General features: G+C 70.8%; 49 protein-coding genes (2 of these 49 cut by a window edge). 19 read left to right on the top strand and 30 right to left on the bottom strand.

Going from position 1 to position 57083, the window contains the following annotated elements:
* From sufD to ACGFWI_RS29520, 3 genes are all read right to left on the bottom strand, one after another.
* Positions 1 to 1137 carry the 5' portion of a Fe-S cluster assembly protein SufD gene (sufD, locus tag ACGFWI_RS29530; protein WP_393909093.1) on the bottom strand. It extends 48 nt beyond the left edge of the window, so 1137 of the gene's 1185 nt are visible here — the first part of the coding sequence; it begins with the start codon at positions 1135 to 1137; its stop codon lies off the left edge, out of view.
* 71 nt (positions 1138 to 1208) lie between these two features.
* Positions 1209 to 2630, bottom strand: a complete 1422-nt coding sequence (gene sufB, locus ACGFWI_RS29525) for a Fe-S cluster assembly protein SufB (RefSeq protein ID WP_393909092.1) — start codon at positions 2628 to 2630, stop codon at positions 1209 to 1211.
* Positions 2627 to 3487 carry a helix-turn-helix transcriptional regulator gene (locus tag ACGFWI_RS29520; RefSeq protein WP_393909091.1) on the bottom strand — a complete coding sequence of 287 codons (861 nt, stop codon included), beginning with the start codon at positions 3485 to 3487 and terminating at the stop codon, positions 2627 to 2629. Before ACGFWI_RS29520 ends, sufB begins: the two co-directional genes overlap by 4 nt.
* 319 nt (positions 3488 to 3806) lie before the next feature.
* Here ACGFWI_RS29520 and ACGFWI_RS29515 point away from each other — a divergent pair, with 319 nt between their 5' ends.
* The 3 genes from ACGFWI_RS29515 (at position 3807) to ACGFWI_RS29505 (ending at position 6658) form a co-directional block, all read left to right on the top strand.
* Positions 3807 to 4769, top strand: a complete 963-nt coding sequence (locus ACGFWI_RS29515; protein WP_393909090.1) for an ABC transporter ATP-binding protein — start codon at positions 3807 to 3809, stop codon at positions 4767 to 4769.
* Positions 4766 to 5554: an ABC transporter permease gene (locus ACGFWI_RS29510; protein WP_393909089.1), complete on the top strand. Its 789-nt coding sequence runs from the start codon at positions 4766 to 4768 to the stop codon at positions 5552 to 5554. The genes ACGFWI_RS29515 and ACGFWI_RS29510 overlap by 4 nt, the downstream gene beginning before the upstream one ends.
* A gap of 99 nt (positions 5555 to 5653) precedes the next feature.
* Entirely contained in the window at positions 5654 to 6658 is a 1005-nt protein-coding gene (locus ACGFWI_RS29505) for a heme A synthase (RefSeq protein WP_393909088.1), read from the top strand.
* Here ACGFWI_RS29505 and ACGFWI_RS29500 read toward each other — a convergent pair.
* From ACGFWI_RS29500 to ACGFWI_RS29490, 3 genes are all read right to left on the bottom strand, one after another.
* Entirely contained in the window at positions 6631 to 7677 is a 1047-nt protein-coding gene (locus ACGFWI_RS29500; RefSeq protein WP_393909087.1) for an amidohydrolase, read from the bottom strand. The genes ACGFWI_RS29505 and ACGFWI_RS29500 overlap by 28 nt on opposite strands.
* A 137-nt stretch (positions 7678 to 7814) precedes the next feature.
* Positions 7815 to 8207, bottom strand: a complete 393-nt coding sequence (locus tag ACGFWI_RS29495) for a hypothetical protein (protein ID WP_393909086.1) — start codon at positions 8205 to 8207, stop codon at positions 7815 to 7817.
* Positions 8208 to 8222: 15 nt separating this feature from the next.
* Entirely contained in the window at positions 8223 to 9146 is a 924-nt protein-coding gene (locus ACGFWI_RS29490; RefSeq protein WP_393909085.1) for a heme o synthase, read from the bottom strand.
* 540 nt (positions 9147 to 9686) lie between these two features.
* On the opposite strand from ACGFWI_RS29490, the gene tkt reads away from it, so the two are divergent.
* From tkt to pgl, 5 genes are read left to right on the top strand one after another with little or no spacing between them, the layout of a single operon-like run.
* Positions 9687 to 11789 carry a transketolase gene (tkt, locus tag ACGFWI_RS29485; RefSeq protein WP_393909084.1) on the top strand — a complete coding sequence of 701 codons (2103 nt, stop codon included), beginning with the start codon at positions 9687 to 9689 and terminating at the stop codon, positions 11787 to 11789.
* Positions 11790 to 11823: 34 nt separating this feature from the next.
* Positions 11824 to 12942, top strand: a complete 1119-nt coding sequence (gene tal, locus ACGFWI_RS29480) for a transaldolase (protein WP_393909083.1) — start codon at positions 11824 to 11826, stop codon at positions 12940 to 12942.
* Between the two features lie 6 nt (positions 12943 to 12948).
* The gene (gene zwf, locus ACGFWI_RS29475; RefSeq protein ID WP_393909082.1) at positions 12949 to 14481 is read left to right on the top strand and encodes a glucose-6-phosphate dehydrogenase; all 1533 of its coding nucleotides are present in this window, start codon (positions 12949 to 12951) and stop codon (positions 14479 to 14481) included.
* Complete coding sequence (gene opcA / locus ACGFWI_RS29470) at positions 14478 to 15503, top strand: glucose-6-phosphate dehydrogenase assembly protein OpcA (RefSeq protein WP_393909081.1); 1026 nt, start codon at positions 14478 to 14480, stop codon at positions 15501 to 15503. The genes zwf and opcA overlap by 4 nt, the downstream gene beginning before the upstream one ends.
* Positions 15500 to 16282, top strand: coding sequence for a 6-phosphogluconolactonase (pgl, locus tag ACGFWI_RS29465; protein WP_393909080.1), 783 nt, complete (start codon positions 15500 to 15502; stop codon positions 16280 to 16282). The genes opcA and pgl overlap by 4 nt, the downstream gene beginning before the upstream one ends.
* A gap of 91 nt (positions 16283 to 16373) precedes the next feature.
* Here pgl and pgi read toward each other — a convergent pair whose 3' ends face one another.
* The 11 genes from pgi to uvrC all read right to left on the bottom strand — a co-directional run bounded on the left by pgi (position 16374) and on the right by uvrC (position 28374).
* A complete protein-coding gene (gene pgi, locus ACGFWI_RS29460; RefSeq protein WP_393909126.1) occupies positions 16374 to 18026 on the bottom strand; it encodes a glucose-6-phosphate isomerase in 1653 nt (550 codons plus the stop codon).
* Positions 18027 to 18151: 125 nt separating this feature from the next.
* The gene (locus ACGFWI_RS29455; protein WP_393909079.1) at positions 18152 to 18445 is read right to left on the bottom strand and encodes a hypothetical protein; all 294 of its coding nucleotides are present in this window, start codon (positions 18443 to 18445) and stop codon (positions 18152 to 18154) included.
* A gap of 624 nt (positions 18446 to 19069) precedes the next feature.
* The gene (locus ACGFWI_RS29450) at positions 19070 to 19405 is read right to left on the bottom strand and encodes an RNA polymerase-binding protein RbpA (RefSeq protein ID WP_381651904.1); all 336 of its coding nucleotides are present in this window, start codon (positions 19403 to 19405) and stop codon (positions 19070 to 19072) included.
* A 155-nt stretch (positions 19406 to 19560) separates the two neighbouring features.
* A complete protein-coding gene (gene secG, locus ACGFWI_RS29445; RefSeq protein WP_189099770.1) occupies positions 19561 to 19797 on the bottom strand; it encodes a preprotein translocase subunit SecG in 237 nt (78 codons plus the stop codon).
* Positions 19798 to 19938: 141 nt separating this feature from the next.
* On the bottom strand, positions 19939 to 20715 hold the full coding sequence (tpiA, locus tag ACGFWI_RS29440) for a triose-phosphate isomerase (protein ID WP_393909078.1): 777 nt from the start codon (positions 20713 to 20715) through the stop codon (positions 19939 to 19941).
* 5 nt (positions 20716 to 20720) lie between these two features.
* Positions 20721 to 21923, bottom strand: a complete 1203-nt coding sequence (locus ACGFWI_RS29435; protein WP_393909077.1) for a phosphoglycerate kinase — start codon at positions 21921 to 21923, stop codon at positions 20721 to 20723.
* A 115-nt stretch (positions 21924 to 22038) separates the two neighbouring features.
* Positions 22039 to 23043, bottom strand: a complete 1005-nt coding sequence (gene gap / locus ACGFWI_RS29430; protein WP_393909076.1) for a type I glyceraldehyde-3-phosphate dehydrogenase — start codon at positions 23041 to 23043, stop codon at positions 22039 to 22041.
* Positions 23044 to 23298: 255 nt separating this feature from the next.
* The gene (gene whiA, locus ACGFWI_RS29425; RefSeq protein WP_393909075.1) at positions 23299 to 24288 is read right to left on the bottom strand and encodes a DNA-binding protein WhiA; all 990 of its coding nucleotides are present in this window, start codon (positions 24286 to 24288) and stop codon (positions 23299 to 23301) included.
* Complete coding sequence (gene yvcK, locus ACGFWI_RS29420) at positions 24279 to 25340, bottom strand: uridine diphosphate-N-acetylglucosamine-binding protein YvcK (protein WP_393909074.1); 1062 nt, start codon at positions 25338 to 25340, stop codon at positions 24279 to 24281. The genes whiA and yvcK overlap by 10 nt, the downstream gene beginning before the upstream one ends.
* Complete coding sequence (rapZ, locus tag ACGFWI_RS29415) at positions 25337 to 26281, bottom strand: RNase adapter RapZ (RefSeq protein ID WP_393909073.1); 945 nt, start codon at positions 26279 to 26281, stop codon at positions 25337 to 25339. The genes yvcK and rapZ overlap by 4 nt, the downstream gene beginning before the upstream one ends.
* Positions 26278 to 28374, bottom strand: coding sequence for an excinuclease ABC subunit UvrC (gene uvrC, locus ACGFWI_RS29410; RefSeq protein ID WP_393909072.1), 2097 nt, complete (start codon positions 28372 to 28374; stop codon positions 26278 to 26280). Before uvrC ends, rapZ begins: the two co-directional genes overlap by 4 nt.
* 717 nt (positions 28375 to 29091) lie before the next feature.
* Between uvrC and ACGFWI_RS29405 the strand changes: the two genes are divergently transcribed.
* Positions 29092 to 30387 (top strand): aminotransferase class V-fold PLP-dependent enzyme, encoded by a 1296-nt coding sequence (locus ACGFWI_RS29405; RefSeq protein ID WP_393909071.1) that lies wholly within the window; start codon positions 29092 to 29094, stop codon positions 30385 to 30387.
* A 154-nt stretch (positions 30388 to 30541) separates the two neighbouring features.
* On the opposite strand, the gene ACGFWI_RS29400 is transcribed toward ACGFWI_RS29405, so the two are convergent.
* Together ACGFWI_RS29400 and ACGFWI_RS29395 are read right to left on the bottom strand one after the other, a co-directional pair.
* The gene (locus ACGFWI_RS29400; protein ID WP_393909070.1) at positions 30542 to 31441 is read right to left on the bottom strand and encodes a hypothetical protein; all 900 of its coding nucleotides are present in this window, start codon (positions 31439 to 31441) and stop codon (positions 30542 to 30544) included.
* A gap of 4 nt (positions 31442 to 31445) precedes the next feature.
* Positions 31446 to 32093 carry a papain-like cysteine protease family protein gene (locus tag ACGFWI_RS29395; protein WP_393909069.1) on the bottom strand — a complete coding sequence of 216 codons (648 nt, stop codon included), beginning with the start codon at positions 32091 to 32093 and terminating at the stop codon, positions 31446 to 31448.
* A 243-nt stretch (positions 32094 to 32336) separates the two neighbouring features.
* On the opposite strand from ACGFWI_RS29395, the gene ACGFWI_RS29390 reads away from it, so the two are divergent.
* The gene (locus tag ACGFWI_RS29390; RefSeq protein WP_393909068.1) at positions 32337 to 33272 is read left to right on the top strand and encodes a hypothetical protein; all 936 of its coding nucleotides are present in this window, start codon (positions 32337 to 32339) and stop codon (positions 33270 to 33272) included.
* Positions 33273 to 33302: 30 nt separating this feature from the next.
* Here the strand turns inward: ACGFWI_RS29390 and ACGFWI_RS29385 are convergent, their stop codons facing one another.
* From ACGFWI_RS29385 to ACGFWI_RS29375, 3 genes are read right to left on the bottom strand one after another with little or no spacing between them, the layout of a single operon-like run.
* Positions 33303 to 33716, bottom strand: a complete 414-nt coding sequence (locus ACGFWI_RS29385; RefSeq protein ID WP_393909067.1) for a Rieske (2Fe-2S) protein — start codon at positions 33714 to 33716, stop codon at positions 33303 to 33305.
* A gap of 22 nt (positions 33717 to 33738) precedes the next feature.
* A complete protein-coding gene (locus ACGFWI_RS29380) occupies positions 33739 to 35151 on the bottom strand; it encodes a sugar porter family MFS transporter (RefSeq protein ID WP_393909066.1) in 1413 nt (470 codons plus the stop codon).
* 5 nt (positions 35152 to 35156) lie between these two features.
* Positions 35157 to 36164 (bottom strand): zinc-dependent alcohol dehydrogenase family protein, encoded by a 1008-nt coding sequence (locus tag ACGFWI_RS29375; protein ID WP_393909065.1) that lies wholly within the window; start codon positions 36162 to 36164, stop codon positions 35157 to 35159.
* Positions 36165 to 36342: 178 nt separating this feature from the next.
* On the opposite strand from ACGFWI_RS29375, the gene ACGFWI_RS29370 reads away from it, so the two are divergent.
* The gene (locus ACGFWI_RS29370) at positions 36343 to 37389 is read left to right on the top strand and encodes a LacI family DNA-binding transcriptional regulator (RefSeq protein WP_393909064.1); all 1047 of its coding nucleotides are present in this window, start codon (positions 36343 to 36345) and stop codon (positions 37387 to 37389) included.
* Entirely contained in the window at positions 37386 to 38384 is a 999-nt protein-coding gene (locus ACGFWI_RS29365) for a carbohydrate kinase (RefSeq protein ID WP_393909063.1), read from the top strand. The genes ACGFWI_RS29370 and ACGFWI_RS29365 overlap by 4 nt, the downstream gene beginning before the upstream one ends.
* 176 nt (positions 38385 to 38560) lie before the next feature.
* Here the strand turns inward: ACGFWI_RS29365 and uvrA are convergent, their stop codons facing one another.
* Positions 38561 to 41545: an excinuclease ABC subunit UvrA gene (gene uvrA, locus ACGFWI_RS29360; protein WP_393909062.1), complete on the bottom strand. Its 2985-nt coding sequence runs from the start codon at positions 41543 to 41545 to the stop codon at positions 38561 to 38563.
* A 264-nt stretch (positions 41546 to 41809) separates the two neighbouring features.
* Positions 41810 to 42532 carry a TetR/AcrR family transcriptional regulator gene (locus ACGFWI_RS29355; RefSeq protein ID WP_393909061.1) on the bottom strand — a complete coding sequence of 241 codons (723 nt, stop codon included), beginning with the start codon at positions 42530 to 42532 and terminating at the stop codon, positions 41810 to 41812.
* Between the two features lie 59 nt (positions 42533 to 42591).
* Between ACGFWI_RS29355 and ACGFWI_RS29350 the strand changes: the two genes are divergently transcribed.
* The 3 genes from ACGFWI_RS29350 (at position 42592) to ACGFWI_RS29340 (ending at position 45693) form a co-directional block, all read left to right on the top strand.
* Complete coding sequence (locus ACGFWI_RS29350; RefSeq protein WP_393909060.1) at positions 42592 to 44151, top strand: FAD-dependent monooxygenase; 1560 nt, start codon at positions 42592 to 42594, stop codon at positions 44149 to 44151.
* Positions 44152 to 44283: 132 nt separating this feature from the next.
* Positions 44284 to 45027 (top strand): maleylpyruvate isomerase family mycothiol-dependent enzyme, encoded by a 744-nt coding sequence (locus tag ACGFWI_RS29345; protein WP_393909059.1) that lies wholly within the window; start codon positions 44284 to 44286, stop codon positions 45025 to 45027.
* Between the two features lie 9 nt (positions 45028 to 45036).
* Complete coding sequence (locus ACGFWI_RS29340; RefSeq protein WP_393909058.1) at positions 45037 to 45693, top strand: MBL fold metallo-hydrolase; 657 nt, start codon at positions 45037 to 45039, stop codon at positions 45691 to 45693.
* Positions 45694 to 45795: 102 nt separating this feature from the next.
* Here ACGFWI_RS29340 and ACGFWI_RS29335 read toward each other — a convergent pair whose 3' ends face one another.
* The 4 genes from ACGFWI_RS29335 to uvrB form a co-directional block, all read right to left on the bottom strand.
* Positions 45796 to 46779 (bottom strand): TerC family protein, encoded by a 984-nt coding sequence (locus ACGFWI_RS29335; protein ID WP_393909057.1) that lies wholly within the window; start codon positions 46777 to 46779, stop codon positions 45796 to 45798.
* 218 nt (positions 46780 to 46997) lie between these two features.
* The gene (locus tag ACGFWI_RS29330) at positions 46998 to 49031 is read right to left on the bottom strand and encodes a TerD family protein (RefSeq protein WP_393909056.1); all 2034 of its coding nucleotides are present in this window, start codon (positions 49029 to 49031) and stop codon (positions 46998 to 47000) included.
* Positions 49032 to 49135: 104 nt separating this feature from the next.
* Entirely contained in the window at positions 49136 to 49714 is a 579-nt protein-coding gene (locus tag ACGFWI_RS29325) for a TerD family protein (protein ID WP_393909055.1), read from the bottom strand.
* Between the two features lie 238 nt (positions 49715 to 49952).
* The gene (uvrB, locus tag ACGFWI_RS29320; protein ID WP_393909054.1) at positions 49953 to 52082 is read right to left on the bottom strand and encodes an excinuclease ABC subunit UvrB; all 2130 of its coding nucleotides are present in this window, start codon (positions 52080 to 52082) and stop codon (positions 49953 to 49955) included.
* Between the two features lie 625 nt (positions 52083 to 52707).
* On the opposite strand from uvrB, the gene ACGFWI_RS29315 reads away from it, so the two are divergent.
* The 3 genes from ACGFWI_RS29315 (at position 52708) to ACGFWI_RS29305 (ending at position 54874) form a co-directional block, all read left to right on the top strand.
* Positions 52708 to 53592, top strand: coding sequence for a glycerophosphodiester phosphodiesterase (locus ACGFWI_RS29315; RefSeq protein WP_393909053.1), 885 nt, complete (start codon positions 52708 to 52710; stop codon positions 53590 to 53592).
* 87 nt (positions 53593 to 53679) lie between these two features.
* Complete coding sequence (locus ACGFWI_RS29310) at positions 53680 to 54279, top strand: methylated-DNA--[protein]-cysteine S-methyltransferase (protein ID WP_393909052.1); 600 nt, start codon at positions 53680 to 53682, stop codon at positions 54277 to 54279.
* A gap of 52 nt (positions 54280 to 54331) precedes the next feature.
* A complete protein-coding gene (locus ACGFWI_RS29305) occupies positions 54332 to 54874 on the top strand; it encodes a DUF1697 domain-containing protein (RefSeq protein ID WP_393909051.1) in 543 nt (180 codons plus the stop codon).
* Between the two features lie 18 nt (positions 54875 to 54892).
* Here ACGFWI_RS29305 and ACGFWI_RS29300 read toward each other — a convergent pair whose 3' ends face one another.
* Positions 54893 to 55354: a type II toxin-antitoxin system PemK/MazF family toxin gene (locus ACGFWI_RS29300; RefSeq protein ID WP_393909050.1), complete on the bottom strand. Its 462-nt coding sequence runs from the start codon at positions 55352 to 55354 to the stop codon at positions 54893 to 54895.
* A gap of 138 nt (positions 55355 to 55492) precedes the next feature.
* Here ACGFWI_RS29300 and ACGFWI_RS29295 point away from each other — a divergent pair, with 138 nt between their 5' ends.
* Positions 55493 to 56923 (top strand): WGR domain-containing protein, encoded by a 1431-nt coding sequence (locus ACGFWI_RS29295; protein WP_393909049.1) that lies wholly within the window; start codon positions 55493 to 55495, stop codon positions 56921 to 56923.
* Between the two features lie 40 nt (positions 56924 to 56963).
* Here the strand turns inward: ACGFWI_RS29295 and ACGFWI_RS29290 are convergent, their stop codons facing one another.
* On the bottom strand, positions 56964 to 57083 hold the final stretch of the coding sequence (locus ACGFWI_RS29290) for a uridine kinase (protein ID WP_393909048.1). 519 nt of this gene lie beyond the right edge of the window; 120 of the gene's 639 nt are visible here — the last part of the coding sequence; its start codon lies off the right edge, out of view — the gene reads right to left on this strand; the stop codon is at positions 56964 to 56966.

Below are 57083 nucleotides of genomic sequence, written 5' to 3'. Positions count from 1 at the left end.
CTCTTCGACGTCCGGGAGACCGATCTGCTGGACCAGCTCGGCGAAGAAGCCGCGGACGACCAGTCGGCGGGCCTCGTCGGCCGGGATGCCGCGGGCCATGAGGTAGAAGAGCTGCTCGTCGTCGAAGCGGCCGGTCGCCGAGGCGTGGCCCGCGCCGACGATCTCGCCGGTCTCGATCTCGAGGTTGGGGACCGAGTCGACCCGCGCGCCGTCGGTGAGGACGAGGTTGCGGTTGAGCTCGTAGGTGTCCGTGCCGGTCGCGGACGCCCGGATGAGGACGTCGCCGATCCAGACCGCGTGCGCGTCCTGGCCCTGCAGCGCGCCCTTGTAGACGACGTGTGAGCGGCAGTTGGACGCCTCGTGGTCGACGAAGAGGCGGTGCTCCTGGTGCTGGCCCTGCTCGGTGAAGTACAGACCGTAGAGCTCGGCCTCGCCGCCGGGGCCCGCGTAGGTGATGCGCGGGTGCAGCCGCACCACGTCGCCGCCGAAGGTGACGACCACGGACTTGAAGCTGGCGTCCCGGCCGACGAGGGCGTTGTGCTGCCCGACGTGCACGGCCTGGTCGTCCCAGTCCTGGACGGAGACGACGGTCAGCTTGGCGCCGTCACCGAGGAGGTAGTCGACGTTGGCGCCGAGCACCGCGTCACCGGTGTGGTCGATGACCACGACCGCCTCGGCGAACGCGCCGAGCTCGATGACCTGGTGGCCGAAGGTCGTGCCGCCCGCACCGTGGACGGTGATCCGGATGGGCTCGCTGAGCACGGTCTCCTTGGGGACCGAGACCACCGACGCCTTCTCGAAGGAGCTGTACGCCTGGGCGGCGACCCGGTCCACGGGCGTGCCGGCCTTGCCGACCCGCGGGTCGGTCCGGTCGACCAGCTCGTGGGTGACACCCTCGGGAGCGGTGATGTCGATCTTCAGGTCGGGACCGCCGGCCACGGCACTGCCGTCGTGCAGGCCCTTCAGGCGCGCGAGGGGCGTGAAACGCCACTCCTCCTCGCGGCCGTGCGGCACCGGGAAGTCCGCCACGTCGTAGGACGGCGGGGCGCTCATCCGGGTGGCGACGGTGGACTCCGCGGCCACCGCAAGGGAGCCGGTGGTCGTGGAACCCGCCGGGATGTTCTGAGCCTCAGCCATGGCTGTCGTCTAGCTCGCTTTCTTGAAGAGGACGCTGCCTCGTGAATCCGTTGCTGCCGGGTGGCCGGGCGTCAGCCGACCGAACCTTCCATCTGCAGCTCGATCAGCCGGTTGAGCTCCAGTGCGTACTCCATCGGCAGCTCACGGGCGATCGGCTCGACGAAGCCACGCACGATCATCGCCATGGCCTCGAACTCCGTCAGGCCGCGCGCCATCAGGTAGAAGAGCTGGTCCTCGCTGACCTTGGAGACGGTCGCCTCGTGGCCCATGGAGACGTCGTCCTCGCGGACGTCGACGTAGGGGTAGGTGTCCGAGCGGGAGATGGTGTCCACCAGCAGGGCGTCACACAGCACGTTGGACTTGGAGCCCGCGGCGCCCTCGCCGATCTCGACCAGGCCTCGGTAGGAGGTGCGGCCGCCGCCTCGCGCCACCGACTTGGAGACGATGTTGGAGGAGGTGTTCGGCGCCATGTGGACCATCTTGGAGCCGGCGTCCTGGTGCTGGCCCTCGCCCGCGAAGGCGATGGACAGGGTCTCGCCCTTGGCGTGCTCGCCCATCAGGTAGACCGCCGGGTACTTCATCGTCACCTTGGAGCCGAGGTTGCCGTCGACCCACTCCATGGTCGCGCCCTCGTAGGCGACGGCGCGCTTGGTGACCAGGTTGTAGACGTTGTTCGACCAGTTCTGGATGGTCGTGTAGCGGCAGCGGCCGCCCTTCTTGACGATGATCTCGACGACCGCGGAGTGCAGCGAGTCCGACTTGTAGATCGGCGCCGTGCAGCCCTCGACGTAGTGGACGTAGGCGTCCTCGTCGACGATGATCAGCGTCCGCTCGAACTGGCCCATGTTCTCCGTGTTGATCCGGAAGTAGGCCTGCAGCGGGATGTCGACGTGGACACCCTTGGGGACGTAGATGAACGAGCCGCCGGACCACACCGCGGTGTTCAGCGACGCGAACTTGTTGTCGCCGACCGGGATGACCGTGCCGAAGTACTCCTGGAAGAGCTCCGGGTGCTCCTTGAGCGCGGTGTCGGTGTCCAGGAACAGGACGCCCTGCTCCTCCAGGTCCTCACGGATCTGGTGGTAGACGACCTCGGACTCGTACTGCGCGGCGACACCGGCGACCAGGCGCTGCTTCTCCGCCTCGGGGATGCCGAGCTTGTCGTAGGTGTTCTTGATGTCCTCGGGCAGGTCCTCCCAGGAGGCGGCCTGCTGCTCCGTGGAGCGGACGAAGTACTTGATGTTGGCGAAGTCGATACCCGACAGGTCCGAGCCCCAGTTCGGCATGGGCTTCTTGTCGAACAGCTTCAGGCCCTTGAGACGCAGCTTGAGCATCCACTCCGGCTCGTTCTTCTTCGCCGAGATGTCGCGGACGACGGCCTCGGAAAGACCGCGCTTGGCGGAGGCGCCGGCCACGTCGGAGTCGGCCCAGCCGTATTCGTACTTGCCCAGGCCCTCGAGCTCAGGGTGAGTAGTCTCCGTAGGGAGCGTCATGCGGGGTTCCTCCCGGCCGTGCTTGCAGATGCTGTGGTGGTCTTGGTGGTGCGTGCGGTGCTGTGAGCGGCCTGGCCTGCACCGGCCTTCGGGATGAAGGTCGTGCACACCCCGTCGCCGTGGGCGATGGTGGCAAGCCGCTGTACATGGGTCCCGAGCAATCGGGAGAAGACCTCGGTCTCCGCCTCGCACAGCTGCGGGTACTGCTCGGCGACATGGGCGACCGGGCAGTGGTGCTGGCAGAGCTGTTCACCGAGCTGGGGATTGGGGGCGCTGCGCGCCGTAGCAGCGTACCCGTCCGCGGTCAACGCCTTCGCCAGGGCCTCGGTACGGGCCTCCGGCTCGGCGGTCTCGACCGCCTTGCGGTAGCCCTCGGCCTGGACGGCGAGGCGGGCGCGGGCGAATGCGGCGACGGCGGCCTCGCCCTTCTCGCCGCCGCCGGCGCTCTGCGCGATCCAGCGCAGCGCGTCGGAGGCGAGCTGGTCGTAGGCCTGGTCGAAGGCGTCCCGCCCGCAGTCGGTGAGGGCGAAGGCCTTGGCCGGGCGGCCGCGGCCACGCGTGCCGTAGACCCGCTTCTCGCGGGGCTCGACGACGCCCTCGGTGGCCAGCGAATCCAGATGCCGGCGCACGGCGGCCTGGGTCAGCCCCAGTCGCAGTGCCAGCTCGGCCGCGGTGGACGGACCGTGGTCGAGGATGGAGCGGGCGACCCTGTTGCGGGTGCCCTGCTGTTCGTCGTGCGGCGCCGCGGCAGGCTCGGCGCCCGGCCCGCGCCGCTCGGTCTGCTCGGGCGCGGAGGCGGCCGGCCCGGCGGTCCTGTCGACCGCGGGCCCTTCCTGTTCCTCGCTCGCGTATTTCACAACGCCATTGTTGCGTAATTCGTCAAAGCGAGACAACCCTCATCCGGATCACAGGCCGGTGGCCTGTATCACTTAGGGTTACCTAATTCAAGCCCCTGCGGGACCTCCGAAACCGCCGCCGACCTGCAAGGTCGTGTCCCGGCCCGGCGGCCGTACCCCGGTGCCCGCGGCCCGCAGGAATCCGTGCGGGCGCACACCGCCGGACTGATTACCCCGGCACCGGCCGGGGCCCGCGCCCCCTCGTGAAGCCCACGCCCCCACATATGAAGCCCGCGCCCCCATTGAAGAAGACCCTGCCACTCTCCGTAGACTGCCCGCCATGCGCAGCACCTCCCCGGGGGACGCCCCCCGGCCCCCCGGACGAGAGCCTGCCGTCGAGATCATCGGTCTGGTCAAGCGATACGGGACCAAGACCGCCGTGGACGGGCTCGACCTGACCGTCGCGCGCGGTGCGGTGACCGCTGTGCTCGGCCCGAACGGCGCCGGCAAGACCACCACCGTCGAGACCTGCGAGGGCTACCGCCGCCCGGACGCCGGCCGCGTCCGCGTCCTGGGCCTGGACCCGGTCGCCGACGCCGCGGCACTGCGGCCGCGGATCGGCGTGATGCTGCAGTCCGGCGGCGTCTACGCGGGCGCCAAGGCGGAGGAGATGCTGCGGCACACCGCGACCCTGCACGCCCACCCCCTCGACGTCGACGGGCTCATCGACCGGCTCGGCCTGGGAAGCTGCGGCCGGACGCCCTACCGGCGGCTGTCCGGCGGCCAGCAGCAGCGGCTGGCGCTGGCGATGGCCGTGGTCGGCCGCCCCGAACTGGTCTTCCTCGACGAGCCGACGGCCGGTCTCGACCCCCAGGCCCGGCACGCCACCTGGGAGCTCGTCCGGGAGCTGCGCGCCGACGGCGTCAGCACCGTACTGACCACCCACTTCATGGACGAGGCCGAGCAGCTAGCCGACCATGTCGCGATCATCGACGGCGGCCGGGTGATCGCCCAGGGCACCCCGGACGAGCTGTGCCGCGGCGGCGCCGAGAACAGCCTGCGCTTCACCGGCCGCCCCGGCCTCGACATCGCCTCGCTCCTCAAGGCGCTGCCCGCCGACAGCGCCGCAGCGGAACCGGCCTCCGGCGTCTACCGCGTACACGGCAAGGTCAACCCGCAACTGCTGGCCACCGTCGCCTCCTGGTGCGCCCAGAACGGCGTGATGCCCGACGCCATAGCCGTCGAACGCCACACCCTCGAAGACGTCTTCCTGGAGCTGACCGGCAAGGAGCTGCGCGCATGACCGCGACCGGCACGTTCACCCCGCGGCCCGGGGCGGCCCCGCTGCCCCGGATGATCCGCGCGCAGGCGGCGCTGGAGACCAGGATGCTGCTGCGCAACGGTGAGCAGCTGCTGCTGACCGTCATCATCCCGACGCTGCTGCTGGTGCTGTTCTCCGCCGTCGACATCATCGCGGTGCCCACCGATACGGCCGGCGGCGCGGGCAGCTCCGTGGACTTCCTGGCGCCCGGCATCCTGGCGCTCGCCGTGATGTCGACCGCCTTCACCGGCCAGGCCATCGCGACCGGCTTCGAGCGGCGCTACGGCGTGCTCAAGCGGCTCGCCGTCTCGCCGCTGCCGCGGTGGGGGCTGATGACCGCCAAGACCTGCGCGGTGCTGGTCACCGAGGTCCTGCAGATCGTGCTGCTGACGGCCGTGGCCCTGGCGCTGGGCTGGTCCCCGCACGGCAACCCGCTCTCCGTGGTGCTGCTGCTCCTGCTGGGCACCGCCGCCTTCTCCGGCCTGGGCCTGCTGATGGCCGGCACGCTCAAGGCCGAGGCCACCCTCGCCGCGGCCAACCTGGTGTTCCTGCTGTTGCTGGTCGGCGGCGGCGTGATCGTCCCGCTGGACAAGTTCCCCGAGGCCGCGCAGAGCGTGCTCGGGCTGCTGCCGATCGCGGCGCTGTCCGACGGGCTGCGCGACGTCCTCCAGCACGGCGCCGGCACCCCCTGGCGGGACCTCGGCATCCTGGCGGGCTGGTCGGTGCTGGGCCTGGGCACGGCGGCCCGCTTCTTCCGCTGGGAGTGAGCCGCCCGGCGGCCGTTCCGCGGAGCGGTTCGGAGGGGGTCCGTCGCGTGACGCACCCCTCGTGAAAGTTTGCACAAGGCGCCGCCTACGATGGCTCCCGTGCCGAACACGCTGAACCCCCTTGAGCTGATCGCCCGCCGCTGGCAGCCGTCCGCGGCCTTTGTGCGGCGGGCCGCGCTGGCGACCGTCGTCATGGCCGTGATCATCGTCGTCACGGGTGGCGCGGTCCGGCTCTCGCAGTCCGGCCTGGGCTGCTCGACCTGGCCCAAGTGCACGCCGGACAGCCTGACTCCGACCGCCGCGATGGGCATCAACGGCCTCATCGAGTTCGGCAACCGCATGCTGACGGATGTGCTGTGCGCGGTCGTCGGCCTGTTCATCATCGCCGCCCGCGCCCGTCACCCCCGGCGCCGCTCGCTCACCCGGCTCGGCTGGGCGCAGTTCTGGCTCGTCATGAGCAACGCCGTCATCGGCGGCATCACGGTCCTCACCGGCCTGAACCCGTACATCGTCAGCTCGCATTTCCTCGCGGCCACGGCGCTGCTCACGGTCGCCGTACTGAGCTGGAAGCGAGCGAGCGAGGGCGACGAGGAGCCGCGCGACCTGGTCACCCGTCCGGCGCGGCAGCTGGCCTGGCTGCTGGTGGCCGCGACCGGCGCGCTCACCGTCATCGGCACGGTCGTCACGGGTGCGGGCCCGCACGCGGGCGACGCCAAGAAGGTCCACCGCATCCCGCTGGACTGGCAGGAGATCACCCAGCTCCACGTCGACTTCGTCTACCTCGTCGTCGGCCTGTCCATCGCCCTGTGGTTCACGCTGCGCGCCGTCAAGGCGCCGGCCGCCCCGCGCCGGACGCTCCTGGAACTGTTCGCCTGTATCGCGCTGCAGGGCGTCATCGGCTACGTCCAGTACTTCATGGGCCTGCCCGAAATCGTCATCGGGCTCCACATGCTGGGCTCGACCCTGGTGTGGATCTGTGTGCTGCGGGTCTGTCTGTCGCTGCGCGACCGCGGTCCGCTCCCCGAGGAGGACGCCGACAAGCCCGCCCCCTCCGGCGAGCACGAGGCACCGGCGCCTCAGCCGGCCGACGCGCTCAGCCGGTAGACCCGGCGCGCGGTCCCCGACCCGACCATCTCGGTGATCCGCCGCCCGTCCTCGGCGCCGCACAGCCCCTCGTCGGTCCACTCCCGTACGAGGCGGCCCATGGCGCGCAGGAAGAACCGGGCGCCGGTCACATACAGCTCGGGCAGCCCGCGGGCGCCCGAGGAGAACAGCAGCTTGCCGAACGGCGCCTGACCGAGCGTCTCCTCGGGGCGGGGCCCGGCGTCCGCGTACACATGGGCGTGCACCGCGGCGAACTCCGCCGCCCGCCGGTGGTGCGGCGCCCGCGGCAGCAGGACGAGATCCGAGCCGAAGCCGGTCGTGGCGCGCAGAAAGCCCGCCAGTGGCCGCGGATCGGGGCTGTGCAGCTGCACCGGAAGACCGGTCGCCACCGCGCTCCACAGCAGATGCCGTACGAGCGCGGGCTCCCCGAGCCGCTCCCCGGGACGGCGGCCGCGCAGCCAGCGGTCCGCTGCGCGCCGTACCTCGCCCGCCTCGGGGGCGTGCCCGTCGCAGTAGGTGGCGCCGGAGGCGAAGGCGGTGGTGTGCTGGGCCGCGGCGTACAGGGCCTCGGCGGTGTAGCCGATGAAGGAGTCGACGCTGCCGGAGGTGTCGGCGACCTGCTCGGCGAGCGGTTCGAGCCGTACGACCTCGTGGGCGCCGGCCTCGGCGGCGGTGGCCAGTTCGCCGGCCGAGGTCAGATCGCTGGGGGTGCCGGCCTCCAGCAGGAACGTGCCGATGCCGGAGCCGCGCAGCAGCAGGCGTCCGGCCCGGTAGGCGCCGACCTCGCGTCTGCGGGCCAGGTAGCGGGCGGGCGGGCACTGCGGTTCCAGGCCGAGCAGCGGGGGGCACCAGCGGCGTATCGCAAGGCCGGTGAAGCTGTCGAAGTAGCTGGTGCCGGCGGGGGCCGGGCCGTGGGCGCCGACCGCGGCGGCGAGGTGGGTCTCGAAGGAGCCGAGGCCGAGTTCACCGTGCACCGCGCCATGGCTGTACTGATCGATGAGCGGTGGAAGTCCGTCCATCCGCTCCTCCTCGCCGAGAGCCCGCCGGGCGTGACCGGAACGCCGCGCCTGGTGGGCCTAACGGACGAGGAGGTGGTGAGGTATCGGGCTCCGCTTCCGGCGTGCGCCCCGGCGCACGGCGCCCGGGCACCGGACCGTCAGCTGTTGGCCGGGCCGCCCAGCTGGATGCCTGCCATCCGGGACCACTCGTTGCGGCCGGTACGGACCCTGGCGGCGAGCTCGCCGTCGAAGTCGTCGTGGAGCGTGAGGCCGGCCTTGTCGGCGGCGTCCTTGGCGGAGCCGAAGGTGTCCGCGACGAGGTTGCCCCACTCGCCGTCGGCCCCGACGAGCGCGATCCGGATGCGGCCTCGGCCGATGTGTGCGAGCTGGCCTTCGGCGCTGCCGCCGTGCGTGGCGGCGAAGGCACGGATCTGCTTGGCGAGCTTGTCGGTGTGCTTGCCGGCCCGCTTGTCGGTGCGCGCTCCGAACTTCACGTCGGCCGCCGTCTCCGTCTGCTCGTCCGCCTGCTGGGTGTCTGCCATGAACAGCATGCTACCCATCGGTAATCAACGAAGGAAGGGATCCACGGCGACGGCGACGAACAGCAGCGACACATAGGTGATGGACCAGTGGAACAGTCGCATCTCCTTGAGCTTGGCGCCCTTGATCCCGGCCTTGGCGCGGGACTGCAGACCGTGCGCCTCCTTGAGCCAGAAGGCTCCGCAGGCGATCGCGACGAGGGTGTAGAACCAGCCCGTGTAGCCCAGCGGCTGCAGCAGCAGCGACACCGCCACCATCACCCAGCTGTAGGCGACGATCTGCCGCGCGACGACCTTGTTGCCCGCGACGGCCGGCAGCATCGGCACACCGACGCGCTCGTAGTCGTCCTTGACCTTCATCGACAGCGGCCAGTAATGCGGCGGCGTCCAGAAGAAGATGACCAGGAAAAGGATCACCGCGGCCCAGGAGAACGAGTTCGTCACCGCGGACCAGCCGATGAAGACCGGCATACAGCCCGCGATGCCGCCCCAGACGATGTTCTGCGTGGTGCGCCGCTTGAGAATCATGGTGTAAACGACGACATAGAAAAGCAGCGCACCGAGCGACAGCATCGCCGACAGCGGGTTGACGAGGAACCAGAACCAGGCCGTGGAGCCGACCGCGAGGGCGGTCGCGAAGACCAGGCATTCGCGGGGGCTCACCATGCCGGTGACCAGGGGCCGCTGGGACGTACGGTCCATCAGCGCGTCGATGTCGCGGTCGAGGTACATGTTGAAGGCGGCGGCTCCGCCGGCGGAGAGATAACCGCCGATACAGGTCGCCAGCACCAGCCACAGATCCGGCACGCCCTTGGCCGCCAGGAACATCACCGGCACCGTGGTCATCAACAGCAGCTCGATGACCCGCGGCTTGGTCAGCGCCACGAACGCCTTGGCGCGGGCCCCGAACGGCCGGTCGCCGGGGCTCTGAGAGAGCTCCCCCACAGCCATGGGGGTCCCCCCGCGCCCTTCAGGCGTGGAGGAGGCATGGGCGGTGCCCCCACCCGCAGGACGGGATTCGACGGCCGTCACGCACACCCCTGGAAGTAACATCAGCGGCCTTTGCCGCAGAAGAGATAAGGCCTGCAAGCTCTTCCGGCCGTGAATACCCGGTGAAGGGCTTGCGCTTACCACGCCACTTTAGACGTTGGCCATACGGCGATCTTCGCGGGGGTGGGGTCGTGTTGGGCGCCGGAGCGCGGGGCCGCGGCGGCATCTTTCCCCGGGCGTTCGCCCGTCGTTCAGGAGGCGAAGGCGACCGCCTCCCGGCAGTCTGGTCGTATGGCCGTCACCTCAGGGGCCAGGAATGCCCCAAGTCCTGATTTGGTTGCCCGAAGCGATGAGCTGCCGTGGCATCCGACCACCGACTGAGCGCCGGAAACACCGACTGAGCGTCGAAAAGACGCACGCACTGGCGGGGGTAGGCTCGACACCGCCTGGCGGACATACCGTCCGCGGCATTCGACATGTGGAGAGGAGCCCTGACTCAGGGTGAGCACCAAGCCGACCACCACAGATCTCGAGTGGACCGATCTGGATCAGCGGGCAGTGGATACCGTCCGTGTCCTGGCCATGGATTCCGTGCAGAAGGTCGGTAACGGCCATCCGGGTACGGCCATGAGCCTGGCTCCGGCCGCCTACCTGCTCTTCCAGAAGCTGATGCGGCACGACCCGGCGGACCCGAACTGGACCGGCCGTGACCGTTTCGTTCTCTCCGCGGGCCACTCCAGCCTGACCCTCTACATCCAGCTCCACCTCGCCGGTTACGGCCTGGAGCTGGACGACCTGAAGGCGTTCCGCACCTGGGGCTCGAAGACCCCCGGTCACCCCGAGTACGGCCACACCGCCGGCGTGGAGACCACCACCGGTCCGCTGGGCCAGGGTGTCGCCAACGGGGTGGGCATGGCGATGGCCTCCCGCTACGAGCGCGGCCTGTTCGACCCGGACGCGCCCGAGGGCACCTCGCCCTTCGACCACACCATCTACGTCATCGCCGGCGACGGCTGCCTGCAGGAGGGCATCTCCGCCGAGGCCTCCTCGCTCGCGGGCCACCAGAAGCTCGGCAACCTCATCATGCTGTGGGACGACAACCACATCTCGATCGAGGGTGACACCGAGACCGCGGTCTCCGAGGACACGCTCAAGCGCTACGAGGCCTACGGCTGGCACGTCCAGCGCGTCGAGCAGCTGCCCGACGGCGACCTGGACCCGGTCGCGCTGGCCGAGGCCCTGCGGGCCGCCAAGGCCGAGACCGGGCGCCCGTCGTTCATCGCGGCCCGCTCGATCATCGCCTGGCCGGCCCCCAACGCCCAGAACACCGAGGCCGCACACGGCTCGGCGCTGGGCGAGGAAGAGGTCGCGGCCACCAAGCGCGTCCTGGGCTTCGACCCGGAGAAGTCCTTCGAGGTCCCCGACGAGGTGCTCGCACACACCCGCGCCGCCCTCGACCGCGGCCGTGACCTCAAGAAGGAGTGGGAGAAGACGTTCGCCGACTGGCGCACGGCCAACCCCGAGCGCGCCGCCGACTTCGACCGGATCGCCGCGGGCGAGCTGCCCGAGGGCTGGGAGAACCACCTCCCGTCGTTCGAGACCGGCAAGGCCGTGGCCACCCGCGCCGCGTCCGGCAAGGTGCTGCACTCGCTCGGTGCGGTCATCCCCGAGCTGTGGGGCGGCTCCGCCGACCTGGCGGGGTCGAACAACACCACGATCGACAAGACCTCGTCGTTCCTGCCCGAGGGCAACCCGCTGCCGGGCGCGAACCCGTACGGCCGCACGATCCACTTCGGTATCCGTGAGCACTCCATGGCCGCGGAGATGAACGGCATCACGCTGCACGGCAACACCCGTGTCTACGGCGGCACCTTCCTGGTGTTCTCCGACTACATGCGCAACGCCGTCCGGCTGTCCGCGCTGATGCACCTTCCGGTGACGTACGTGTGGACGCACGACTCCATCGGTCTGGGGGAGGACGGCCCGACCCACCAGCCGGTCGAGCACCTGGCCTCGCTGCGCGCCATCCCGAACCTGAACCTCGTCCGCCCGGCCGACGCCAACGAGACCACCATCGCCTGGCGCGAGATCCTCAAGCGCTGGACGAAGGAGTACGGCGTGGGGGCCCCGCACGGCCTCGCGCTGAGCCGTCAGGGCGTGCCGACGTACCCGGCCAACGAGGATGCCGCCAAGGGCGGTTACGTCCTGTTCGAGGCCGAAGGGACCGACGGCAAGAGCACCACGCCGCAGGTCGTGCTGATCGGCACCGGTTCCGAGGTGCAGCTCGCCGTCGAAGCACGCGAGCAGCTGCAAGCCGAGGGCGTCCCCACCCGCGTGGTGTCGATGCCGTGCGTCGAGTGGTTCGAGCAGCAGGACCAGGCCTACCGCGACAGCGTGCTTCCGCCGTCCGTCAAGGCCCGGGTCGCCGTCGAAGCAGGCATCGGTCTGACCTGGCACCGCTTCGTCGGTGACGCCGGGCGCATCGTGTCCCTGGAGCACTTCGGCGCCTCGGCCGATGCCAAGACCCTGTTCCGCGAGTTCGGCTTCACCGCCGACGCGGTCGCCTCCGCCGCCCGGGAATCCCTCGAAGCCGGCGCGCGCTGACGCCCGTACACGACAAGTAGGAGATGCAGACCCCATGACAGACGCACTCAAGCGCCTCTCCGACGAAGGCGTCGCGATCTGGCTGGACGACCTGTCGCGCAAGCGCATCACGTCCGGCAACCTCGCCGAGCTGATCGACCAGCAGCATGTCGTCGGTGTCACGACGAACCCGTCGATCTTCCAGAAGGCGATCTCCTCGGGCGACGGCTACGAGCAGCAGCTCGCCGACCTCTCCGCCCGTAAGGTCACCGTCGAGGAAGCCATCCGCATGATCACGACGGCGGATGTCCGCGATGCCGCCGACATCCTGCGTCCGGTCTTCGACGCCACCGGTGGCCAGGACGGCCGGGTCTCCATCGAGGTGGACCCGCGCCTGGCGCACCACACCACACCGACCATCGCCGAGGCCAAGCAGCTGGCGTGGCTGGTGGACCGCCCGAACACGCTGATCAAGATCCCGGCCACCAAGGCGGGTCTCCCGGCGATCACCGAGGTCATCGGCCTGGGCATCAGCGTCAATGTCACGCTGATCTTCTCGCTGGAGCGCTACCGCGAGGTCATGGACGCCTACCTGGCGGGCCTGGAGAAGGCCAAGGCCGCGGGCCTGGACCTGTCCCTGATCCGTTCGGTGGCGTCGTTCTTCGTGTCCCGTGTGGACTCCGAGATCGACAAGCGCCTGGAGAAGACCGGCACGGACGAGGCCAAGTCCCTCAAGGGCAAGGCCGCGCTGGCCAACGCCCGGCTGGCCTACCAGGCGTACGAGGAGGTCTTCTCCTCCGAGCGCTGGGCCGCCCTCGACAAGGCCGGTGCCAACAAGCAGCGTCCGCTGTGGGCCTCGACCGGCGTCAAGGACCCGGACTACAAGGACACCATGTACGTCGAGGACCTGGTCGCCCCGGGCACGGTCAACACCATGCCGGAGGCCACCCTGGAGGCCACCGCCGACCACGGTGAGATCACCGGTGACACCGTGCGCGACACGTACGCGTCGGCCAAGGCCGACCTGGAGGCGCTCGAGAAGCTCGGGATCTCGTACGACGAGGTCGTTCAGGTCCTGGAGGACGAGGGCGTGGAGAAGTTCGAGGCGTCCTGGAACGACCTGCTCAAGTCCACGGAGGCGGAGCTCAAGCGCCTCGCTCCCTCGGAGGGCTGATCTCCCTTGTCTGATGCACACGGAGCTAACCCGCTTCGTGACGCCCTGGACCGACGGCTCCCGCGTATCGCGGGGCCGTCGGGCCTGGTTATCTTTGGCGTCACGGGCGATTTGTCCCGTAAAAAGCTGATGCCCGCCGTCTACGACCTGGCCAACCGCGGTCTGCTGCCGCCGGGTTTCTCACTCGTCGGGTTCGCCCGTCGCGAGTGGGAGCACGAGGACTTCGCGCAGGAGGTGTACGCGGCGGTCAAGGAGCACTCGCGTACGCCGTTCCGCGAGGAGGTCTGGCAGCAGCTGGTCCAGGGCTGCCGCTTCGTCCAGGGCAACTTCGACGACGACGAGGCCTTCGAGACGCTGAAGGAGACGATAAACGAGCTCGACAAGGCCCAGGGCACCAACGGCAACTTCGCCTTCTACCTGTCCGTGCCGCCGAAGTTCTTCCCCAAGGTCGTCCAGCAGCTGAAGAAGCACGGGCTGGCCGACCAGAAGGAGGGCTCGTGGCGGCGCGCGGTCATCGAGAAGCCCTTCGGGCACGACCTGAAGAGCGCCCAGGAGCTCAACCGGATCGTCCATGAGGTCTTCCCGCCCCACGAGGTCTTCCGGATCGACCACTACCTGGGCAAGGAGACGGTCCAGAACATCCTGGCGCTGCGGTTCGCCAACACGATGTTCGAGCCGCTGTGGAACCGCAGCTATGTCGACCACGTCCAGATCACGATGGCCGAGGACATCGGCATCGGCGGCCGGGCCGGCTACTACGACGGCATCGGCGCCGCCCGTGACGTCATCCAGAACCACCTCCTCCAGCTGCTCGCGCTGACCACGATGGAGGAGCCCGCCTCCTTCGAGGCGGACGCGCTGGTCGCGGAGAAGACCAAGGTGCTGGGCGCGGTCCGGCTTCCCAAGGACCTCGGCAAGGAGACGCTCCGCGCGCAGTACGCGGAGGGCTGGCAGGGCGGCGAGAAGGCCGTCGGCTACCTCCAGGAAGACGGCATCGACCCCAAGTCGAAGACCGACACCTATGCCGCGATCAAGCTGTCGATCGACAACCGCCGATGGGCGGGCGTCCCCTTCTATCTGCGCACCGGCAAGCGCCTCGGCCGGCGCGTCACCGAGATCGCGGTCGTCTTCCAGCGTGCCCCGCACTCCCCCTTCGACCGCACCGCCACGGAGGAGCTGGGGCAGAACGCCCTGGTCATCCGGGTGCAGCCGGACGAGGGCGTGACCGTCAGGTTCGGCTCCAAGGTCCCGGGCACCTCGATGGAGGTACGGGATGTGTCGATGGACTTCGCCTACGGCGAGTCCTTCACGGAGTCCAGCCCCGAGGCCTACGAGCGGCTGATCCTCGATGTGCTGCTCGGCGACGCCAACCTCTTCCCGCGTGTGGAGGAGGTGGAGCAGTCCTGGCGGATCCTCGACCCGATCGAGGAGTACTGGGAGAAGCACGGCAGGCCCGCACAGTACCCGGCGGGTACCTGGGGTCCCACCGAGGCGGACGAAATGCTCGCACGAGACGGACGGAGCTGGCGTCGGCCATGAAGATCGATTTGACGGAAACCACGTCCAGCAAGATCAACAAGGCACTGGTCCAGGGGCGCCGCGCCATCGGCACCCCTGCCATCGGCATGGTGCTCACCCTCGTCATCGTCACCGACGAGGAGAACGCCTACGACGCGCTGAGGGCGGCCAACGACGCGTCCCGTGAGCACCCCTCGCGCACCCTCGTCGTCATCAAGCGGGTCAGCCGGTCGCCGCGCGACCGCGCCAAAGCCCGCCTCGACGCAGAGGTGCGGCTCGGCACGGAGGCCGGCACCGGCGAGACGGTCATACTCCGCCTCTACGGCGACGTGATCGACCACGCCCAGTCGGTGGTGCTGCCGCTGCTGCTGCCGGACGCACCGGTCGTGGTCTGGTGGGCGGTGAACGCCCCGCTGGACCCGGCCAAGGACCCGCTCGGTGCGCTCGCCCAGCGCCGCGTCACCGATGCCTACGCCGCCGAGCAGCCCATCCAGGAACTGTCGGCGCGCGCGGACACCTACACCCCGGGCGACACGGATCTGGCCTGGACCCGCATCACGCCCTGGCGCTCGATGCTGGCGGCGGCGCTCGACCAGGCCCCGTGCACGGTCACCTCGGCCGAGGTGACCGGCGAGGAGTTCAACCCCAGCTGCGAGCTGCTCGCCATGTGGCTGGCCGACAGGCTGAACGTCCCGGTCACCCGCACGGTGTCCGACGGCCCCGGCCTGACGGCCGCGCGGCTGGAGTCCAGCGTCGGCGCGATCGTGCTGGACCGCCCGGACGGTTCGCTGGCCACGCTCTCGATGCGCGGCCAGCCCGACCGCGCGGTGGCGCTCAAGCGGCGCGAGACCGCCGAGCTGCTCGCCGAGGAGCTGCGCCGGCTCGACCCGGACGAGATCTACGCCGACACCCTGAAGTACGGCGTGGACCGGATCGGTGACGGCACGGGCGCGCAGCCGTCGGCCGGGGAGCCGGCGGCCGGCGAGAGCGCCCCGGCCAAGCCCGCGGCGAAGAAGCCCGCCAAGAAGGCAGCCACCAAGTGAGCGCTCCGCAGGTTGTCGTCCACCGCGACAAGGAGCTGATGGCCAAGGCCGCGGCGGCCCGGCTGATCACGAAGATCGTGGATGCCCAGTCCGCCCGCGGCTCCGCCTCCGTGGTGCTGACCGGCGGGCGCAACGGCAACGGGCTGCTCGCGGCCCTCGCCGAGGCGCCCGCCCGGGACGCGGTGGACTGGGCCCGGCTGGACCTGTGGTGGGGCGACGAGCGGTTCCTGCCGGACGGCGATCCGGAGCGCAACTACACCCAGGCCCGGGAGGTGCTGCTGGACAGCGTCCCGCTGGACCCGGCCCGGGTGCATCCCATGCCCCCGTCGGACGGCCCGTACGGCAAGGACGCCGACGCCGCCGCCGAGGCGTACGCGGCCGAACTGGCCGCCGCCGCGGGCCCCGAGGACCATGGGCCGGTGCCCTCGTTCGACGTCCTGCTGCTGGGCGTCGGCCCGGACACCCATGTGGCCTCGCTCTTCCCCGAGCTGCCTGCCGTCTACGAGCAGGAGCGGACGGTGGTGGGGGTGCACGGCGCACCGAAGCCGCCGCCCACCCGCATCTCGCTGACCCTGCCCGCGATCCGCGCGGCACGGGAGGTCTGGCTGCTGGCGGCCGGTGAGGACAAGGCGAACGCCGTGGCCATCGCCCTGTCCGACGCCGGAGAGGTCCAGGCCCCGGCGGCCGGCGCACGGGGCCGCAGCCGGACCCTGTGGCTGCTGGACGAGGCGGCGGCGGCTCAACTGCCGCGCAGCCTCTACCCGCCGGCGTCGGCCTGACCGCCGCCAGGTGGCAATGCCGAAGGCCCCGCGCCCTGAAGGGTGCGGGGCCTTCGGCATTGCCGCGGTCACCGGGCGGTGATCCGGCCGGTCAACGCCCGCGCAGCTCCCGGTACTTGGCGACCAGGCCGGCCGTGGAGGCGTCGAGGCCCGGTACCTCGGCGCCCTCCGTCAGCGCCGGTTCGACGCGCTTGGCCAAGACCTTGCCCAGCTCCACGCCCCACTGGTCGAAGGAGTCGATGTTCCACACCGCGCCCTGGACGAACACCTTGTGCTCGTAGAGCGCCACCAACTGGCCCAGCACGGACGGGCTGATCTCGCCGGCCAGGATGGTGGTGGTGGGGCGGTTGCCCGGGAACGTCTTGTGCGGCACCAGTTCCTCGGCCACGCCCTCGGCGCGCACCTCATCGGGCGTCTTGCCGAAGGCCAGCGCCTGGCCCTGGGCGAACAGGTTGGCCATCAGCAGGTCGTGCTGGGCGACCAGACCCGGCTGCAGATCGTCGACCGGCCGGGCGAAGCCGATGAAGTCGGCCGGGATCATCTTCGTGCCCTGATGCAGCAGCTGGTAGTACGCGTGCTGGCCGTTCGTGCCGGGCGTACCCCAGACGACGGGGCCGGTCTGCCAGTCGACCCGATTGCCCTCGCGGTCCACGGACTTGCCGTTGGACTCCATGTCCAGCTGCTGCAGATAGGCGGTGAACTTGGAGAAGTAGTGGCTGTAGGGCAGCACGGCATGCGACTGGGCGTCCCAGAAGTTGTCGTACCAGATGCCGAGCAGTCCCAGCAGCAGCGGGACGTTCTCCTCCGGCGGGGCGGTGCGGAAGTGCTCGTCGACGAGGTGGAAGCCGGCCAGCATCTCGCGGAAGCGCTCCGGGCCGATCGCGACCATCAGCGACAGACCGATGGCGGAGTCGAAGGAGTACCGGCCGCCGACCCAGTCCCAGAACTCGAACATGTTGTCCGTGTCGATGCCGAACTCCGCCACCTTCTCGGCGTTGGTCGACACCGCCACGAAGTGCTTGACGACGGCCTCTCCCCCGGCGCCCAGACCGGTCAGCAGCCAGTCGCGGGCCGAGGTGGCATTGGTGATCGTCTCAATGGTGGTGAAGGTCTTCGAGGCGACGATGAACAGCGTCTCGGCCGGGTCCAGATCGCGTACCGCCTCGTGCAGATCGGCGCCGTCCACATTGGAGACGAAGCGGAATTGCATGTCCCGGTGGGTGTAGGCGCGCAGCGCCTCGTACGCCATTGCCGGGCCCAGATCCGAGCCGCCGATACCGATGTTGACGACGGTCTTGATGCGCTTGCCGGTGTGGCCCTTCCAGTCGCCGGAGCGGACCCGGTCGACGAAGACGCCCATCCTCGTCAGGACGTGTTGCACGCCGGGGACGACGTTCTCACCGTCGCTCATGATGACCGCGGAACCGGGCGCGCGCAGCGCGGTGTGCAGCACGGAGCGCTGCTCGGTGATGTTGATCTTCTCCCCGCGGAACATCGCGTCCCGCAGCTCCGCCACACCGGTCGCCGCGGCCAGGTCGCGCAGCAGCCCCAGGGTCTCGTCGGTGACCAGGTGCTTGGAGTAGTCCAGGTACAGATCGCCCACCTGGAGGGTGTAGCGCTCGGCGCGCGCCGGATCCCGCTCGAACAGCTCGCGCAGATGCACCTGCGCCAGCTGCTCCCGGTGCTTGCCCAGCGCGGTCCACTCAGGCAACTGATCGAGCCTGCTGCGGCCTTCTGCATTCATCTCGGACATCAGCCTTCTTCATCTCGTACCGGCCCCGCCATCTCCCAACCTAATTGATCAGCGCGCGGTATGAGGTATCTGTCCACTGCCGGACGAGGCGCTGTCGGGTGCCTGAAGAACAGGTGTCAGCGCGACGGCGCCAGGGCCGGAAGCGCGGCGGCCGGCAGCGCCGGAGTACGGGACCGTACGCCCGGCGACCGCGCCGCCGAGCAGCCCGCCGAAGGCCGTCCCGGCGACGGACACGTACGGAACGCGGAGCTGCTCCTGCCGAGCATCCCGGCCGGGCTGCGCCGCTGCACGACCGTGGTCTCCAGGACGTTCCACACCATGCCGGCCAAGCCGAACAGGCCCAGGAACACGGCCGCGGCGAGCGGCGAGCGGCGAGCGGCGAGCGGCGAGCGCAGCGTCCCGAGGCCCACCGGCACCACGGTCCGGCCCCCCGGCGAGCAACGGCGCGCAGCACCCCGGTCGCGCCACAACTGCCGTATCCCGTCGGCGTTTTCGCGGCGGACGGTGCGCCCGGCGGTAGCGAGCGGCCCGGACGGGCGGCGGGCCGGTGCGCAGAGAGGCGACAAGGGCGGCCGCCAGGAGGCACGCGCAGCCCGAAGCACAGCCGGAGCACGACGCCGCAGGCGGTGACGAGCAAGATCAGCAGCGGGGAACCGGCCAGGGCGTAGGCGCGCAGTGGCGGCGCCGTGCCGCGCGGCGCATCGCCCAAGCCGGAGACGTCGGCGGCGCCCCACAGCCGGCCGAAGCCACCGTGCCGGGCGAGCGCGCCGACACTTGCCGCGCGGCCCGTCTCCGTGCCCGCCGTCATGTGTGTCATCCCGCCCCCGTCCGCATCGTGCGCGCTTACGGAAAACGGTACGGGCGACCACTGACAGTCGCCGTCGGGCAACGTCCCCCTCCGCCGCCTCAGATGTGGCCCCGTGCGGCCGGATGTGGAAGGAACACGGCCCGCGAGGGCACATCTACGCGGTCGGCCCGGCCGGAGGGCGCTGTGTCCCTCCGGCCGGGCCGGCCGGTGTGTGTGCGGGTATCCGTCAGATCTCGCCGCGGAGCTTGGCGAGCGCCTCCGCGAGGATCGCCTCACCGTCGGCGTCGGTGCGGCGCTCCCGGACGTAGGCGAGGTGGGTCTTGTACGGCTCGGTGCGCGGCGGGTCCGGCGGGCTGTCCCGGTCCTTGCCTGCCGGGAAACCACAGCGCGGGCAGTCCCAAGTGTCCGGAACCTGCGCATCGCCGGCGAAGCTGGGCTGCGTCTCGTGCCCGTTGGAGCACCAGAAGGAGATGCGGGTGCGCGGCGCGGACTCGCCGCGCTCGGCCTCCCCCATCGGCCCCGCCCCGACCCGACTTCCTCGGATCGCGTTGCCACTTGCCACGGTCGTAACTCCCTGCGTAATGGTGCTGCACAGCCTCTCGCAGCAGCTGCGCTGCGGAACGCCCCAGTCTACGTAAGGCCCAACGCGCGTCCAGTGGCTGGAGTTACCCGTCCGAGGACGCCTCCCTCATGATAGGCCGCGCCTCCGACGCTATGTCAGTTGCCGAGCTTCATCAGGATGCCGAGCACGACGATGCAGGCGAACCACAACAGGGCGATCACGATGGTGATGCGGTCGAGGTTACGCTCGGCGACCGAGGAGCCACCCACCGAGGACTGCATGCCGCCACCGAACATGTCGGACAGGCCGCCGCCCTTTCCCTTGTGCATGAGCACCAGCATCATCAGCAGCAGGCTGAAGACGATGAGGGCGATCGAGAACCCGATGACCACGGCTGGACCAACTCTCTAGGACTGACGGACGGACGTATGGATCACGATATCCGGAACAAATGGTGCGGGGCCGGGGGCGGTGCTGCTGCACCGGACCCGGCCCCGACAGGGTACGACGAGGGCTCCCCCTCGTCATAGCTGCTACTGGTCGCGGAAGCGGACGATCTTCACAAACTCGTCCGCGTCCAGCGCCGCGCCGCCGATCAGCGCGCCGTCGACGTCGGGCTGCGACATGATCGCGGCGACATTGCCGGACTTGACCGAGCCGCCGTACTGGATGCGGACCTTGTCGGCCAGCTCCTGGCTGTAGAGCTCGGCGAGGCGGCCGCGGATGGCACCGCAGACCTCCTGCGCGTCCTCGGGGGTGGCGACCTCGCCGGTGCCGATGGCCCACACCGGCTCGTAGGCGATCACGATGGTCTCGGCCTGCTCGGCCGGGACGTCCGCCAGACCACCGTCGATCTGGGCGAGGGTGTGCGCGACCTGGTTGCCGGCCTTGCGGACGTCCAGGCCCTCACCGACGCACAGGATCGGGGTGAGGCCGTTACGGAAGGCGGCCTTGACCTTGGCGTTGCAGACCTCTTCGTTCTCGCAGTGGTACTGGCGGCGCTCGCTGTGACCGACGGCCACGTACGTGCACTTGAGCTTGGCGAGCATCGGGCCGGAGATCTCACCGGTGTAGGCACCGGAGTCGTGCGCGGAGATGTCCTGGGCGCCGTACTTGATCTTGAGCTTGTCGCCGTCGACCAGCGTCTGCACCGACCGCAGGTCGGTGAAGGGCGGCAGGACCGCGACCTCTACGGCGTCGAAGTCCTTGTCGGCAAGGGCGAAGGCGAGCTTCTGGACGTGGGCGATGGCCTCGAGGTGGTTGAGGTTCATCTTCCAGTTGCCCGCCATCAGCGGGGTACGGTCAGTCACGTTGTTCAGTCCTCCAGTGCGGCGAGGCCGGGGAGCGTCTTGCCTTCGAGGTATTCGAGGCTGGCGCCACCGCCGGTCGAGATGTGGCCGAATGCGTTCTCGTCGAAGCCCAGCAGCCGCACGGCGGCGGCCGAGTCACCGCCACCGACGACGGTGAAGGCGTCCGAATCCAGCAGCGCCTGCGCGACGGCCTTGGTGCCGTCGGCGTAGTCGGGGTGCTCGAAGACGCCCATCGGGCCGTTCCAGAAGACGGTGCTCGCGTCGGCGAACTTCGCGGCGTAGAGCTCGCGGGTCTTCGGGCCGATGTCCAGGCCCTCCTGGTCGGCGGGGATGGCGTCCGCGGCGACGACCGTGGGGTGGGCCGGGGCCTTGGTCTTGAGGTCCGGGAACTCGGACGCAACCAGTACGTCGACGGGGAGCACGAACTCCACACCGCGCTTCTCGGCCCGCGCCAGGTACTCCTGGCAGGCCGGGACCTGGTCCTCCTGCAGCAGCGAGATGCCCACCTCGTAGCCCTTGGCCTTGAGGAAGGTGTATGCCATACCGCCGCCCACCAGGATGCGGTCGGCCTTCTCCAGCAGCTGGTCGATGACGGCCAGCTTGTCGGAGACCTTGGCGCCGCCGAGCGCGACGACGTAGGGACGCTTGACGTCCTCGGTGAGCTTCTTCAGGACGCGGACCTCGGCGGCGATCAGATCACCGACGGCGTGCGGAAGGCGCTTGGGCAGGTCGTAGACGGAGGCGTGCTTGCGGTGCACGGCACCGAAGCCGTCGCCCACGTACACGTCCGCGAGGGCGGCGAGCTGGTCGGCGAAGGCACCGCGCTCGGCATCGTCCTTGCTGGTCTCGCCCGGGTTGAAGCGAAGGTTCTCCAGCACGGCCACCTGGCCGTCGGCCAGGCCCGCGGTCACCGAGCGGGCGGACTCGCCGACCGTGTCGGTCGCGAACGCCACGGCCTGACCGAGGATTTCACCCAGCCGCTCGGCCGCGGGGGCCAGCGAGAAGGCCGGGTCCGGGGCACCCTTGGGGCGGCCGAGGTGGGAGGCGACGATCACCTTGGCGCCGCGCTCGACGAGCTTGGCGATCGTCGGGGCGACGGCGCGGATACGGCCGTCGTCGGTGATGGTGGTGCCGTCCAGCGGCACGTTCAGGTCGGCGCGGACGAAGACCCGCTTACCGGCTACCTGGAGGTCGTCGATCGTCTTCATGAGGAGTGACTCCATCACATGGGTCGGTCGGTCGCGGAGCGGGGCCCGTACGACGCCTCATTGCGTCGCACGAGCCCCGCTCCCACATCTCGGTGTCTCGGGTGTGAACCAGAGATCAGAGCTGGCCGCCGACGAAGGTGGTCAGGTCCACCAGGCGGTTGGAGTAGCCCCACTCGTTGTCGTACCAGCCGACGACCTTGACCTGCTTGCCCTGCGACATCGTGAGCTGGGAGTCGAAGGTGCAGGAGGCCGGGAAGTTCACGATGTCCGAGGAGACGATCGGGTCCTCGGTGTACTCGAGAATGCCCTTGAGCTGGCCTTCGGCGGCCTTCTGGAAGGCCGTGTTGATCTCTTCCTTGGTGACCTCGCGGTCGAGCTCCAGGACCAGGTCGGTGACCGAGCCGGTGGGGACGGGCACGCGCATGGCGATGCCGTCCAGCTTGCCCTTGAGCTGCGGGAGGACCAGGGCGGTGGCCTTGGCGGCACCCGTCGAGGTCGGGATGATGTTCTCCGCGGCGGCACGGGCGCGGCGCAGGTCGCTGTGCGGGAAGTCCAGGATGCGCTGGTCGTTGGTGTACGCGTGGACCGTGGTCATCATGCCCTTGACGATGCCGAAGTTCTCGTCGAGAACCTTCGCCATCGGCGCCACACAGTTGGTGGTGCAGGAGGCGTTGGAGATGATGTTGTGCTTGGCCGCGTCGTACTTGTCCTGGTTGACGCCCATCACGATCGTGATGTCCTCGTCCTTGGCGGGCGCGGAGATCAGGACCTTCTTGGCGCCGGCCGCGAGGTGCTTCTCGGCGTCGGCCTTCTTGGTGAAGATGCCGGTCGACTCGATGACGATGTCGGCGCCGAGTTCCGCCCAGGGGAGCTTCGCCGGGTCGCGCTCGGCCATCGTCTTGAAGGTCTGGTTGCCGACCGTGATGCTGTCGTCGGTGTGGCTGACGGGCTGCTTGAGACGACCCAGGATGGTGTCGTACTTCAGCAGGTGGACCAGGGTGGCGTTGTCGGTCAGGTCGTTGACACCGACGATCTCGATGTCCGCACCCTGCTCCAGGAGCGCGCGGAAGTAGTTACGACCAATGCGGCCGAATCCGTTGATGCCTACGCGGATCGTCACGAACCGATCTCCTCGTTGGTACGCCGGCGCAGTTACCGGCGAGCTGTATGGGATGTCCCCGACCGCCTCCGACCCTACCCCCTGCACGAGACGTACGTGACATTGACATCGACGACCAAAGGTGCTCAAGTGAGCGCCCTTCAGCCCCTCTGACGACCGTCCGTACGTGCCTCCCTCAGCACGTCTGCAGAGCGAGGCGCCCCCGGCGCCCGGTGCGGGCGTCGGAGGCGCATACGGAGGAGGATCCGCTCCGGTTCAGCCGACCATGCCGTCGGCGAGTTCTTCGGCGAGGTTGGACTCGGTGCCGGGGATCCCGAGGTCCTGGGCGCGCTTGTCGGCCATCGCCAGCAGCCGGCGGATCCGGCCGGCGACGGCGTCCTTGGTCAGCGGCGGGTCGGCGAGGGCGCCCAGCTCCTCCAGCGAGGCCTGCTTGTGCTCCATGCGCAGGCGGCCGGCCGCCGCGAGGTGCTCGGGCACCTCCTCGCCCAGGATCTCCAGGGCCCGTTGCACCCGGGCGCCGGCGGCGACCGCGGCGCGTGCCGAACGGCGGAGGTTGGCGTCGTCGAAGTTGGCGAGGCGGTTGGCCGTGGCGCGGACCTCGCGGCGCATCCGCCGCTCCTCCCACGCCAGCACCGACTCATGGGCGCCGAGCCGCGTCAACAGCGCGCCGATCGCGTCACCGTCCCGGACTACGACGCGGTCCACCCCGCGCACCTCACGGGCCTTGGCGCCGATACCGAGCCGGCGGGCGGCGCCGACCAGGGCGAGCGCCGCCTCGGGCCCGGGGCAGGTCACCTCCAGGGACGAGGAGCGGCCGGGCTCGGTCAGCGAGCCATGGGCGAGGAAGGCGCCGCGCCAGGCCGCCTCGGCATCGCAGGTCGCGCCGGAGACCACCTGTGGCGGCAGTCCGCGGATCGGACGGCCGCGGCCGTCCACCAGGCCGGTCTGGCGCGCCAGCTGATCGCCGCCGGCCACCACCCGTACGACATAGCGGCTGCCGCGCCGCAGGCCGCCGGGGGCCATCACCACCAGGTCGGAGCTGTGCCCGAAGATCTCCAGGATGTCCTTGCGCAGCCGCCGGGCGGCGATGCCCGTGTCCAGCTCCGCCTCGATCACGATGCGTCCGCTGACCAGGTGCAGACCGCCCGCGAACCGCAGGATCGACGAGACCTCCGACTTCCGACAGCAGGTCCGGGTGACGGGGAGCCGGGAGATTTCATCCTTCACCGCTGCCGTCATCGCCATGGGCCGATCCTTCCATGCATCCGAAAAATACGGTCGTACGCGGCTGCCAGCAGCTCCGGGTCGTGCCGGTCGGGGGCTCCCCCGGCGCTCGACCGGGCGTCGTCTCCTTGTGCGGCGACCGCCGCCAGCTCGACCTCGCTGCCGACCAGCTGCTTGGCGGCAACCGTCAGACCTTCGATGTCGGGCACGGCGGCCTTGTCGGCCAGCACCACGTCGAAGGCGAGTTTAGGGGCGTGTCGGGCCAAAACCTCCAAATGACGCTGCGGGGAGAAGCCATCGGTTTCGCCCGGTTGGGGCGCAAGGTTGAGCGAAAGGACTTTTCGGGCCTTGGTCTCCTCCAGCGCCTCGCGCAGCTCCGGCACCAGCAGATGCGGGATCACGGAGGAGAACCAGGAGCCCGGTCCGAGCACCACCCAATCGGCGTCACGCACCGCACAGGCCGCCTCGGGGACGGCCGGCGGGTCCTCGGGAACCACATGGACGGACTGCACCTCGCCGCGGGTGAGCGCGACGGTGGCCTGGCCACGGACCGTGGTGATCGCGTCCGGACGGCCCGGTTCATGACCCTTGACCTGGGCCTGGAGCTCCAGGGGTACCGCCGACATGGGCAGCACCCGGCCGTGCGCCCCGAGCAGTTTGCCGACCAGGTCGAGCGCCTGGACATGGTCGCCGAGCTGCTCCCACAGCGCGACGATCAGCAGGTTGCCGACCGCGTGGTCGTGCAGCTCGCCCTCGCTCTCGAAGCGGTGCTGGATCACCCGGGACCAGGTCTGGCCCCAGTCGTCGTCGCCGCACAGCGCGGCCAGCGCCTTGCGCAGATCGCCGGGCGGCAGGACGCCTAGCTCGTCGCGGAGGCGGCCGCTGGACCCGCCGTCGTCGGCGACCGTGACCACGGCGGTCAGGTCACCGGTGATGCGGCGCAGTGCGGTCAGTGAGGCGGACAGGCCCATACCTCCGCCCAGTGCCACCACCTTGGGGGTGGCCCCCTTCGCGATACGGCCGCTGGGGACGAGTCGCCGGACCCGGCGCAGCCGTGGTGCCCGCCCGCTCACTCGCGCCCCATGTCCCGGTGGACGACGACGGTTTCCACTCCTTCGGAGACCAGACGGCGGGCGAGCTTCTCGGACATCGCGACACTGCGGTGCTTGCCGCCCGTGCAGCCCACGGCGATGGTCACATAGCGCTTGCCCTCACGGCGGTAGCCCTCGGCGACGATCCTCAGCAGCTCGGCATAGCCGTCCAGGAACTCCTTCGACCCCGGCTGGCTGAAGACGTAGTTGGAGACCTCGTCGTTGAGACCGGTGAAGGGGCGCAGCTCGGGGACCCAGTGCGGGTTGGGGATGAAGCGGCAGTCGACGACCATGTCGGCGTCGACCGGCAGGCCGTACTTGAAGCCGAAGGACATGACCGTGGCGCGCAGCTCGGGGACCTCTTCGCCGGCGAACTGGGCGTCCATCTTGGCGCGCAGTTCGTGGACGTTGAGGCTGGAGGTGTCGATGACCAGGTCGGCGTCGCCGCGCAGCTCGCGCAGCAGATCGCGCTCGGCATCGATGCCGTCGACGATCCGGCCGTCGCCCTGGAGGGGGTGCGGGCGGCGCACCGACTCGAAGCGGCGTACCAGGGCCTCGTCGGAGGACTCCAGGAAGACGATGCGGCGCTTGACGTTCTGCCCGTCGAGGGTGGCCAGCGACTCCTTGAGGTTGGCGAAGAAGCGGCGGCCGCGGACGTCGACGACGACCGCGATCCGGGCGACATTGCCCTGCGAGCGGGCGCCCAGCTCGACCATCGGCGCGATCAGCTCGGGCGGGATGTTGTCGACGACGAACCAGCCGAGGTCCTCCAGACACTTGGCGGCCGTGCTGCGGCCGGCGCCGGACATCCCGGAGATGATCACCAACTCGGGGATCGCGGCGCTCTCGCCCTGGTCGGTCGTGCCCGTACTCACCTGTGCACCGTCTCTCTCGGTTTCCTGCGCTTCGTCCGGTGTACTCATCGTTCCTGCCCCCGTTCTGCCGACAACGCGACCGGTGGGGCCCCGTCATCCTCAATGATCTCTCCTGTGGCGGTATTCACCGCGGGGGCGGTCGGTGCCGCCCCGGCCAGTGCCGCGGCGACCGTCTCCGCGGTCTTGCGGCCGACGCCCGGGACCGCGCAGATCTCGTCGATCGTCGCGGCCCGCAGCTTCTTCACCGAGCCGAAATGCTTGAGCAGTGCCTGGCGGCGGGTGTCGCCCAGTCCGGCGACCGCGTCGAGCGGCGAGGACTTCAGCCGCTTGGAGCGCTTGCTGCGCTGGTAGGTGATGGCGAAGCGGTGCGCCTCGTCGCGGACGCGCTGGAGGAGGTAGAGGCCCTCGCTGCTGCGCGGCAGCACGACGGGGTCGTCGTCCTCGGGCAGCCAGACCTCTTCGAGGCGCTTGGCCAGGCCGCACACGGCGACATCGTCGATGCCGAGCTCGTCCAGGGCCCGGCGGGCGGCCGCGACCTGCGGGGCACCGCCGTCGACGACCACGAGCTGGGGCGGGTAGGCGAACCGCTTGGGGCGGCCGTCCTCGTCGGTCGGGCGGCCGGCCATGGGGTCCGGCTCCAGGGCGTCGGCGCGCACCGGGACCGTGCCGGTACCGGGTGTGACGCCGTTGTCGTCCAGGCGGGCGTCGTCGGCCGGCTCCTCCGTCCACTCGCCGGACTTCTGCTTCTCCTGGAGGTAGCGCTTGAAGCGGCGGCCGATGACCTCGTGCATGGACCGGACATCGTCCTGGCCCTGGAAGGTCTTGATCTGGAAGCGGCGGTATTCGCTCTTCCGGGCGAGACCGTCCTCGAACACCACCATCGAGGCGACGACGTCATCGCCCTGGAGGTGGGAGATGTCGAAGCACTCGATACGCAGCGGCACCGCATCCAGGCCGAGGGCCTCGGCGATCTCCTCCAGGGCTCGGGAGCGGGTGGTGAGGTCGGAGGCGCGCTTGGTCTTGTGCAGCGCCAGGGACTGCTGGGCGTTGCGGCCGACCGTGGCCATCAGGTCCTTCTTGTCGCCGCGCTGCGGGATGCGCAGCGAGACCTGGGAGCCGCGGCGCTGGGAGAGCCACTGCGCGACCGGCTCGACGGGCTCGGGGAGCGCCGGGACCAGGACCTCCTTGGGCACCGCGTCGCCCTGCTCCTCGCCGTACAGCTGCTGGAGGGCGTGCTCGACGAGACCGCTGGTGGTGACGGCCTCGACCTTGTCCGTCACCCAGCCGCGCTGGCCGCGCACCCGGCCGCCGCGGACGTGGAAGATCTGGACAGCGGCTTCGAGTTCGTCCTCGGCGACGGCGATCAGGTCGGCGTCGGTGGCGTCGGCGAGCACCACGGCGCTCTTCTCCATGGCCCGCCTGAGCGCGCCTATGTCGTCACGCAGCCGGGCGGCGCGTTCGTACTCCATCTCCTCGGCGGCCTCCTGCATCAGGCGCTCCAGGCGGCGGATGTAGGCGCCGGTACGGCCGGCCATGAAGTCGCAGAATTCCTCGGCGAGTTCACGGTGTTCCTCGGCGGAGACCCGCCCGACGCAGGGGGCCGAGCACTTGCCGATGTAGCCGAGCAGGCAGGGGCGGCCGATCTGGGCGGAGCGCTTGAAGACACCGGCGGAGCACGTGCGCACCGGGAAGACGCGCAGCATCAGGTCGACGGTCTCGCGGATGGCCCAGGCGTGGCCGTACGGACCGAAGTAGCGCACGCCCTTCTTCTTGGCGCCGCGCATGACCTGGGCGCGCGGGAACTCCTCGTTGAGGGTCACCGCGAGGTACGGATAGCTCTTGTCGTCGCGGTACTTGACGTTGAAACGCGGGTCGAACTCCTTGATCCAGCTGTATTCGAGCTGGAGCGCCTCGACCTCGGTGGAGACGACGGTCCACTCCACGGAGGCCGCGGTGGTGACCATCGTGCGGGTGCGCGGATGGAGGCCGGCCAGGTCCTGGAAGTAGTTGGCCAGGCGCTGGCGCAGGCTCTTGGCCTTGCCGACGTAGATGACCCGGCCGTGTTCGTCGCGGAACTTATAGACCCCCGGCGAGTCGGGGATCTGTCCCGGCTTGGGTCGATAGCTGCTGGGGTCTGCCATGCACACCACCCTACTGACCGCGACCGACAATCACCGTTCCCGGACCATCCCCGTTCCCGTACCGGCGGCGTCGGCCTGGGGGCCCGGCCCGCCGCTCCGCCGCCACCGTCTGCGGCCCGGCCTGCGGCGTGGCGGCGGTGGGCGCAGCGGGCGGCGGGACCGGCCGGACGGGGATATCCGGCGGTCCGGAGGGCCGGAAGGCGCGGTGCCCGGACCGGAGCGGGCAGGAGCCGGGCGACGGTCACCGTGGCCGGCCTCCCAGGGGCGAGTGGCATGTGCCGCGCCCGTCTTGCGGGCGGGTGCGCAACGGCGCATGCGAGATAGCAGATCAGCGCCAGGGAGTGGAAGGGGAGCTTCCGGCCAGCCCTCCCGCCAGGAAGGGACGGCAAGGAGGCGACGGCCTGTCAACGCCCGCACGGAACACCGGGATCCGTCGCGCCTCCGTGCGCGGGCCGGGGGCAAATACCGTCAATTCCGGTAGTCGATCTCGTGGATGATCAACGGAATGACGCGGAAATGGGTGCCGCGTGCGGCGCGGCTCGGCAACTCTGTCCGCGTGACTGCTGAACGCGTCCCCACGCCTGCCGGTACCGCGCGTGCCCGGTCCACGGCGCACGGGCACCCCGCCGGGCTCCGGCAGCGCGCGGGGGACGGACCGGCCGCGCCGGACCGGCGAGCGCCGCTCCCTCCCGGGCCGGGGACCTGCCGGGGGCTGCGGTGACGGCCCCGGAGGGCGGGCAGGCCGCCCTGCGCAAGGCCGGCCGGCGGGCCCGGCGGCTGGACGCACGGGATCCGCTGGCGCCGTTCCTCGGCCGTTTCGCGCCGGTGCCGGAGGGCCGGCTGCACCTCGACGGCGGGTCGCTGGGCCGGCTGCCGGCCGCCACCCCGGCGCTGCTGGACCGGGTGGTGCGCGGCGACCGGGGCGGGCGGCTCACGCCGGTCGGTACGCAGTGGCGGGACCTGCCGCAGCGGATCGGCGACCGGATGGCCGAGACCGTGCTCGGCGCCCGGCCGGGCGAGGTGGTGGCCGGCGACTCCACCGACGTCAACCTCCACAAGCTGACGGTCGCCGCGCTGGCGGCGCGCCGCGGCCGGCGGACCGTGGTGGTGGACGACGACAACTCCCCCACCGATCGCGATGTCGTGGCCGGGGTCGCCGCCGAGCAGGAGCGGGCGCTGCGCACCGTGCACACGCACCCGGACGCCGGGCTCGACATGGAAACGCTGCGGGCCGCGGTGGACGAGGACGTCGCGGTCGTCGTGCTGCCCCTGGTCTCGCCCCGCTCGGGCGCGCTGCTCGACATGGCCGAGGTGCACGAGATCGCGCATGCGCAGGGGGCGCTGGTGCTGTGGGACCTCAGCCACGCGGTGGGCGCGGTGGACCTGCAACTGACCGCCACCGGGGCCGATATGGCGGTCGCCGCCACGTACAGGCATCTGATGGCGGGACCCGGGTGCCCGGCGCTGCTGTACGTACGGCGGGAGCTGCAGCCGTGCGCCGGACAGCCGGTGGACGGCGGGTACGGGCATCGCGAGCAGCTCGCCATGCGGCCCCGGTACGACCCCGATCCGGCCGTCCGGCGCTTTCCGACCGGTACCCCGCCCGCGCTCTCGCTGGTCGCCGCGGAGCCCGCACTGGATCTGCTGGCCGAGGCGGGGATGGCCGCGGTACACGCCAAGAGCCGGGCGCTGACCGGGTTCCTGGCGGAGCTGGCCGGGGCCGTGCTGGAGCCGTGCGGGCTGCGTCCGGCGGGGCCCGCCGTCCCGGAGCGGCGTGGCGCCCATGTCGCCTACCGGCATCCGCAGGCCGGGAAGCTGGTACCGGCGCTGGCCGAGGCGGAGTTGTTCGTGGATTTCCTCCCCCCGGACCGGGTGCGCCTCTCCCCCGGGCCGCTGTCGACCCGCTTTGCGGATGTCGTGGAGGCGGTGCGGCGGTTCCGGGAGGTGTTGGCCGGCTTCGGCGCAGACGGCTCACGGTGCCCTTCCGCGGGGGCCTACCGGAGGGGGCCGTGAGCCGAGGTGTCGAGTTCAGCGGGCGTCGCGGCCGGAGGACACCCCCCACCCCCGAACCCACCCCCGCCCCCTCCCCCCGAAGGGGGAGGAGGGGGAGGGGGCGGGGGAAGACCTGCCCGCCGCACGGACGGCATGCGACGGGCAGGCGGACCGGTCAGCCGCTGCGCCGCCTGCGCAGCGCCGCCGAGGCGGACAGCGCCAGCGCGAGCAGGGCGGCGGCGCCCGCCACGGTCGTGGCGGCGGTCACCGGCAGGCTGTCGCCCGCGAGCGCACCCGCCGCGACAGGCCGCCGGGTCTCGGGCTCCCGGGCCTGGGGCTCTCCGGCCTGGGGCTCGCGGGCCTCGGTCGCCGGCCCGTAACCGCCGGCCTCGCCACGCTTGTCGTACGCGGAGCCGGGGAGCTTGTCCCCGTAGGCCTGCGCCACCCGTTTCCGGTAGGCGGCGACGGTGGTGCCGTGCGCGCCGACGGCCTTGCGGGCGTCGGCGTCCAGCGGCTCGATCCGATCGCCGTGCTGCACGTACCAGGCGTCGGTCTGCGGCTCGCGGAAGACCGTGCCGTCCTGCGCCCGCGCGGCGCCGGCCGCGGTGTAACGGGTCTCGTCGTCGCCGGCGGCGATGTTGACGACCTTCCAGGCGGCGCCCCGACGTGCGGTCCACACCGAAGCCGTGCGGCCGTCGCCCGCGACGGCCTTGCTGGCGAGGAACTCCAGGCGGGCGACGGGGGCACCGTCCCGGCCGCGGACGAAGTCCGGTGACAGGACGTAGACGGGGACGGTGCCGCCCTCGATGTGCGGCGCGGCCTGCGCGGTGCCGGGAGCCACGGCGGGCGCGCCGCTGCGCTTCCGGTCGGCCGCGAAGAACCGGGCGAGGGTGTCCAGGGTCGCGGGGTCGGTGGCCGCCGTGTGCGCGGCGGTGACGCTGGCAAGGGCCGGGGTCCGGGGCACGGGAACGGATGCGGCCAGGGCGAGCTGCGGGGTGAGGCCGAGGAGGGCCATGGCGGACGTGCCGGTGGCGACGGCGCGAAGGACGGTGGGGACGGCGGTGCGCTTCGTCATGACCTCAGGCTCCTATCCGGTACAGGGAGTGTGTCCAGGAGAAGGAGCTGCCGTTCACGTAGTAGTCGAAATCGCCCCAGTTGTAGCGATTATTGGTCGCCCATGGATCACCCCAGTACACCCAGTGGCGATCCGTGTCATATCCGTAGATCACATGCATGTGGCCACCGCCGGAGGACCACTGGATCCGGGTCTCGACGGGCCGGCCGGCGTCGATCTCGCTCTGCACGGTGTCGTAGCGGAGCCAACCGGTCACATAGGAGCCGGAGTTGATGCCCATCCAGTCGAAGGCGTTCTGCACATTGCCGAGGGTGGCCTGGTCGTTGGGGCAGGCGGTGCCCTGCTGGCGGCCGAAGGCGGCGTTGCAGAACTGGTTCTGGCTGTAGTTCCTGCCGTACCAGGCCGCGATGGTGTTGCCGGAGCCCGCCCAGCACCAGTTGGTCTGCTCCTGGGCCTGCATGGAGATGCCGAGGGGGTTGGCGGCGCGCGGTGCGACGGCCGGGTGTGTGGTGGCGGGGGTGTGCGCCGGGGGCGCGAGGGGGGTGGCCGAGGCGGCCGTCGCCCCGGTGAGCGTGGTCAGTGCAGTGGCGGTGAGCACCGCGGCCGACAGCCATCTGCCGCGGGAACGGCGTGCGTGGGGTGCACGAGTCATGTGGCGTTCCTCCCGAACTGGGGGGGGTGAGGGGGAGAGGAGCGCATCCGGATGCTGATGTGGAGCATCAGGTGTTGTCGCAGGCAGGTCAACACGCTTCAATGCGGTGTGACATGAGGGGTGTGGACGGACCGCCTCACATGTGAACGGCCGGTGCCCGGCGTACTGCAGTGAACAGGCAGGCAGAGCGTGCAGCGTGCGATCCGGTTGTGAACGTTCACCGCGCGCCGGAGGAATGAGGCAATGGCACAGAGCACCCCCCGGTCGGCCGAGCTGGCCCAGCTGCTGCGGACCGGCCCGTTCCATCTCGCACTGCGCTCCGCCCTCACCGAGCGGGGGCTCGCCCTCACCCGCGTCCAGCACAAGCTCGCCCAGCGCGGCATCACCATCGGGGTGACCAGCCTGAGTTACTGGCAGCAGGGCGCCCGGCGGCCGCAGCGCCCCGAGTCGCTGCGGGCGGTGCGCGCCCTGGAGGAAGTCCTCGAACTGCCGGCGTACTCGCTGCACCGGCTGCTGGTGCCGGAGGGCGGCGCCCGCCCCGAGGCCGAGCGGCCACCCGCCCGCTCGTACCGTTCGCTGATGGCGCCCGCCACCGCACTGCAGCAGCTGTTCGGCGAGCTGGAGGCCCCCGCGGACGGCGGACTGCACACCGTGGGCCATCACGAGCGGGTCCGCATCGGCCCCGAGCGCCGGCTTCTCGCACGCGAATCGCTCCAGGTGGTCCGCGCCCACCGGGACGGCGTGGACCGCTATGTCGCCATCCACCGGGGCGACCCGGGCTGCGATCCGTCCCGGGTGCGGGTGCGGGCCGCGGAGAACTGCCGGCTGGGCCGGGTGCGCGGGCACGCCGAGGCCGGGGTGGTGGTCGCCGAGCTGCTCTTCGACGCCCGGCTGCGGGCCGGTGACACCCATGTCTTCGGCTATGTCTTCGAGGACGGCAGCGGCGGCCCGAGTACGGAGTATCTGCGCGGCTTCAGCTTCGCCGGCGGCCAGTACGTCCTGCAGGTGCGCTTCGACGAGGCGGCGCTGCCGGTGCGCTGTGCCCGCTTCGCCCAGACCTCGGCGGGCGCCCCGCGCAGCGGCCGGCAGGAGCTGACGCTCAACGGGCACCGCGCCGTGCACCTCGTGGAGCAGGGCGTACGGCCCGGCATACTCGGCATCGCCTGGGACTGGGGGTAGGCCCCCGGGTGGCGCCGGCGGGCCGGGGCCTCAGCCCGCGATCAGCTTGCCGCCCTTGGCCTTGACCGGGACCTCGGGCAGCGGCTCGGACGCCGGGCCCTGGACGACCTTGCCGGTGGTGACATCGAAGCGGCTGCCGTGGCAGGGGCAGCTGCCCTCCTTCTTCTCGACCTCGGCCAGGATGCAGCCGGCATGGGTGCACTTGGCGCTGAAGCACTTGTAGGTGCCCTTGGCGGGCTGCGAGACGACGAGCCGGTCCTCCCGGTAGAGCTTGGCGCCGCCGACCGGTACCTCTGCGGCGGCTCCGAGATCGACCGGGTCGGCGGGCACCGCCGCGGCGTTCGCGCCCGAGTCCCCCGGCGAGCAGGCCGCCAGACCGAAGCCGGCGGCGCCGGCCAGCGCGGCCCCCCGCAGCACGGTTCGGCGGGCGGGGGACTGACTCATGGCTGCTCCAGAGGTCACGGCATCAGTGGCTGGCGGCTCCCGACGATACCGGCACAGATCGGTCCGCCTCGGACCGGGCCGGGCGCCCCCGCAGCAGGTCCTGCTCGATCTCCTCCAGGCTGCGGCCCTTGGTCTCCGGCAGCAGCCGGTGCACGAAGAGGAACGCCAGCAGGGTCGTACCGGCGAAGAACAGGAAGTTGATCCCCGCGCCCCAGACGTGCAGCAGCGACGGGAAGACCAGCGCCACGACCATGTTGAACAGCCAGTTGAAGAGCACACACAGGCCGACCGCGGCCGCCCGGATCCGCATCGGGAACAGCTCGGGCAGCATCACCCACTGCACCGGACCCCAGGAGATCGCGAAGGACGCGATGTAGAGCGCGATCCCCAGGAGGGTGAGCACCGACAGTAGCGCGCCGTAGCCGAGCCCGGAGAGATTGGTGACGGCCAGCAGCACCATCGCCGCACACATGCCCAGCGCGCCGAACAGCAGCAGCGGCTTGCGGCCCTTGCGGTCGATGAGCCGCATCGCCGGGAGCGTCATCAGCATGTTGAGGAGGCCGATGCCGACGTTGGCGAGGATCGCGCCGTTCGAGCCGAATCCGATGTCGGTGAGCAGGGTCGGCGCGTAGTAAATGATCGTGTTGATACCGACGAAGTTCTGGAAGAGGACCAGCAGCATCCCCACGACGAACACCGGACGCAGCTGCGGCGACAGCAGCCGCCGCAGCGTCAGCGGTTCGCTCTGCTCCCGCTCGGTGCGCTCGGCCCGCTCGATCTCGGCGAGCTCCTCCCCCGCCGCGCCGGCATCGCCGCGCAACCGGGTCAGCACCGTACGGGCCTCGTCGGTGCGGCCCTTGCCCACCAGCCACCGCGGGCTCTCCGGCTGGGTGATGATGCCCAGCGCCAGGATGGCGGCCGGGACGACGCCCAGGCCGATCATCCAGCGCCAGGCCTCGGCATCGGCCAGCAGATAGTCGGTGACGTAGGCGACGAAGATGCCGACCGTGACCAGCAGTTGCATCAGGGACGTCAGCCCGCCGCGCACCTGCTTGGGCGCGAGTTCGGTGAGGTAGAGCGGGACGACGACGGAGGCGATGCCGACGCCGATGCCGATCACGAACCGGAAGGCGATCAGTGTGGCGGGGCCGAGGGCGAAGGAGGCGCCGAGTGTGCCGAGGATGAAGACCCCGGAGGCCGCGAGGATCAGCCGGCGGCGTCCCCAGGAGTCGCAGAGCCGGCCGGAGAGGCCCGCGCCGACCATCGCGCCCACCAGGAGGCCGGAGACGACCAGGCCCTCCAGGAGCGGGGTGAGGGCGATGTCGTTCTTGATGAAGAGCATGGCGCCGGAGATGACCCCGGTGTCATAGCCCCACAAGATGCCGCCGAGGGCTCCGAAGACCCAGATCAGTGCGTTCTTGAAGCGTGCGGGCACGGCGCTCAGCCCTTCTGCGGGGCGATGTGGATCTTGCGGCCGGTGCCCGCCCGGAACCGGGCCACCGCCTCGTCGAACCCGTCCAGGCCGTAGACGTCGCTGACCAGCGGGTCGAGATCGAGGCCGGCGGCGAGCACATCAATGGCGGGCTGGAAGCTGTGGTGCACCGCCATCGAACCGATGATGTCGATCTCGTGGTGGTAGACGCGGTACGGCGAGAAGGACGCCGAGCGCGCCGGGTCGGCCACGCCGAACTGGAGGAACGTACCGCCGCGGCGTACCCGGCCCAGCCCGTCCTCGATGGCCGCGACGGCACCGGTCGCATCGACCACGACCTCGAAGCCGGGCGTACGGCCGAGCTTGTCGGCGCCGGTCACGGCCGCGTCGACCCCGAAGGACTCGGCGAACGCCAGCCGGTCCTCGTTGAGGTCCACGACGGACACCGAGGCGGCGCCCGCGGTCCGCACGAGGGCGGCCATCAGCAGGCCCATGGTGCCGGCGCCGTAGATCAGATAGTGCTCGCCGGGCCGGCGCGGCAGCCGGTTCAGGCCGTGCACCGCGCAGGACAGCGGCTCGACGAGACCCGCCGCGGCCTCCGAGAGGCTGTCGGGCAGGACGTAACAGCAGCGGGCCGGTACGGCGACCAGCTCGGCGAAGCCGCCGGCGCGGGTGACGCCGATCGCGGTGTAGTCCTCGCAGAGGTTGCCGCGGCCGATCCGGCAGTAATGGCAGGCTCCGCACGGCATGTTGGGGTCGACGGCGACCCGTTCCCCGACCGCCCGGCCGGTCACCGCGGCGCCCACCGCCACGATCTCGCCGGTCAGCTCGTGCCCGGGGACCAGCGGATAGACCGCGGCGGGCAGCTCCCCGCCGAGGAGGTGCATATCGGTGCCGCACAGCCCGCAGGACGTGACGCGCACGATCACCTCATCGGGCTCCGGGCGGGGGTCGGGCAGTTCGGTGACAGCGGTGCTGCCCGCCTTGCCCGGTGCGGTGACCACGAGAGCGCGCATCCGCGCATCCTCACGACGTCGTGCGGGTTCGATGCCGGGAAGGTAACCTGCACGTAAACGCTTGCGCAAGCGTTTACGTTTGCGGTGGGCTGCTCGTAATGTGGTGGACTTCGCGGGACGAGGCCGTGGGAGGCCGCGGTGCCGACGGGGTGCCGCACGCGCGGGGAGGAAGAACCGGATGACGACGATGACGGATGTGGCACGGCGCGCGGGGGTCTCCGTCGCCACGGTCTCGCATGTGCTGAACGACACCCGTCCGGTGCGCCCCGACACCCGCGCCGCGGTGCTCGGCGCCATCGACGAGCTCGGCTACACCCACAACACCCTGGCCCGCTCCCTGGTCACCTCCCGCACCCGCTCGATCGGACTGGCGGTCTCCGCCATCAGCAACCCGTACTTCACCGAGATCCTCCAAGGCGTCGAGGCCGGCGCCCTGGAGGCCGGTTACAGCCTGCTGATCACCGATCCGCACGACGACCCGCGGCACGAGCGCAAGGTCGTCCAGCTGCTGCACGAGCGCCGCGTGGACGGCATGATCGTGGCGCCGTCGGCGGAGCCCGCCGAGATGGTGGAGTACCTGGCCCGCCGCGAGGTGCCCACCGTTTTCCTGGACCGGCTGGTCGGCGACGACCATGACCAGGTGTGCGCCGAGAGCACCGGACCGGTACGTCAACTGGTTGGGCATCTGGCCGACTCGGGGCACACCCGGATCGGCCTGGTGGCCGGTCTGCCCGGACTGAGCACGACCACCGAGCGGGTCCAGGGCTACCGCGAGGGACTGCGCGCCCACGGTCTGCCCTTCGCGCCCGAACTCCTCGCCGGCGGCAACTCCGAGGCGGAGGGCGCCCACGATGCCACCCGCCATCTGCTGGCCGCACCGGAACCGCCCACCGCGATCATCACCGCCAACAACGCGATGACCATCGGCGCGCTCCGGGCCCTGCGTGAGCTCGGTCTGGACGTGCCCCGCGATATCGCGCTGGCCTGCTTCGACGACTTCTCGTGGGCCGATCTGTTCACACCCCGGCTGACCGCGATCGCCCAGCCCAGCAAGGACATCGGGGCGGCGGCAGTCCGGCTGCTGCTGGAGCGCCTGGCGGAGCCGGACCGGCCCCCGCGCACCGTCCGCCTCCCCTGCACCTTTGTGCACCGTACGTCGTGCGGCTGCGCCGAACCCGCCCCGGCCACGCCCCCGGCCGCCCAGGAAAGGAACCCCACCCCGTGATCGTCGTCGCCGGCGAGGCGCTGATCGACCTCGTCCCCAGCCCGCAGAACACTCCCCCCTCCGTGGAGGGCCCGGGAGGCATCTCCACCTCGGACGTCCGGTTGCCGGCGCTGCTGCCGCGGCGCGGCGGCGGCCCGTACAACACCGCGGTCGCGCTGGGGCGGCTGGGCTCGCCCACCGCGTTCTGCTCACGGATCTCGACCGACAGCTTCGGCGAGGCGCTGCTCCAGGGACTGAACGGCGGCGGTGTGGACACCACTTTGGTGCAGCGCGGCAGCGAGCCGACCACCCTCGCCGTGGCGGACATCAGCCCGGACGGGTCGGCGGGCTACGGCTTCTATGCGGACGGCACCGCCGACCGGCTCTTCACCCTGCCGCCGGAGCTGCCCGCCACGGTCCGCGCGCTCTCCCTGGGCACCTGCTCGCTCGTCCTGGAACCGGGCGCGAGCGCATACGAGTCCCTGCTGCGCCGCGAGGCCCGGCGCGGTGTCTTCACGGCGCTCGACCCCAACATCCGGCCCGGTCTGATCGCGGACCCGGACGCCTACCGGGCCCGCTTCTGTTCCTGGCTCCCCGACCTCGCCCTGGTGAAGCTGTCGGAGGAGGACGCCCTGTGGCTGGTCGGGTCCGGCGCCACGACCGGCGGCACGTGGGAGACGGTCACCGCGGCGGCGAAGGAATGGCTGGACGCGGGGCCCGCGGCGATCGTGCTCACCCGTGGGGGCGACGGTCTGACGGTGCTGACGCGGGGTGGCGGCGAGCTGACGGTCCCCGGCGAGCGGGTCACCGTCGTCGACACCATCGGGGCCGGCGACACGGTCAACGCCGCGCTCCTGCACCGCCTGGACGCCCACGACGCCCTCTCGTACGCCGGCGTCGCCGCCCTCGGCGACGACGACTGGCACGACATCCTGCACTTCGCCGCCCGCGCGGCCGCCGTCACCTGCTCACGCGCAGGAGCGGAACCGCCGTTCGCCACGGAGTTGGCGGCGTAGGAACGGGGCCGGGGCCGGGACGGGGCGCCGGCCGGAGAGTGGCGGCGCCGCGGGGATTCCCCGGCGCGAGCCGGAAGCGGTGACACCGCGGGGGTTCGTCCTCCGCACCGAAACGGGCCGCCACCGCCCCCTCGCACGGAGAGCGGTGACGGCCCGGCCGGAGCCGTCCGGCGGCGTCAGGAGGCCCTGCGGGCCCGCGCCGTCGTCTTCTTGGCAGCCGGCTTCTTGGCTGCCGTCTTCTTCGCCGCGGCCTTCTTGGCCACGGCCTTCTTGGCCACCGGCTTCCTCGCGGAGGCCCCCACCGGCGCGGCATCGCTGACGCGGTCGCCGAGGATCTCCCGCAGGAACTTGCCGGTGTGGCTGGCCGGGATCGACGCGACGTCCTCCGGGGTGCCCTCGGCGACGACCAGGCCGCCGCCGTTGCCACCTTCGGGGCCCATGTCGACGACCCAGTCCGCCGTCTTGATCACATCGAGGTTGTGCTCGATGACGATCACCGTGTTGCCCTTGTCGACCAGGCCGGACAGCACATTGATCAACTTGCTGATGTCGTCGAAGTGCAGACCGGTGGTCGGCTCGTCGAGGACATAGACCGTGCTGCCCGTCGAGCGCTTCTGGAGCTCGCTGGCGAGCTTGACGCGCTGCGCCTCACCACCCGAGAGCGTCGGCGCGGACTGGCCGAGCCGGACGTACCCGAGACCGACCTCGTGGAGCGTCTTGAGATGCCGGGCGATGGTCGGCACCGCCTCGAAGAAGCTCAGCGCCTCCTCGATGGGCATGTCCAGCACCTCGGCGATGGACTTGCCCTTGTAGTGGACCTCCAACGTCTCCCGGTTGTAGCGCGCACCGTGGCAGACCTCGCACGGCACATACACATCCGGCAGGAAGTTCATCTCGATCTTGATCGTGCCGTCGCCGGAGCAGTTCTCGCAGCGACCGCCCTTGACGTTGAAGGAGAAGCGTCCCGGCAGATAGCCGCGGACCTTGGCCTCCATCGTCTCCGCGAAGAGCCTGCGGACATGATCGAAGACACCGGTGTAGGTGGCCGGGTTGGAGCGCGGGGTGCGGCCGATCGGCGACTGGTCGACATGCACGACCTTGTCCACCAGATCGTCGCCGGCTACCCGAGTGTGCCGCCCCGGCACCGACTTGGCGCCGTTCAGCTCGCGCGCCAGGTGGGTGTAGAGGATGTCGTTGACCAGCGTCGACTTGCCGGAACCGGAGACGCCGGTGACGGCGGTGAACACCCCGAGCGGGAAGGAGACGTCGATGTCGCGGAGGTTGTTCTCCTTCGCGCCATGGACCGTCAGCTGTCGCGACGGGTCGGCGGGCCGCCGGAGGTCCGGGGTCGCGATGGACTTCTTGCCGGACAGATACTGACCGGTGATCGACTCCTTGTTGGCCAGCAGCTGCTTCATCGGGCCGCTGTGCACGACCTTGCCGCCGTGCTCGCCGGCACCGGGGCCGATGTCCACCACCCAGTCCGCGACCTTGATGGTGTCCTCGTCGTGCTCGACGACGATCAGGGTGTTGCCCATGTCGCGCAGCCGCACCAGGGTCTCCATCAGCCGGTGGTTGTCGCGCTGATGCAGACCGATCGACGGCTCGTCGAGGACATAGAGCACACCCACCAGGCCGGAGCCGATCTGGGTGGCGAGGCGGATGCGCTGGGCCTCACCACCGGAGAGGGTGCCGGCCGCGCGGTTCAGCGAGAGGTAGTCCAGGCCGACGTCGACCAGGAACTTCAGCCGCTCGTTGACCTCCTTGAGGACCCGCTCGGCGATCTTCTTGTCGCGGGCGGTGAGCTTCATCTCCCGCAGGAAGTCGGCACAGTCGCTGATCGACATGGCCGCGACCTCGGCGATCGACTTCTCCTGGACCGTGACGGCGAGCACGATCGGCTTCAGCCGGGTGCCCTCACAGGTCGGGCAGGGCACCTCGCGCATATAGCCCTCGAAGCGCTCCCTGCTGGTGTCGCTCTCCGCTTCGGAGTGCCGCCGCTTGACGAACGGCACGGCGCCCTCGAAAGGGGTGGTGTAGGCCCGCTGGCGGCCGTACCGGTTGCGGTAACGCACCTCGATCTGGGTCTTGTGGCCGTGCAGCAGAGCCTTCTTGGCACGGGCCGGCAGCCCGGCCCAGGGGATGTCCGTACGGAACCCGAGGGCGTCCGCCAGCGCACCGACCAGGCGGCCGAAGTACTCCTTGGTGTGGCCGTGCGACCAGGGGTGAAGGGCGCCCTCGTCGAGCGAGCGGTCCTCGTCGGGGACGATCAGGTCGGGGTCGACCTCCATGCGCGTACCGATACCGGTGCAGTCCGGGCAGGCGCCGAAGGGCGAGTTGAAGGAGAAGGAGCGGGGCTCCAGCTCCTCGAAGGAGAGATCGTCGTAGGCGCAGTACAGATGCTCCGAATACATGCGCTCGCGCTGCGGGTCGTCCGCGTCCAGATCGACGAAGTCGAGGATCACCATGCCGCCGGAGAGCCCGAGGGCGGTCTCGACGGAGTCGGTCAGCCGCCGCTTGGCGGACTCCTTGACCGTGAGGCGGTCGACGACCACCTCGATGGTGTGCTTCTCCTGCTTCTTCAGCGTCGGCGGCTCGGAGAGCTGGATCGTCTCCCCGTCGACCCGGGCCCGGCTGTAGCCCTTGGTCTGGAGGTCGGAGAAGAGATCGACGAACTCGCCCTTGCGCTCGCGCACCAGCGGCGAGAGCACCTGGAAGCGGCTGCCCTCGGGGAGTTCGAGCACCTTGTCGACGATGGCCTGCGGCGACTGCCGGGCGATCGGCCGCCCGCACTCGGGACAGTGCGGCTTGCCGATACGGGCGAAGAGCAGGCGGAGGTAGTCGTAGACCTCGGTGATCGTGCCGACCGTCGAGCGCGGGTTGCGCGACGTCGACTTCTGGTCGATCGATACCGCGGGGGACAGGCCCTCGATGAAGTCCACATCGGGCTTGTCCATCTGCCCGAGGAACTGCCGGGCATAGGAGGAGAGCGACTCGACATATCGCCGCTGCCCCTCGGCGAAGATCGTGTCGAAGGCGAGCGAGGACTTGCCCGACCCGGAGAGCCCCGTGAAGACGATGAGGGAGTCGCGGGGGAGGTCGAGCGAGACGTTCTTGAGATTGTGCTCGCGAGCGCCACGGACGATGAGACGGTCGGCCACGCCGGTCGGCACCTTTCTTGGAAGAGGGGCGGGGGCCGCGGCTCTGCGTCCGCCGCGCGGTGGGTGAGCAGAGGCGACGGAGCGGAGCGGAGCCCCGCCCCAGGGTATGGGGCCCGCCGCGGCACTGTCTTTCGGATGCCACACACGAGCTTATAGCACGCGCATTCGATTTAGGGAGCTCGCAAGCCCTCTTCACCCGAACGTGTGGCGGCCCCACAATCTTCCCGCCCCGCCACACGCCCGTACGCTGCAAGGACTCCGCCGTCAGCGACCACCGGGCAGCGCTCGCTCCAGCGCATCGAACGTGCGCCGCAGCGCCGCCGCCTGTTCAACGGCCACCTCGTCCACCGGGTCACCCCCGAGCTGCCGGGTCACCGCCTCGGCATACGTTGCCCGGATCCCCGCGATGATCAGCGCCGCGGCCAGCCGGGCGTCATGACCGGGGCGGTCCGCGTCACCGCCCGCCGCCTCGGCCAGCAGCGCGGCAAGTGTGTTCTCCATCTCCTCGACCGCCTCGCGCCCCCGCGCGCGCAGCGCCGGAGAGTCCAGCACCGTGCGCCAGAAGTGCCCGAACCCCTCCCCCACCGCACCCAGCGGATGCCGCTCCGCCAGCAGACCGAGGGTGACCCGGCGCAGCGCGGCGAGCGGCGATTCGTCCGCGCCGCGCTCGCGGACGGTGCGGATGATCAGCTCCCGGCCCTCGGGGATCCGGTCGAGGAAGAGGTCCTCCTTGCGCGGGAAGTAGTTGAAGACCGTCATCGTGGACACCTCGGCGGCGCGGGCCACCTCGGCGACGGTGACGTTCTCGAAGCCCCGCCGGATGAACAGCAGCGTGGCCTCGCCGGAGATCCGCTGCCGGGTGCGCAGCTTCTTGCGCTCGCGCAGCGTCAGCCGCCCGTCGTCCTCGACGAAACCGGTCTCCGCCGGCCGTCCGCCGCTCCCGCCGGCCGCCGCCTCGTCGCCGCCGCGCCGCTCCTCATCCGTCATGCCGGAATTTTAGCCACGTTTTTAGCCACAACAAATTTATAGTCACTACACTTACGCCCATGAAGCATGACGCAGACGTAGTAGTGGCAGGGGGCGGCCCGGTGGGGCTGATGCTCGCCTGCGAACTCGCATTGGCAGACGTGTCGGTCATCGTCCTGGAGCGACTGACCGAAGTGGATACGACGATCAAGGCAGGGGCGATCAACTCCCCCAGTTCGGAGGCCTTTTACCGGCGCGGGATGCTGCCCGGCCTGGCGGAGGCACAGCGCGCCGCCTACCAGAGCTTCAGCTCGTTCCTGCGGCACCGCCAGGCCGCAGGCGTCACCGGGGTGCAGCAACCGCCGAAGTTCGCCGGGCACTTCGCCGGCATCATGCTGCGCGGCGATCTGCTGGACGAGTCCGACCCGGACTTCGACGGCCTCGGACCCGCCGCCGAAGTCGGCCTCGTACCGCAGGAGGTCCTGGAACGGCTGCTCGGCGCCCGCGCCGCCGAGCTGGGCGTCGACGTGCGCCGCGGGGTGACCCTGACCGGCCTCGACGCCGGTGAGGACGGTGTGCACGTCCACACCTCGGACGGATCGCTGCGCACCGGCTGGCTGGCCGGCTGCGACGGCGGCCGCAGTACCGTCCGGCGGCTCGCCGGTTTCCCCTTCCCCGGCACGGCCCCCGAGATCACCGGCCGTCAGGCCATCGTGGAGATGACCGGCGCCGACGCCCTGGGCGCCGGCTGGAACTGGACCGGGACCGGGACGTACGCCCACGGCGCGATGCCCGGCCGGATCCTCACCGTGGAGTTCGACGGACCGCCCGCGGACCGCGATGCCCCCATCACCGCCCAGGAGTTGGAGACCTCCTTGCGGAAGGTGTCCGGGGTCGCGGACATCACGATCCACAAGGTGCTCTCGGCGACCCGGTTCACGGACAACGCGCGCCAGGTGCCCGATTACCGGTCGGGGCGGGTGCTGCTCGCCGGTGACGCGGCGCACGTCCACTCGCCGTTCGGCGGCCAGGGGCTGAACCTCGGTATCGGCGACGCCATGAACCTCGGCTGGAAACTGGCCGCCACGGTGCGCGGCTGGGCGCCGGAGGGGCTGCTCGACACATACACGGCCGAGCGGCACCCCCTGGGCGCATGGGTGCTGGAGTGGACCCGGGCCCAAGTGGCGCTGATGCGGCCGGAGTCGCACGCCCAGGCGCTGCGCGGGGTGATCGCCGAACTGACCGGGACGGTCGCCGCCACCACCTACTTCGCCAAGAAGGTCTCCGGGGTCTGGCAGCGCTACGACCTGCCCGGCGACCATCCGCTGACCGGCCGCAGCGCCCCCGACCTGGAGCTCTCCGACGGCACCCGGCTCGCGGACCATCTGCGCGGCGGGCAGGGGCTGTTGTTCGATCTCGCCGCGGACGCCGAAGTGCGCAAGCGCGCCTCCGGATACGGCGAGCGGATACGGGTGGTCACGGCGGACTGCCCGGGGCGGCCCGGTCTGGCCGGTCTTCTGGTGCGTCCGGACGGCTGTACCGCCTGGGCGGCGGACTCCCCCGGCGGTCCGGACGCCCCGGACGAGCTGGACGCGGCGCTCCGGCGCTGGTTCGGGACGCCCGACGCAGTGGCGGCCTGATCACCCGGGCTCTTGCGGGCGGCGCAGACCGGCGGCCCTTCCGGCTGTCGCGCGCCGCCCGTTCCGCCCGCGTACACCCCGATCAGCGTCGGCCCACTCCCGAACCCGCCCTGACGGCGCTAGCGTCGGACCATGACCCTCACCTCGCCTGACTTTCCGCACGATGTGGCAGCCGTCCGCGAGGCCACCGACCGGCTCCTCGTCTCGGTGAGCAAGCTCGACGACGCGGCGATCGGCGAGCCGTCGCTGCTGGCCGGCTGGACCCGTGGCCATGTGCTGTCCCATCTGGCCCGCAACGCGGACGCGCTGGGCAACCTCCTCACCTGGGCGCGGACCGATGTGCGGACGCCGATGTACGCCGGTCCCGAAGCCCGTGAGGCCGATATCGAGCGGGGCGCCGACCGCCCGCTGGCGGCACACCTGGAAGACCTCAAGGAGAGCGCCGCGCGGTTCGACACGGCGATGGACGCGCTGCCGGAGAGTCGCCGGGCGTACGAGGTCGAGATGCGCAACAACGTCGTCGAACGGGCCGACCGGCTGCCCCTGCGCCGGCTGGCCGAGCTCGAACTGCACCATGTCGACCTCGGCGTGGGCCACACCGTCGACCAGCTGTCACCCGCCTTCGTCGACAGCGAACTGGCCTTCCTGGCCACGATCAAGTTCGCCGGGCACCCGGATCTGCCCGCGCTGGAACTGCGGACCGACGACGGCCGCCGGTGGCGCACCGGCCGGCTCGGCACCGGGGCGGGCGCCGAGGCCTCGCCCGTGGTGGTGACGGGCTCCGCGGCCGCGCTGGTGGGCTGGCTGACCGGGCGCGGTGAGGGCAGCAAACTCGACAGCCACGGCTCTGTCCTGCCCGCGGTGCCGCCGCTCTAGAGTGGTCCCATGGGCTACAGCGGAGCAGTGAAGGTCGGCGGACCGGCCGACGTGCACGAGCTGACCGACCTGATGATCTCGAAGGTCGCGGTCGGTCCGATGGACAACAACGCCTATGTACTGCGGTGCCGGGCGACCGATGAGCAGCTGCTGATCGACGCGGCCGCCGAACCGCACACCCTTCTCTCGCTGATCGGCGACAGCGGTATCGGGTCCGTGGTCACCACGCACCGGCACGGCGACCACTGGGGCGCGCTGCGCGAGGTCGTCGAGGCGACGGGCGCGCGGACCTATGCGGGGCGGTACGACGCCGAAGGCATTCCCGTCCCCACGGATGTGCTGGTCGAAGACGGCGACACCCTCACCGTCGGCCGGGTCGAGCTGACCGCGCGCCACCTCGTCGGACACACACCGGGCAGCATCGCGCTGGTCTACGACGACCCGCACGGCGCCCCGCATCTGTTCACCGGGGACTGCCTGTTCCCCGGCGGCGTCGGCAACACCTTCGGCAGCGCCGAGAACTTCACCCGTCTGATCGCCGACGTGGAGCGCAAACTCTTCGGCGAACTGCCCGACGAGACCTGGGTCTATCCGGGCCACGGCAGCGACACCACGCTCGGCGCGGAGCGGCCGCACCTCGCGCAGTGGCACGAGCGCGGCTGGTAGCGCAGGGGTACGGCGGACCGTTCGCACGACGGCGCCCGGTTCCCGCTCCGACGAGGAGCGGGGACCGGGCGCCGTCCGCGCTGTGTGGCCCGGAGACCGGCCTCAGACGTCGATGCGCTCCTTGGCCGCCGCGTCGGCCGCGGCCTGCTTCTTCGAGGCACGCAGGCTGGTGATCGTCGTGACGACCAGCACGGCACAGATGACGCCCAGCGAGACCGGAATGCTGATCTCCGGAACGGCCACCCCGGACTCGTGCAGGGCGTGCAGCACCAGCTTCACACCGATGAATCCCAGGATGACCGACAGGCCGTACGAGAGGTGCACCAGCTTCTTGAGCAGGCCGCCGATCAGGAAGTACAGCTGCCGCAGACCCATCAGGGCGAAGGCATTGGCGGTGAAGACGATGTACGGGTCCTGGGTGAGACCGAAGATCGCCGGGATGGAGTCGAGTGCGAAGAGGACGTCGGTGGTGCCGATCGCCAGCATGACGATCAGCATCGGCGTCATCAGCCGCTTGCCGTTCTCGACGATGAACAGCTTGGTGCCGTGGTACTCGTCGGTCGACGGGATGCGCTTCTCGACCATCTTGAGGAAGCGGTTCTCCTCGAACTCCTCGTCCTCCTCCTCGGCGCGGGCCTCCTTGATCAGCTTCCACGCGGTCCAGATGAGGAACGCGCCGAAGAGGTAGAACACCCAGGAGAAGTTGGCGATGATCGCGGCGCCCGCACCGATGAAGCCGGCCCGCAGCACCAGCGCGATGAGCACGCCGACCAGCAGCACCCGCTGCTGATAGATCGTCGGGACCGCGAACTTCGCCATGATCAGTACGAAGACGAAGAGGTTGTCGACGCTCAGGGACTTCTCGGTGATGAAGCCCGCGAAGAACTCACCGGCCGGTGCGGTGCCGGCGAACAGCAGCAGCCCGAGGCCGAAGAGTGCGGCCAGCGCGATCCAGACACCGGTCCAGATTCCGGCCTCCTTGAGGGAGACCTCGTGTGGTTTGCGTCCGCCGATGAAGAAATCGGCGGTGATCAGGGCGCACAGACCAAGGATGGTCAGCACCCACAGGGTCAGGGAAACGTCCACTGCTCCTCCGGCAGAGTCGTACGGCACTTACAGCGTCGTCGCTGCCGGAGGTCTCTTCCGCCCCGTTCCGCCCGATGGGGGAACGGGACCGACGCCCCGGGATCTCGTCACACTCGCAATCCGTGATGACGGGTACGTCGTAGGGGGAATACTCCCCTCCGCACAAAGAAGCGTAAAGGAAGGACAATGAATAGTAAAGAAATAGGCAAAATGCCTGGTCAGGATGCCCGGCGGGCGGCCGCGACCCGGTCCAGCACCTGACGCACCACCTGACTGCCCCTGGGGGCGAGCGGTGGCTCGTACGTCCAGGCGTGGCCGACCCAGGGGTCGGCGAGATGGGCATCGGGCACCGGCGTGATCCGCAGCAGCGAACGCCACAGCGGGTCCAGGACCGGGCCGTAGTCCCGGGTCTGGGCACGGTCGGCGACCATCATCAGATGCACCCCGACGGCCGGCCCCTCGTCGGCGAGATAGCGGAGCCGGGTGAGGGCGCGGTCGTCGAAGCCGTGCGGGAAGTCATGCACGATCAGCAGCTGCTCGGCGGTGTCGAGATCCGGCGGGAGTGCGTCGGCGGCGCGGTGGCGCACGGCCATCTGGACGAGCTCCACCCGGCGCGTCAGCGCCTCCAGCACCGTGGCCACGCCCTTGGCGCCGGGCACCGGGGCGGCGGGCAGCGCACCGCTCTCCAGCAGCGGCGCGAGGGCGGGCGCAGCGCTACCGCCCGGGTCGATGACCTGGACCGCGAAGTCACCGGCGGGGTGGATGGCGAGCAGCCGGGCGGCGATCGCCACGGCCGTCTCCATGGCCAGCCGGCGTAGCTCGGCCTCGTCGGGCGGCCCGTCCGTGAGCGCGCTGCCCAGTTCCCGCCGGGCGATGTCGCGGTCGGGGTCGGCGCTCCCTGCGTAGGTATCGGGGCCGCTGTCGATCCACAGCCCGCGCTCCAGGGGGAGGCGTACGAGCATGGGAATGCGCAGGTCCAGGACTTCCGGGAGGTGCAGATCGCCCAGGCGCAACGCCATCGGACGCTCCAGCGGCGCGTGGTAGCCCTGCCAGACGGGGTTGTCCCAGCGGGCGAGGGCGGGCGGCAGCGCGGGCTCGACGACCGCCGACTCGGCCGCGAGCTGTGCGAGATCACGGTCGAGGGCGGCGCGGGCCTGGGCGACGAGGGCGGCGTGCTTGTCACGGGCGGTGGCGCGGGCGGCATCGGCTGCCGTGCCGAGGCGGTTGCGCGGGTCGGACAGGGCCTGATCCAGCTCCTGCTCCAGGCGGGACTCGGCGAAGTCGGATGCGCTGCGGTAGGCCGCGACCGAGCGGGCCAGATCCTCGAACATCCCCCAGACCTGGTTATAGAGCCGCTCCTCCATGCTCCAGCCGGCGGCGTCCCCGGCCACGGGCAGCGGGGGGCCGTCGGGCGACGCGGGGCTGCCGGCGGACGAGGGAGCGGAGGCGGTCAGTGCCGGGGCGGCCGGCGCGGGAGCGCTGCGGCGCTTCGGATGCCGGTAGTCGACGGGGCCGCCGCCCACGGGGGCCGGCGAGGCGTCCGTGGCCTCGGCTCCGGCTTCCGCTCCGGTCCCGGATGGTGCCGGGCCGTCAGATGCGGGAGCGTGCACGGGGGACGGCCGGTCCGCGGCGGCCGGGCCGGCCCCGGGGCGTTCGGACCGGCTCGCCGCCACGGGGGCGGGCGCCGGGACCGCGCGGGCCTGTCCCCGGCCGATCGCTTCCTCGATCTCCGCGGCCAGCTCCGCCGCCTGCGGCAGGCCCTGATCGCGCAGCATCGCCGTGAGGCCGTCGGCGTACCCCTGGCCCACCGCACGCACCTTCCAGGCGCCCTGCTTGCGGTAGAGCTCCACGGCGACGACGGCGGACTCGGCACCCAGGCCGCTGACGGTGTAGCGGGCAATGCCGGTGCCGTCGAGGCCGGTGACCGTGACGGAGGGCGCGGCGGCCGGCCCGAAGGTGGTCAGGGCGCCGATCCCGCCGGGCAGCGCCAGCAGCACGCTCACCCGGTGGACGGCGCCGGGCAGCGCGTCGAGATCCACCGCGATGCGGTGCTCGGCGGCCGCCTGACGGGGAACCTCGATGCCGGTGCGCCGGGGCGCGCCCGGGTGGGCCACCGCTTCGGCGCCGGTGAGCCTGCCCTGCTCGTCGCCGAGGGTGACCCCGGCCATGACGGGAGAGCCCGCCGTCACCCGGATCTCCACCCGTGTCCGGTCCAGTGGATGGTTCTGCCCCCGGACCAGCTCGGCCGTCATCGTTGTTCCCCCTGGTGGTTGTGGCGTGTCCGGGCCGTACCCCGGGCACGGTCCCGGGGGCGTGCGGCGGCGCGGCCCGGTACCCGCTGCCGCGACGGTGGTGGTTACAGGTGCGGCAGGATCGCCGGCACGAGGTCCTGGAACGTGCGGCCGACGGAGGGCTCACCGATGGCGGTCATCTGCCAGCCGTCGCCCACGCGGTGCACCTTGGACATGACCTGTGCGGTGTAGTCGCCGCCGCCCGTGAGGGTGTAACGGGCCAGCTCCTGGCCCGTGGCCTCGTCCACCAGGCGGCAGAAGGCGTCCTGCACCTCGGCGAACGTCTGGCCGGTGAAGGAGTTCACGGTGAACACGATCTGGTCGATGTGCACCGGCACCCGCGCCAGGTCGACCAGGATCGCCTCGTCGTCGCCGCCCTGGCCCGCGCCGCCGACCAGGTTGTCGCCGGTGTGCCGGACCGCGCCGTCGTCACTGACCAGATGCTGGAAGAAGACGACATCTATGGGCTTCTTGTCGGCGAACAGCACCGCCGACGCGTCGAGGTCGATCTCGCTGGTCCGCCTGCCGAACAGGCCACGGCGCGGCGCCGAGCGCCACCCCAGCCCCATCCGCACCGCGGTCAGGTTCCCTCCGTCGGACTTCTGCAGGCTGATGCCCTGCCCCTTGGACAAATTGACCGACACGCGCCGTCCCCTCTCTGTACTGTCCCCGCCCAGCTGTCCGGCGGCCCCTTCGACCCTACGCACGACGGCGGGCCGAGGGCGCGCCGGACCCACGTTTTGTGGCGCTTCTGCAACACACCGGGCACCGCTGGCCACCCCCCGCTCACGTGCGGCGATACCGCACCGGGGCGGGGACGAACCGCCCCGGCGGGCAACCGTCACCGCCCCGGTACTCCCCCTCGGCACACGCCGCTTCCCCTTACTTCACCCCGGCCTCCCTCATTTGCCGCAGCTCCTTCTTCAGTTCGCCCACCTCGTCGCGCAGCCTGGCGGCGACCTCGAACTGCAGCTCGGCCGCGGCGGCCCGCATGCGCTCCGTCATCTCCTCGATGAGCTCGGCCAGTTCGGCGGCGGGGCGGTCTGTCAGCGCCGCGCCCGCCTTGCCGCCCTTGCCCTTCGCGGCCTTCCCGCCGAGCGCCGGGACCGGCGCCTTGCCCTGGGCCTCCTTGGCGTCGCCCTTGCGGTACCCCGTGCCCAGCAGCTCCCGGGTGTCGATCTCCTCGCGGGCGAGGGTGGCGACGATGTCGCCGATCTTCTTGCGGAGCGGCTGCGGGTCGATGCCCTTCTCCTTGTTGTACGCCAGCTGCTTCTCCCGGCGGCGGTTGGTCTCGTCGATGGCCTTCTCCATCGCCGGGGTGACCTTGTCGGCGTACATGTGCACCTGTCCGGAGACATTGCGCGCCGCGCGTCCGATGGTCTGGATGAGCGCCGAACCGGACCGCAGGAAGCCCTCCTTGTCGGCGTCCAGAATGGCGACCAGGGAGACCTCGGGGAGGTCGAGGCCCTCACGCAGCAGGTTGATGCCCACCAGGACGTCGTACTCACCCGATCGCAGCTCACGCAGCAGCTCCACCCGGCGGAGGGTGTCCACGTCGCTGTGCAGATAGCGGACCTGGATACCGAGCTCGAGGAAGTAGTCCGTGAGGTCCTCGGCCATCTTCTTGGTGAGGGTGGTGACCAGGATGCGCTCGTTCTTCTCCGTGCGCTGACGGATCTCGTGCACCAGGTCGTCGATCTGTCCGTCGGTGGGCTTGACCACCACCTGCGGGTCGACCAGGCCGGTCGGGCGGATGATCTGCTCCACGAACCCGTCGCCCCGGGCGAGCTCGTACTTGCCCGGGGTCGCGGACAGATAGACGGTCTGGCCGATGCGCCCCAGGAACTCTTCCCACTTCAGCGGCCGGTTGTCCATGGCGGACGGCAGCCGGAACCCGTGCTCGACGAGGGTGCGCTTCCGCGAGGCGTCGCCCTCGTACATGGCACCGATCTGCGGGACGGTGACATGCGACTCGTCGATGACCAGGAGGAAGTCGTCCGGGAAGTAGTCGAGGAGGGTGTGGGGGGCGGTGCCGGGCTCGCGACCGTCCATGTGCATCGAGTAGTTCTCGATGCCCGAGCAGGAGCCGATCTGGCGCATCATCTCGATGTCGTAAGTGGTGCGCATCCGCAGCCGCTGGGCCTCCAGATGCTTGCCCTGCTTCTCCATCGTGGCGAGGCTGTCCGCCAGCTCGGTCTCGATCCCGGCGATGGCCCTTTCCATGCGCTCCGGGCCCGCGATGTAGTGGCTGGCCGGGAAGACGTACAGCTCCCGGTCGTCGCTGATGACCTCGCCGGTGAGCGGATGGAGGGTGGACAGCGCCTCGACCTCGTCGCCGAACATCTCGATCCGCACGGCCAGCTCTTCGTAGACCGGAAAGATCTCGATGGTGTCGCCGCGCACCCGGAAGGTGCCGCGGGTGAAGGCCACGTCGTTGCGCGTGTACTGGATCTCGACGAAGCGGCGCAGCAGTTCGTCGCGGTCGAATTCGTCGCCGACCTTCAGCGGCACCATCCGGTCGACGTACTCCTGCGGCGTACCGAGGCCGTAGATGCAGGACACCGAGGCGACCACGACGACGTCACGCCTGGTGAGCAGCGAATTCGTCGCGGAGTGGCGCAGCCGTTCGACCTCCTCGTTGATGGAGGAGTCCTTCTCGATGTACGTATCGGACTGCGGGACGTACGCCTCGGGCTGGTAGTAGTCGTAGTAGGAGACGAAGTATTCGACGGCGTTGTTCGGCAGCAGCTCACGGAATTCGTTGGCGAGCTGGGCCGCGAGGGTCTTGTTGGGCGCCAGGACGAGCGTCGGGCGCTGCAGCTTCTCGATCATCCACGCGGTGGTCGCCGACTTGCCGGTGCCGGTCGCGCCGAGCAGGACGACATCCCTTTCACCCCCGCGGATACGCCGCTCGAGCTCGGCGATGGCCGTCGGCTGGTCGCCATTGGGCTGGTAGGAGCTGACGACCTCGAAGGGCGCCACCGTGCGTTCGATGTTTGATACGGGCCGCATGGCACCCACCGTACGACTCGGCACTGACAATCGACGCGACAGCCGCAATGACCTGCGCTTTTGTGGTTTCGGCGGTAGCGGCGGGCGTCCCGCGGAGCCCGGCGGGGCGTGAGGGCGGGTGCCCGGAAGCGGCGGGAGGCGGGCGGCGCGGGGAGCGGCGGGACGGCGGACGGCACGGCGGACGGCACGGCAGGACGGCGGACGGCCGGCGGCGGACGCGGGGCACCGCAGGGCCGCGGCCCTCGCGCGCGGGAGAGCTGCCCGCCCCGTCCGGATCCGTGAGCGCGGCGCGCTCGCGCGCGGAGCCGGCCGCGACGGCCCGTCCTGGGCGATGTCCCATCAAAAGCGTTCAGATGCACGAGGGGTGACGCATCATCGGCCAAGATGCGCGGATGCCGCGGCTCCGGCAAGTTGGACGGCGTCGGAGCGTACGTCTGTGGCACGGCTGATCCGGGCATCCTGCAACTGCGTGTCGCTCCACAACGGAAAACCGGCCACTTCTCGTTCAGCGCCCGGCCACCACACGACCGCCTCCCGCTAGGACCCGGCTGCGAGCCTCTGTCCGTCCGACCCGGTTCACGTCACTTCCCGTCAGCTCACGTCCACGACGTCACGAGGAGTCCGTATGCGTATTCGCCCCGTCGCCACCGTTGCCGCCGGTGCGCTCGTGGGTCTGTCCACGCTCGCCCTCTCCACAACCGTCGCCCAGGCCGCACCGGCCGGACACTCCCCGGTGACGGTCGCCCACCGCGGCGCCTCGTCGTACGCGCCCGAGAACACCCTCGCCTCGATCGACGCGGCCGACCGGCTCGGCTTCGAGTGGGTCGAGAACGACGTCCAGCGCACCAAGGACGGCGAGCTGGTCATCCTCCATGACAACACGCTCGCCCGGACGACCAACGTCGAGCAGGTCTTCCCCGGCCGCTCCCCGTGGAACGTCTCGGACTTCACGCTCAACGAGATCGAGAAACTGGACGCGGGCAGCTGGTTCGGGTCGAAGTTCCGCGGAGAGCGGGTGCCGACCCTCGAGGACTACATGGACGAGGTCGAGAACAACGACCAGAGTCTGCTGATGGAGCTGAAGTCTCCGGAGCTCTACCCCGGCATCGAGCGGCAGACCCTCACCGAGCTGCGTCGCGCGGGCTGGCTGGACAAGGGGCACGTCAAGAACCGTCTGATCCTCCAGAGCTTCAATGCCGACGCCATCAAGACGGTGCACCACCTGCGGCCCGACCTCAAGACGGGCTTCCTCGGCAATCCCTCCGTCGCCGACCTCCCGAAGTTCGCGAAGTACTGCGACCAGATCAACCCCGTCCACACGGCGGTCACCCCGGAGTACGTCGCCGCCGTGCACGGTCTGAAGGGCCCGCACCGCCGGCCGCTGGACCTGTACACCTGGACCGTCGACGACGCGGCAACCGCGGTCAAGGTCGCCGGTCTGGGCGTCGACGGCATCATCACCAACAAGCCCGACCTGGTGCGTGACGCGCTGGAGGGCAGCAAAGACTGAGCCCGGAGCCGACGGGGAACCGGTGCCGGGGACCGCAGCCGGTCCGTTCCCCGTCGCATTGTCAGTGGTGCGTCCTACCCTGATCAGGTGACGAATTCCGAGCAGGTTTCCCGTCCGGCGGCATCATCGGACGCCGCGCCGGAGGCAGGGGCGGCGGCCCGGCGCGACTGGGCGTGGACGCGGCTGGAGACCTCCATCGGTCCGCTGCTGCTCGCCGCGACCCGGGAGGGCCTGGCCCTCGTCGCCTTCCATGCCGACGAGCGGACCACCCGCCGTGAGCTGACCCGTCTGGAGCAGTTCTTCGGCGGGGCGCCACTGGCAGCGATCCCCCATCTGGCGACGGCCACGGCCGAGCTCACCGCCTATTTCGCCGGGGAGCTGCAGTCCTTCACCGTCCCGCTGGACTGGTCGCTGTCCTCCGGCTTCCACGCCCGGGTCCTGCATGCCCTGGCCGCCGGGGTCCCCTATGGCAGCGTCGTCGGCTACCAGGACCTCGCCGAACGGGTCGGGGAGCCGGGAGCCGCCCGCGCGGTGGGCGCCGCGATGGGCTCCAATCCGCTTCCGGTCATCGTCCCCTGCCACCGTGTCGTGGCCAGTGACGGCGGCATCGGCGGCTTCGGCGGCGGTCTGGAGACCAAGCGTCTGCTGCTGGCCCTCGAAGGCGTGCTGCCCGCTCCGCTCTTCTGATCCCGACCGTCGTCCGCCCTCGCCGAGGCCGGCTCCTACGAATGGCAGCGCCATGTCCCGTCAGATCGCTCTGCTCCGCGGCATCAATGTCGGCGGCCACAACTCCTTCCCCAAGGCGAAGCAGCTGGAGCTGGCCGAGGCCCTGGGCTTCCAGGACGTCTCGGTGCTTCTGCAGACCGGCAACCTCGTCTTCGCCGACCCCGGTACGCCACCGGACGAGACGGCCCGGGTGATCCACGACCGGATCGCCGCCGAGCTCGGCCTGACGGTGCCGGTCGTCGTCCGGACCCGCGACGAGCTGGCCGCCGCCGTCGCCGCCAATCCGTTTCCCCTGGCCGTACCGGAGCCCAAGAGCCTGCATGTCATGTTCCTGTCGGCGGTGCCGACGGACACGTCCCGGCTGGACGCACTCGACCCGGCCGCGTTCACGCCCGACCAGTACCGGCTGATCGGGCGCGAACTGTATTTGTGGTGTCCCGGCGGCATCGGCCGCTCCAAGCTCGCCGACGTGGTCAGCCGCGCCCGGCTCGGGGTGACGGCCACCGCCCGTAACTGGAACACCGTCTCCAAGCTCCTGGCCCTGGCCGACGCCTGACGCGCGGAGCCCCGGCCGTCAGCGCCAGCCGTAGCGCTCGCGCAGCCGGTTGACGACCAGGTTGAAGCGGCCCCGGTCCAGCGCGCAGGCCTCGCGCCGCATCCCGGCCGGGTGCACCCGCAGCACCCGGTCCACGGCCACCCAGGAGTCGCGCCCGGCGCGGTCCCACGGGCCGGTCCCGAGGGGGACCCACTCCCGGTCGTTGTTGTGCCGCTTGCTGGACAGCTGCACCGCCAGCAGCGTTCCGCCGGTCTCACGGGCGACGACCAGCACGGGGCGGTCCTTGCCCCGGCCGTCGTTCTCCTCGTACGGCACCCAGGTCCACACGATCTCGCCGGGATCGGGGTCGCCGTCGGGGTCGGGCGCGTACGACATCTTTACGGTGCCGACGGACTGCGGCCGGGCCTCCACGGTCGCGGTGGGCCCCTCGCTGCCGGGCAGCGCGGCGGAGTCGTCGGATGCATTGAATGAAGTGGTCACGGGCTCACGCTAACCGCCGCCTCCGGCACGTCGATCAGCGGTCCACGCCCGGCGGTCCCGGGCTCGATTGTCAGTGGTCGGCCGTACGGTTTTTTCAGCGGGGGACGGCCGTGGGGGCCGCCCGGGGAGGGGATCGCCATGTCCGAGACCACGACGTATCTGGAGCTGTCGCAAGAGAGCGGCGGCGCCCACAAGTTCTACGAGGTGACAGTGCAGGACACGGTCGTCTCGGTGCGCTACGGGCGCATCGGCGTGGGCGGCCAGCAGCAGACCTCGACGTTCCCGACACGGGAGAAGGCGCAGGCCGCGGCCGCCAGGAAGGTCGGCGAGAAGGTCCGCAAGGGCTATGCGCCGGCGGTCCGGGGACAGCGCGCCGCCCGGCCGGTGACGCGGCGCCAGGTCTCCTCCGCGCCATCCACGGCCCGCGCGGTGGCACCAGTGCTGTGGCGCTTCCGTACGGGCGCGTCCGCCTTCGGCATCCACATCGCCGAGGACCGCTGCTGGGTGGGAAATCAGAACGGCGATGTCTACACCCTCGGCCACGACGGCGAGGTGCTGGCGCGCTATCAGCTCCCCGACGGCGTCAAGTGCCTGGTGGCGGACGACTTCTGGATCTATGCGGGGTGCGATGACGGCACGGTCTACGACCTCTCCTCCAAGCTCCCCTTCGCCGCCTACGACATCGCCCCAGACGTCGACATCTTCTGGCTGGACATCCGCGAGGGCATCCTCAATGTCGCCGACCGCAGCGGCGGGCTGACGGTGATCGACCACGAGGACGAGTACCAGTGGTCGCGGCGCAGCGCGGGCGAGCACGCCTGGATGGTGCGGCGGGACGAACGCGCCGTCTACCACGGCCATCGCCGCGGCGTGACCGCCTACTCCGCCGACGGCAGCGGCGAGTTGTGGCACACCCCGACCCAGGGCGCGGTGCTGTTCGGCTGGCAGGAGGACCACTCGGTGTACGCCGGCACCCACCAGCGCGTCGTCCAGCGGCTGACGAAGGACAGCGGAGCACTTGAGGCCACCTACCGGTGCGACACGGTCGTCTATTCCTGCGCCACGGCCCCTGGCGGCCGTTATGTCTTCGCCGGTGACTCGGCCTCCTCGGTGTACTGCTTCGCCGCCGACGGCACCCGTCTGTGGAAGCTGGGCACCGGCGGCGGATCGGCACTGTCCATGCAATACCTGGACGAGAAGCTGTACATGGTCACCACCGACGGATCCCTGGTGTGTGTGGATGCGAGTGACGCGGCCGTCTCCGCCGCCCGGTCGGGCACGGTGCCGGTGGCCCGGGATGTGAAGTCGGCCGCCGCGCTGCCCACCTACACCCCGTCGGCCACGGTGCGGACGGTGGCGTCCGCCGCCGCCTCGGGGGTCGTGGTGGAGTGCGTGCAGGAGAGCGGACGGCTGCGGGTCCATGTGGTCTCCGAGGGCTATGAACCGTCCTGGAACGTGCAGTTCCCGCGTCATATACGCCGGGCCGGGGCGCGGTATGCCGTCGATGAACTGTCGGCGTCCGCGGGCGGCTTCTACCGCGTCCGGGGCGAGATCCGGCAGCTCGTCTGACGCCGAGCGGGCGCCAGGACGGGCCGGCCGGGACGGACGTTCAGAGCGGGCCGCTCCAGGCCGGACGGCGGGGATCGTCGGCCCGTACGACCACATCCGCCGCCTCCTCGGGGCGGGTCTCGGCCTCGTAGCGCGCGAACGCGGGCAGCGTCCAGCGCTC

It is taken from the genome of Streptomyces sp. NPDC048434, from assembly GCF_043200375.1.
Taxonomy (GTDB): domain Bacteria; phylum Actinomycetota; class Actinomycetes; order Streptomycetales; family Streptomycetaceae; genus Streptomyces.
This window is presented reverse-complemented; position numbering and strand designations above follow the sequence as displayed.

Bases quoted from the DNA above. Each gene is read 5' to 3' on its own strand.
- sufB (WP_393909092.1), bottom strand. From the start codon at position 2,630: ATGACGCTCCCTACGGAGACTACTCACCCTGAGCTCGAGGGCCTGGGC.
- ACGFWI_RS29340 (WP_393909058.1), top strand. From the start codon at position 45,037: ATGGGCTACAGCGGAGCAGTGAAGGTCGGCGGACCGGCCGACGTGCAC.
- uvrB (WP_393909054.1), bottom strand. From the start codon at position 52,082: ATGCGGCCCGTATCAAACATCGAACGCACGGTGGCGCCCTTCGAGGTC.
- ACGFWI_RS29350 (WP_393909060.1), top strand. From the start codon at position 42,592: ATGAAGCATGACGCAGACGTAGTAGTGGCAGGGGGCGGCCCGGTGGGG.
- ACGFWI_RS29390 (WP_393909068.1), top strand. From the start codon at position 32,337: ATGGCACAGAGCACCCCCCGGTCGGCCGAGCTGGCCCAGCTGCTGCGG.
- ACGFWI_RS29435 (WP_393909077.1), bottom strand. From the start codon at position 21,923: ATGAAGACGATCGACGACCTCCAGGTAGCCGGTAAGCGGGTCTTCGTC.
- ACGFWI_RS29500 (WP_393909087.1), bottom strand. From the start codon at position 7,677: ATGGACGGACTTCCACCGCTCATCGATCAGTACAGCCATGGCGCGGTG.
- uvrC (WP_393909072.1), bottom strand. From the start codon at position 28,374: ATGGCAGACCCCAGCAGCTATCGACCCAAGCCGGGACAGATCCCCGAC.
- ACGFWI_RS29510 (WP_393909089.1), top strand. From the start codon at position 4,766: ATGACCGCGACCGGCACGTTCACCCCGCGGCCCGGGGCGGCCCCGCTG.
- ACGFWI_RS29375 (WP_393909065.1), bottom strand. From the start codon at position 36,164: ATGCGCGCTCTCGTGGTCACCGCACCGGGCAAGGCGGGCAGCACCGCT.
- ACGFWI_RS29330 (WP_393909056.1), bottom strand. From the start codon at position 49,031: ATGACGGCCGAGCTGGTCCGGGGGCAGAACCATCCACTGGACCGGACA.
- ACGFWI_RS29370 (WP_393909064.1), top strand. From the start codon at position 36,343: ATGACGACGATGACGGATGTGGCACGGCGCGCGGGGGTCTCCGTCGCC.
- ACGFWI_RS29395 (WP_393909069.1), bottom strand. From the start codon at position 32,093: ATGACTCGTGCACCCCACGCACGCCGTTCCCGCGGCAGATGGCTGTCG.
- rapZ (WP_393909073.1), bottom strand. From the start codon at position 26,281: ATGAGTACACCGGACGAAGCGCAGGAAACCGAGAGAGACGGTGCACAG.
- opcA (WP_393909081.1), top strand. From the start codon at position 14,478: ATGAAGATCGATTTGACGGAAACCACGTCCAGCAAGATCAACAAGGCA.
- ACGFWI_RS29385 (WP_393909067.1), bottom strand. From the start codon at position 33,716: ATGAGTCAGTCCCCCGCCCGCCGAACCGTGCTGCGGGGGGCCGCGCTG.
- ACGFWI_RS29345 (WP_393909059.1), top strand. From the start codon at position 44,284: ATGACCCTCACCTCGCCTGACTTTCCGCACGATGTGGCAGCCGTCCGC.
- ACGFWI_RS29305 (WP_393909051.1), top strand. From the start codon at position 54,332: ATGTCCCGTCAGATCGCTCTGCTCCGCGGCATCAATGTCGGCGGCCAC.
- ACGFWI_RS29315 (WP_393909053.1), top strand. From the start codon at position 52,708: ATGCGTATTCGCCCCGTCGCCACCGTTGCCGCCGGTGCGCTCGTGGGT.
- ACGFWI_RS29400 (WP_393909070.1), bottom strand. From the start codon at position 31,441: ATGACGAAGCGCACCGCCGTCCCCACCGTCCTTCGCGCCGTCGCCACC.
- ACGFWI_RS29355 (WP_393909061.1), bottom strand. From the start codon at position 42,532: ATGACGGATGAGGAGCGGCGCGGCGGCGACGAGGCGGCGGCCGGCGGG.
- ACGFWI_RS29295 (WP_393909049.1), top strand. From the start codon at position 55,493: ATGTCCGAGACCACGACGTATCTGGAGCTGTCGCAAGAGAGCGGCGGC.
- pgi (WP_393909126.1), bottom strand. From the start codon at position 18,026: ATGAATGCAGAAGGCCGCAGCAGGCTCGATCAGTTGCCTGAGTGGACC.
- tal (WP_393909083.1), top strand. From the start codon at position 11,824: ATGACAGACGCACTCAAGCGCCTCTCCGACGAAGGCGTCGCGATCTGG.
- ACGFWI_RS29515 (WP_393909090.1), top strand. From the start codon at position 3,807: ATGCGCAGCACCTCCCCGGGGGACGCCCCCCGGCCCCCCGGACGAGAG.
- ACGFWI_RS29495 (WP_393909086.1), bottom strand. From the start codon at position 8,207: ATGCTGTTCATGGCAGACACCCAGCAGGCGGACGAGCAGACGGAGACG.
- ACGFWI_RS29490 (WP_393909085.1), bottom strand. From the start codon at position 9,146: ATGGCTGTGGGGGAGCTCTCTCAGAGCCCCGGCGACCGGCCGTTCGGG.
- whiA (WP_393909075.1), bottom strand. From the start codon at position 24,288: ATGGCGATGACGGCAGCGGTGAAGGATGAAATCTCCCGGCTCCCCGTC.